The organism is Georgenia muralis (assembly GCF_003814705.1).
Classification (GTDB): domain Bacteria; phylum Actinomycetota; class Actinomycetes; order Actinomycetales; family Actinomycetaceae; genus Georgenia; species Georgenia muralis.
This window is the reverse complement of record NZ_RKRA01000001.1, coordinates 56513-113788: the sequence shown is the minus strand read 5'-3', so window position 1 is coordinate 113788 and position 57276 is coordinate 56513. Positions and strand designations below refer to the sequence as shown.

Here is a 57276-nt window from a genome sequence, read left to right as displayed (position 1 = left end):
TAAGGTAGCGAAATTCCTTGTCGGGTAAGTTCCGACCTGCACGAATGGCGTAACGACTTCTCCGCTGTCTCAACCGCGAACTCGGCGAAATTGCACTACGAGTAAAGATGCTCGTTACGCGCAGCAGGACGGAAAGACCCCGGGACCTTTACTATAGCTTGGTATTGGTGTTCGGTACGGCTTGTGTAGGATAGGTGGGAGACTGTGAAGCATTCACGCCAGTGAGTGTGGAGTCATCGTTGAAATACCACTCTGGTCGTACTGCACATCTAACCTCGGTCCGTGATCCGGACCAGGGACAGTGCCTGGTGGGTAGTTTAACTGGGGCGGTTGCCTCCTAAAATGTAACGGAGGCGCTCAAAGGTTCCCTCAGCCTGGTTGGCAATCAGGTGTCGAGTGCAAGTGCACAAGGGAGCTTGACTGTGAGACTGACAGGTCGAGCAGGGACGAAAGTCGGAACTAGTGATCCGGCGGTGGCTTGTGGAAGCGCCGTCGCTCAACGGATAAAAGGTACCCCGGGGATAACAGGCTGATCTTGCCCAAGAGTCCATATCGACGGCATGGTTTGGCACCTCGATGTCGGCTCGTCGCATCCTGGGGCTGGAGTAGGTCCCAAGGGTTGGGCTGTTCGCCCATTAAAGCGGTACGCGAGCTGGGTTTAGAACGTCGTGAGACAGTTCGGTCCCTATCCGCTGCGCGCGCAGGAAACTTGAGAAGGGCTGTCCCTAGTACGAGAGGACCGGGACGGACGAACCTCTGGTGTGCCAGTTGTTCCGCCAGGAGCACGGCTGGTTGGCTACGTTCGGGAGGGATAACCGCTGAAAGCATCTAAGCGGGAAGCCTGCTTCAAGATGAGGTTTCCACCAGGCTTGTCCTGGGAAGGCCCCCAGCAGACCACTGGGTTGATAGGCCGGATGTGGAAGCGAGGACTAACGACTCGTGAAGCTGACCGGTACTAATTGGCCGACAACTTGCCACAACACAAAGCATCAAACAGCTGCTTGCGTCCACTGTACGGTTCCCGGGTAACGCACCCCGGCACCCCACCCACCACACCCCCACACGGGGGCCAGCTGGTGGTCACGGGGTGACGGAACGGTTGCGACAACTCGACAGAGTTACGGCGGTCATAGCGAGGGGGAAACGCCCGGTCCCATTCCGAACCCGGAAGCTAAGCCCCTCAGCGCCGATGGTACTGCACGGGAGACTGTGTGGGAGAGTAGGACACCGCCGAACACCATTGTGGAAAGGCCACACCCGAAAGGGTGTGGCCTTTCTGCATTCCCGACCCATGAGCTGGCCACGCCCGAACGGGCCGGCCCTTGATGCACTCCCGCCTGCGCCCCCCGACCCCCTCCCAGGCGTCCCTCCTTCTCGGACGTCACGCCCAGCGGACACCGATGCCAGCCCGGGCCTTGATCGCGCCCACGCGCCGAAGGGCGCCGCGCCGGTTAGCCCGTGCCGGTGTCCGACGCTCGACCACATGCGCAGCGGGGGAAGCGGGTCGCTCTAGACTCAGTCGCATGGATGACACAGCTACCGGCCCCTGAGTTCGGTCATTCGCTTAGTGCCTGAGTTTTCCCGGTCGTGAGGGCGTCGATGATGGTCCGTCGGTCGGGGTCGATGTGCGGCGGGATGGTTTGGGTGGCGCCGTTGGCCGTGATGGTCGCTGAGCGCAGCGGCCGGAGCTGGCGGATGACGTTGCGGATCGCGAGCCCAGAGCGGGCCTGGACCTCGCGGGAGACGGCCAGTGCGGTGAACACGATGGTCAGGTGGGCCTCGATCGCGTCCCGGGTTCGAACGAACATGGGCCGGGCGGCCAGATCGGTCTTGGACATCCGAAACGACTGCTCGACGTGCCAGAGCTCGTGGTACGACCCGATGACCTCACCCGCGGGCATCAGCCGGGCGGGGATGTTCGTGACGTAGCCCTTGAGCCCGACCAGGCGCCGCGCCCTGGCGAGGGCGGCCTCGTCCAGGCTGCGCGCGTCACCGGTGGTCTTGACGAACCGCGGGGTCCGGGTGGCCTTCTCCCCGGCGATGACCGCGCGGGCCCGGTTCTCCTGCAACGTCAACGTCTTCCCGTCCCGCGCCGCCCGCTTGGCCGAGTAGGCCCAGACCGCCCGCCACGACCCAGGGTGGCGGTCACGGTCCCAGATCGGCTCGACCTTGACCGCTTCGTTGTTCTCGCTGCGGTGCCGCCCGGTCCGGGGCGTGAGGGTGTCGATGACCTGGGCGTCGGTGAACGCGTCCCCGTGCCAGCGGAAGTGCGAGGCCAGGTCCAGCGGTGCCTTGGTCACCCGGGAGCCGACGATGAAGCGCAGGTTCGCCTCCTCCAGAGCGGCCAGGTTGCCCGCCGAGAGCATCCCGGCGTCGGCGACGACGACCATGTCCTCGACGCCGTGCCGGTCCTGGAACTGCTTGACGATCGGCACGATCGTGGCGGTCTCGGCCTGGTTGCCCTCGTAGCAGCCGATCTCGAGCGGGAACCCGTGCCGGTCGACGAGCAGGCCGACGACGATCTGCGGGTCGACGCGGCGTTCCTTGGAGTAGCCGACCTTGCGCAGGTCGTCCTCCTTCTCCGCCTCGAAGTACAACGTCGTCACGTCGTACAAGCACAGCGAGACGTCACCGCTGGTCACCGCGTGGGTGAAGCACAACGCGGCGACCTTGTCCCGGTAGGCGCCGGGCCCCTCGCCGGCCGCGGCCCGGGCCAGGGTGCGGCGCATCGTCTTCTCACTCGCCGGCCTCACGCCGAGGTCGGTCAGCACCCGGGCGGTGTCCAGGATCGAGGTCGGCTCCACGATCCGGGCGATCACCAGGTCCCGGAACACCTCATCGCCCAGGGCGTCGAACCCCAGATCGGTGAACACCGCGGCGAGTGCGTCGTAGAGCACCCGAGAGGAGGTCGCCACCACCCGGGGCGGTGCGACCGGTCCCCGCCGCTCCTGTACCGGGGAGCCCGGCTCGCCGAAGAGAGCCGCCACTCCGGGCCGGCCGATCAGCGTCGTTCTGGGCGCCGCCGGCTCGAGGCCGAGGTCGAGCTGGTCCTGGCCCGGGTCGTCCAGCAGCTCCCGCGCCCGCTCGACGAGCAGCCCGAGCTCGGCCTCGGTATGCGCCGACCCGACGTGCACGACGATCCGCCGACGACCCCCAACGGACTCAGCGATCTGCACGGCCGTCGCCCCCGAGGCCGTCCGCACCCGCCGGATCCACGCCACAAACCCCACGGTAGAGCACCAATTAGTGCCTCAGAACCGCCTCCCACGCTCCCATCACCGCAGGTCAACGAACTACGCGATCCCGCAGCGCGACGCGGTGACCAAACTCAGGTCGGACGTCACGCCCAGCGGACACCGATGCCAGCCCGGGCCTTGATCGCGCCCACGCGCCGAAGGGCGCCGCGCCGGTTAGCCCGTGCCGGTGTCCGACGCTCGACCACATGCGCAGCGGGGGAAGCGGGTCGCTCTAGACTCAGTCGCATGGATGACACAGCTACCGGCCCGGACATCAAGCCCCGTAGCCGCACGGTCACGGATGGCATCGAGGCCACCGCCGCGCGCGGCATGCTTCGAGCGGTGGGTATGGGTGACGAGGACTTCGCCAAGCCCCAGATCGGCGTCGCGAGCTCCTGGAACGAGATCACTCCTTGCAACCTCTCCCTCGACCGGCTGGCGCAGGCCGCGAAGGACGGTGTCCACGCAGGTGGCGGGTATCCCCTCCAGTTCGGGACCATCTCGGTCTCTGACGGGATCTCGATGGGGCACGAGGGGATGCACTTCTCGCTGGTCTCGCGGGACGTGATCGCCGACTCCGTCGAGACCGTCATGCAGGCGGAGCGCCTCGATGGATCGGTCCTGCTCGCCGGCTGTGACAAGTCGCTTCCCGGCATGCTCATGGCAGCGGCGCGGCTCGACCTGGCGAGCGTCTTCATTTACGCCGGCACCATCATGCCGGGATGGGTCAAGCTCTCGGACGGCACCGAGAAGGACGTGACCATCATCGATGCGTTCGAGGCGGTCGGAGCCTGCTCCCGCGGCCTCATGAGCACCGAGGACCTCGAGCGGATCGAGCGCGCGATCTGTCCCGGTGAGGGTGCCTGTGGTGGCTACTACACGGCGAACACCATGGCGACGGTCGCCGAGGCGATCGGCATGTCGATCCCCGGTTCGGCCAGCCCGCCGTCGGCCGACCGGCGCCGCGACGCCGCCGCCCGACGGGCCGGGGAGGCCGTGGTGGAGCTGCTCCGGCAGGGCATCACCTCCCACGACATCATGACGAAGGCAGCGTTCGAGAACGCCATCGCGGTGGTCCAGGCCTTCGGCGGTTCGACGAACGCGGTTCTCCACCTCTTGGCCGTCGCCCACGAGGCGGACGTCGACCTCACCCTCGACGACTTCCGGCGCATCGGCGCCAAGGTGCCCCACCTCGCCGACCTCAAGCCCTACGGCCGTTACGTCATGAACGACGTGGACCGGGTGGGTGGCATCCAGGTGGTCATGAGGTCGCTGCTCGACGCCGGCCTCCTCGACGGTGACTGCATGACGGTCACGGGCCAGACCGTGGCGGAGAACCTCGAGAAGCTCGACCCGCCCGCACCGGACGGGAAGGTGCTCCGCGCGGCGTCGACCCCGATCGCCCCGACCGGTGGCATCACGATCCTCCACGGCTCGCTCGCTCCCGAGGGCGCCGTCGTGAAGTCGGCCGGCTTCGAGTCCGACGTCTTCGAGGGCAGCGCGCGCGTGTTCGACCGCGAACGGGCTGCGATGGACGCGCTCGAGAACGGCACGATCGGTCATGGGGACGTTGTCGTGATCCGGTACGAGGGGCCCAAGGGTGGGCCGGGCATGCGCGAGATGCTCGCGATCACCGGCGCCATCAAGGGCGCCGGCCTCGGCAAGGACGTCCTGCTGCTCACGGACGGCCGGTTCTCGGGTGGCACCACCGGTCTGTGCGTGGGACACATCGCCCCCGAGGCGGTCGACGGCGGTCCCATCGCGTTCATCCAGGACGGCGACCAGATCCGGCTCGACGTCGCCGGTGGTCGCCTCGAGCTTCTCGTCGACGACGCCGAGCTGTCCCGTCGCCGCGACGGCTGGCAGCCGCTGCCGCCCCGGTACACCAAGGGCGTCCTCGGCAAGTACACCAAGCTCGTCCGCTCGGCCTCCCGGGGAGCGATCCTCGAGTAGGGACGCGACGCCGGCCCCGGCCGTCGCCGACGCACCTCCCCAGCGCCCCACCCGACTCGGGTGGGGCGCTGTCGCACTCCCGCTCGCCTCGTTCGGGTGGTGTGGGGGGGCGGTCGGGTGGCGTGTGGCGGCTGGGTGGTGGGGGTGTGGTGTAGGCCATGGTGGGTGGGTTTGACGGTGGGGGTGGGGGCTGCTTAATATTTCTGAGTCCCGCCAGGGAGGTACGGACACCGTGATGGTGGCCGTTCCCGCGGGACTTTCCCTCTTCGGTTCGTGGTGTTGTGCTGCGGTCGTTGGTGGGGTGCCTGGCCGGCGTGGTTCGGTCGATGGAGCTGGGAGACTGGTGAAGTTGACTGGGTGCGGTGGGGGGTATAAGTTAGAGAGGTTGCCCCAGTTCGGGTCCGGGGGTTGTTTCGGGTCTGGGTGGTGTGTGTCTGTTTCTTGAGAACTCAACAGTGTGCCAAGTTTTTGATGCCATTTGATTCTGGGTGTCGTGGCTGGTCTTCCTGCTTTTTGTGGGTGGGGGGGTTGGTTGTGGTGTCTGGGGTCTTTGTTTTGTTTTGGTTATCGCGCCTGGTCCTGGCCCCCGGTTGGGTCTGGGTGTGTGTAGTCATGGGTTTGCTCTTGGCCTGCTTTGGTGGGTTGGGGGTGTGCTCTTCGTATGGTTTGTCGGCCGCGCTTTTGGGTGTGGTTTGGCGAGTGTTTTTTAACGGAGAGTTTGATCCTGGCTCAGGACGAACGCTGGCGGCGTGCTTAACACATGCAAGTCGAACGATGATGCCAGCTTGCTGGTGGATTAGTGGCGAACGGGTGAGTAACACGTGAGCAACCTGCCCCTGACTTCGGGATAACCGCGGGAAACCGTGGCTAATACCGGATATGACGCGCTATCGCATGGTGGTGTGTGGAAAGATTTATCGGTTGGGGATGGGCTCGCGGCCTATCAGCTTGTTGGTGGGGTGATGGCCTACCAAGGCGACGACGGGTAGCCGGCCTGAGAGGGTGACCGGCCACACTGGGACTGAGACACGGCCCAGACTCCTACGGGAGGCAGCAGTGGGGAATATTGCACAATGGGCGCAAGCCTGATGCAGCGACGCCGCGTGAGGGATGACGGCCTTCGGGTTGTAAACCTCTTTCAGTAGGGAAGAAGGCCTTCGGGTTGACGGTACCTGCAGAAGAAGCGCCGGCTAACTACGTGCCAGCAGCCGCGGTAATACGTAGGGCGCAAGCGTTGTCCGGAATTATTGGGCGTAAAGAGCTCGTAGGCGGTTTGTCGCGTCTGCTGTGAAAACGCGAGGCTTAACCTCGCGCCTGCAGTGGGTACGGGCAGACTAGAGTGCGGTAGGGGAGACTGGAATTCCTGGTGTAGCGGTGGAATGCGCAGATATCAGGAGGAACACCGGTGGCGAAGGCGGGTCTCTGGGCCGTTACTGACGCTGAGGAGCGAAAGCATGGGGAGCGAACAGGATTAGATACCCTGGTAGTCCATGCCGTAAACGTTGGGCACTAGGTGTGGGACCCATTCCACGGGTTCCGTGCCGCAGCTAACGCATTAAGTGCCCCGCCTGGGGAGTACGGCCGCAAGGCTAAAACTCAAAGGAATTGACGGGGGCCCGCACAAGCGGCGGAGCATGCGGATTAATTCGATGCAACGCGAAGAACCTTACCAAGGCTTGACATACACCGGAAACATCCAGAGATGGGTGCCCCGCAAGGTCGGTGTACAGGTGGTGCATGGTTGTCGTCAGCTCGTGTCGTGAGATGTTGGGTTAAGTCCCGCAACGAGCGCAACCCTTGTCCTGTGTTGCCAGCGGGTTATGCCGGGGACTCATGGGAGACTGCCGGGGTCAACTCGGAGGAAGGTGGGGATGACGTCAAATCATCATGCCCCTTATGTCTTGGGCTTCACGCATGCTACAATGGCCGGTACAAAGGGTTGCGATGCCGTGAGGTGGAGCGAATCCCAAAAAGCCGGTCTCAGTTCGGATTGGGGTCTGCAACTCGACCCCATGAAGTCGGAGTCGCTAGTAATCGCAGATCAGCAACGCTGCGGTGAATACGTTCTCGGGCCTTGTACACACCGCCCGTCACGTCACGAAAGTCGGTAACACCCGAAGCCGGTGGCCCAACCTCTTGTAGGGGGGAGCCGTCGAAGGTGGGACTGGCGATTGGGACGAAGTCGTAACAAGGTAGCCGTACCGGAAGGTGCGGCTGGATCACCTCCTTTCTAAGGAGCTTCACAGCGCATCCGCGTCCCTGTTCGGGGGGGTGGGTGTTTGTGGCTGCTGTCGGTGGCGAGTGTTCACCGGGCAGTTCGCTCACGGGTGGAACGTCAAGGACTTGTGCATGCTGTTGGGTCCTGAGGGAACAGGCCCGCGCCGACCGGTTGTGCCGGTGGGTGTGGTGGCTGGCCTTCTGGTGACCATTCCTGGTCCGGTCCCCCGTGTTGGTTGGGGGGTTCGGGCGGGTGTTGGTGCGTTGTTTGAGAACTGTACAGTGGACGCGAGCATCTTTGATCTTTTGTGGCAAGTTTTTAAGAGCATTCGGTGGATGCCTTGGCACCAGGAGCCGAAGAAGGACGTTGTAGCCTGCGATAAGCCTCGGGGAGCTGGCAAACGAGCTGTGATCCGAGGGTGTCCGAATGGGGAAACCCGGCCAGAGTCATGTCTGGTTACCCGCGCCTGAATATATAGGGCGTGTGGGGGGAACGTGGGGAAGTGAAACATCTCAGTACCCACAGGAAGAGATATTCCGTGAGTAGTGGCGAGCGAAAGCGGATGAGGCTAAACCGGGGGTGTGTGATAGCCGGCGGGCGTTGCACCTTCGGGGTCGTGGGACCTGCTTACCGTCTCTGCCGGGGCGGTGTGGAGTGAGAAAGTCGTGGTGTAGTCGAACGGTCTGGGAAGGCCGGGCGTAGTGGGTGAGACCCCCGTAGACGAAACATCGCGGCCTCCTTGGAGGTATCCCGAGTAGCACGGGGCCCGTGAAATCCCGTGTGAATCTGCCAAGACCACTTGGTAAGCCTAAATACTACCTGGTGACCGATAGCGGACTAGTACCGTGAGGGAAAGGTGAAAAGTACCCCGGGAGGGGAGTGAAATAGTACCTGAAACCGGATGCTTACAATCCGTCGGAGCCTCCATGGTTGGGGTGACGGCGTGCCTTTTGAAGAATGAGCCTGCGAGTTAGTGGCATGTGGCGAGGTTAACCCGTGTGGGGAAGCCGTAGCGAAAGCGAGTCCGAATAGGGCGTCTTTAGTCGCGTGCTCTAGACCCGAAGCGGAGTGATCTACCCATGGGCAGGTTGAAGCGCGGGTAAGACCGCGTGGAGGACCGAACCCACTTAGGTTGAAAACTGAGGGGATGACCTGTGGGTAGGGGTGAAAGGCCAATCAAACTCCGTGATAGCTGGTTCTCCCCGAAATGCATTTAGGTGCAGCGTCATGTGTTTCTTGCCGGAGGTAGAGCTACTGGATGGCCGATGGGCCCTACAAGGTTACTGACGTCAACCAAACTCCGAATGCCGGTAAGTGAGAGCATGGCAGTGAGACTGCGGGGGATAAGCTTCGTAGTCGAGAGGGAAACAGCCCAGACCACCAGCTAAGGCCCCCAAGCGTGTGCTAAGTGGGAAAGGATGTGGAGTTGCACAGACAACCAGGAGGTTGGCTTAGAAGCAGCCACCCTTGAAAGAGTGCGTAATAGCTCACTGGTCAAGTGATTCTGCGCCGACAATGTAGCGGGGCTCAAGCACACCGCCGAAGCTGTGGCATTCACGCATACCCCAGCACCTACTTGATGGGTGTTCAGGGGCGTGGATGGGTAGGGGAGCGTCGTGTGGGAGGTGAAGCTGCGGGGTGACCCAGTGGTGGATCCCACACGAGTGAGAATGCAGGCATGAGTAGCGAATGACGGGTGAGAAACCCGTCCGCCGAATGACCAAGGGTTCCAGGGCCAGGCTAATCCGCCCTGGGTAAGTCGGGACCTAAGGCGAGGCCGACAGGCGTAGTCGATGGACAACGGGTTGATATTCCCGTACCGGCGAAGGACCGACCATACCGAGCCCGGTGATGCTGACCACCCAAACTTGTCTTCTGGCCTTCGGGCCGGGCGGCGAGGGCGCGTGGGACCCGATCCGGTAGTAGGTAAGCGTGTTAACAGGGGTGACGCAGACAGGTAGCCACCGCGTGCTTAATGGCAATGCACGTCTAAGGATGCAGGGCGGGGTGCAGGCAAATCCGCACCCCATATGAGCCTCAGATCCGATAGTGACCCCGTAGGGGGGAAGTAGGGTGATCCTATGCTGCCTAGAAAAGCCTCGACGCGAGGGACTAGCCGCCCGTACCCTAAACCGACTCAGGTGGTCAGGTAGAGTATACCAAGGCGATCGAGAGAATCGTGGTTAAGGAACTCGGCAAAATGCCCCCGTAACTTCGGGAGAAGGGGGGCCTGAGGGGTGAAGCCACTTGCTGGCTAGCCTTTGAGGGCCGCAGAGACCAGGGAGAAGCGACTGTTTACTAAAAACACAGGTCCGTGCGAAGTCGCAAGACGATGTATACGGACTGACGCCTGCCCGGTGCTGGAAGGTTAAGAGGACGGGTCAGCCGCAAGGCGAAGCTCAGAATTTAAGCCCCAGTAAACGGCGGTGGTAACTATAACCATCCTAAGGTAGCGAAATTCCTTGTCGGGTAAGTTCCGACCTGCACGAATGGCGTAACGACTTCTCCGCTGTCTCAACCGCGAACTCGGCGAAATTGCACTACGAGTAAAGATGCTCGTTACGCGCAGCAGGACGGAAAGACCCCGGGACCTTTACTATAGCTTGGTATTGGTGTTCGGTACGGCTTGTGTAGGATAGGTGGGAGACTGTGAAGCATTCACGCCAGTGAGTGTGGAGTCATCGTTGAAATACCACTCTGGTCGTACTGCACATCTAACCTCGGTCCGTGATCCGGACCAGGGACAGTGCCTGGTGGGTAGTTTAACTGGGGCGGTTGCCTCCTAAAATGTAACGGAGGCGCTCAAAGGTTCCCTCAGCCTGGTTGGCAATCAGGTGTCGAGTGCAAGTGCACAAGGGAGCTTGACTGTGAGACTGACAGGTCGAGCAGGGACGAAAGTCGGAACTAGTGATCCGGCGGTGGCTTGTGGAAGCGCCGTCGCTCAACGGATAAAAGGTACCCCGGGGATAACAGGCTGATCTTGCCCAAGAGTCCATATCGACGGCATGGTTTGGCACCTCGATGTCGGCTCGTCGCATCCTGGGGCTGGAGTAGGTCCCAAGGGTTGGGCTGTTCGCCCATTAAAGCGGTACGCGAGCTGGGTTTAGAACGTCGTGAGACAGTTCGGTCCCTATCCGCTGCGCGCGCAGGAAACTTGAGAAGGGCTGTCCCTAGTACGAGAGGACCGGGACGGACGAACCTCTGGTGTGCCAGTTGTTCCGCCAGGAGCACGGCTGGTTGGCTACGTTCGGGAGGGATAACCGCTGAAAGCATCTAAGCGGGAAGCCTGCTTCAAGATGAGGTTTCCACCAGGCTTGTCCTGGGAAGGCCCCCAGCAGACCACTGGGTTGATAGGCCGGATGTGGAAGCGAGGACTAACGACTCGTGAAGCTGACCGGTACTAATTGGCCGACAACTTGCCACAACACAAAGCATCAAACAGCTGCTTGCGTCCACTGTACGGTTCCCGGGTAACGCACCCCGGCACCCCACCCACCACACCCCCACACGGGGGCCAGCTGGTGGTCACGGGGTGACGGAACGGTTGCGACAACTCGACAGAGTTACGGCGGTCATAGCGAGGGGGAAACGCCCGGTCCCATTCCGAACCCGGAAGCTAAGCCCCTCAGCGCCGATGGTACTGCACGGGAGACTGTGTGGGAGAGTAGGACACCGCCGAACACCATTGTGGAAAGGCCACACCCGAAAGGGTGTGGCCTTTCTGCATTCCTGACCCAGGGACGGTCGCCGGGAGTCTGTTCTCCACAGGGCAGGCTCGCCTCGGCGACCGTCGTGCCCGAGGGCAGGCTTGCTCGACCGTTGTGCGCGCGGCCGGGCTCGGCGACGAGTCTCCAGACCGGAGTTCACCCGATCACTCGGTGAAGTCGCGTCAGAGCCCGCCGAGGACCTGTGCGAGGAGGATCTTGACCACCATGGCGGTGGGGTAGACGAGGGCGTATCCGAGCGCGACCCGGGGGTCGTGGCCGGTACGACCGTTGGCGTAGGCGAGGAGCGCCGGCTGTGTCTGCGTCCCCCCGAGGATCCCCGCAAGGCGGGTGCCGCCGCTGTGGAAGCCCCAACGCAGGACGGTGAAGGTCCCGACGCCGACCACGAGCGTGGTCGCGAGTCCGAGGACGAAGATGGCGACCACGTCGCCGGAGGTGAAGGCGTCGGTGATGAGCGAGCCGGCCTTGGTCCCGGCGTAGGCGAGGAAGACCAGCAGCCCGAACTCGGAGAGCACCATGGAAGCGGTGTAGGGCAGAGCGGTCACGACCCGACCGATCCGGCCGATGCGTCCCATGACCAGGCCGACGATGAGGGTGCCTGCCGCAGCGCCGATCGAGAACGTCCCACCGCCGGGGACGGGGATCGGGATCTCACCGAGGAGGAGGCCGACGAGCAGACCGAGGCCGAACGCCGCGGGGTTGATGTCCGAGAGGCCACGCGCGGAGTCCCCGAAGTACCGCGTGACCTCGTTCATCCGCGTGGTCGGCGCGACCACCCGGACCCGGTCGCCCATCTGGACGACGAGGTCGGGGGTTGCCACCATGTCGACATCCCCGCGCCGCACCCTCGCGACTGTCGCGTGGAACCTGGTCTCGAGGCCCAGCTGGCCGACCGTCCGGCCGGCGAGGCGAGGGTCGGAGACCGTCATCCGCCGGAAGTCCAGGTGCGAGCGGTCGAGCATGAGGTCGTGGGAGGAGCGGTGGCCGAGCTCGGCGGTGAGCGTCTCGATCTCGGTGGTCGGCCCGACGACGGTGATGACGTCGCCCGCGTGGAGCACGGTGTCGTCCGGCACGCTCTCGGCGGGTCCGGTCTCCTCCCGTCGGATCCGGGAGAAGAGCAGCTGGCCACCGTGCCTGCTGCGCAGGTCGGCGACGGTGGGCTCAGCCTCCGTGTCCACCCGCAGGGTGACGTCGACGACCGGTGCCGGGGCGTCGGTGTCGGTGGCGCTGGAGCGCAGGGCGAGCGTGGTCAGGGCCAGCATGCCGAGCACGCCGAACAGGTAGGAGACGGCGTAGCCCACCGTGGCCGCCGGTGTCCCGCCCGCCGCGGCGAGGGCGGGGGTGTTGGTGAGCGCGCCCGCGAAGGTCCCGGCGATCGTCTCGGCGCCGAGGCCGAGGCCGCGGCCCAGGCCCACCGCCGTGGCGGCTCCCGCGACGAGGACGGCAGCGACGGCAAGCATCACCGGCCAGGCGGTGCGCAGGGTGTGGAAGAAGTTGGGACCCGAGGTGATGCCGGTGACGAAGGCGAAGACCGCCAGGCCGAGGAACCCCACCACCTCCGGTATCTCCACCGCCGTGCCGTAGGAGTCGGCCCACGCCGTGACCCCGATGGCGCTGAAGAGCACCGCGGCCGCACCGAGCGAGATGCCCCGGACGGAGATCCGGCCGATGACGGCTCCGACCCCCAGCACTCCGAAGAGGAGCAGCAGCGGCTGCTCTGCGAGGGTCGTGAAGACTGCCTGCATGTCGGCTCCCCGGGGTCGGTCCTAGACGCAACCTAGTGCCGTGCAGCCGGGACGGGCAGTGGGCGGAGGTCACAAACGCGGTGTGCCGATCGCCACTCAGGCCCGTCGGCCGGCGCGCCGACCCAGCCGGTCGGGGACGCCACCGGCGCGCGGCGACGCCGCCCGGTGAGCGGTCATGCGATGACCCCAAGGCCGGTCGCGGCCTGCGCGCGGCGTCCCCGCGGTGATACCGGAGCGGTGAACAACCGTCCACCATCTGGCTCCGTGATCCACCATATGAGACAACTGCGGTGTGGCGTGACCGCGGGCGCGGTCCGGGCTATGGTGTGTGCCATGCACCACCTCGTAGTAGTTCCCGGGCGCGCAGCCCGTCGCTGACGACGACGCTGCGCGCGCCCCTCGGCACCCCCGCGGACGGGGGCGAGGGGTTTTTTCATGTCCGCGGCAGGACCCGAGCACCACCCTCGATGCAGTACCGCCCCCAGGAGGCTCATGATGGCCAAGGCACCGCACCCGGCGCCCCCGCGTCCCGCAGCCACGACCGCAACGGTCCCCGTCCGTCCGGCCCCGGTCGTCGCCCCGCCCGAGCGCGAGCGGATCTCCGAGCCCTCTACCGGTGCTCGCAACATCGTCCGCGCCCTCGAGGAGCTCGGCGTCGACACCATCTTCGGGATGCCGGGCGGCGCGATCCTGCCCACGTACGACCCGCTGTACGACTCCACGCGTCTGCGCCACATCCTCGTGCGGCACGAGCAGGGAGCCGGCCACGCGGCCACGGGTTACGCGGCGGCCACGGGCAAGGTCGGCGTCTGCATGGCGACCTCCGGCCCCGGGGCCACCAACCTCATCACGGCGCTCGCCGACGCCAACATGGACTCCGTGCCCGTCGTCGCGATCACCGGCCAGGTCGGTGCCGCGATGATCGGCACGGACGCGTTCCAGGAGGCCGACATCGTCGGGGCGACGATGCCCGTGACGAAGCACTCCTTCCTCGTCACCGACGCCGACGAGATCCCCGCACGCATCGCCGAGGCGTTCCACATCGCGTCCACGGGCCGGCCCGGTCCGGTGCTCGTCGACATCGCCAAGTCGGCCCAGGTGGCAGCCTCGACGTTCGTCTGGCCGCCGCAGATGGACCTGCCCGGGTACCACCCCGTCACCAAGCCGCACGCCCGGCAGGTCCGCGAGGCCGCCCGGCTCCTGGCCACGGCCAGCCGGCCCGTGCTCTACGTCGGTGGCGGAGCCATCCGGGCGAACGCGTCGCCGGAGCTGCTCGAGCTCGTCAACCTCTCCGGCGCGCCGGTGGTCACGACGCTCATGGCACGCGGCGCGGTGCCGGACTCCCACCAGCAGAACCTGGGCATGCCCGGCATGCACGGCACGGTCCCGGCCGTCGCGGCCCTGCAGATGGCCGACCTCATCGTCGCCCTCGGCGCCCGCTTCGACGACCGCGTGACGGGCCGGCTGGACAGCTTCGCCCCCCGGGCGAAGATCGTCCACGCCGACATCGACCCCGCGGAGATCTCCAAGAACCGCACGGCCGACGTGCCGATCGTGGGTGACCTCAAGGAGGTCGCGACCGAGCTCGTCAGCGAGCTCGCGGCAGCCCACGTGCAGTACGGCCGACCCGAGCTGGGCCGGTGGTGGCAGCAGCTCGACGAGCTGCGCGAGCGCTACCCCCTGGGCTGGACCCCCACCGAGGACGGCCTCATCGCGCCCCAGCACGTCATCTCCCGGCTGGGCGAGATCGCGGGCCCGGACGCCATCTACGCCTCCGGCGTGGGGCAGCACCAGATGTGGGCGGCCCAGTTCATCAGCTACGAGAACCCGCGCACGTGGCTCAACTCCGGTGGGCTGGGCACCATGGGCTACGCGATCCCCGCGGCGATGGGGGCGAAGGCGGCCCGGCCCGACGCGACGGTGTGGGCCATCGACGGCGACGGCTGCTTCCAGATGACCAACCAGGAGCTGGCGACCTGCGCCCTCGAGGGCATCCCCATCAAGGTGGCCCTCATCAACAACTCCTCGCTGGGGATGGTGCGGCAGTGGCAGACCCTCTTCTACGAGGGCCGCTACTCGCACACCGACCTGCACACCGGGCACGAGACCAAGCACATCCCCGACTTCGTCAAGCTCGCGGAGGCCTACGGCTGCGTCGGCCTGCGGTGCGAGTCCGCCGCGGACATCGACGACACCATCCGCAAGGCGATGGAGATCAACGACGCCCCGGTCGTCATCGACTTCGTCGTCAGCCGCGACGCGATGGTCTGGCCGATGGTGGCCGCCGGCGTCGGCAACGACGACATCCAGTACGCGCGGGGCATCACCCCCGCGTGGGACCGCGACGAGTGAGCAGGAGCCACCCATGAGCAAGCACACCCTCTCGGTCCTCGTCGAGAACAAGCCCGGCGTGCTCACCCGCGTCGCGGCCCTGTTCGCCCGACGCGCCTTCAACATCCACTCCCTGGCGGTGGGGCCGACCGAGCACCCGGAGATCTCCCGGATCACCGTCGTCGTCGACGCCGCCGAGCTGCCGCTGGAGCAGGTGACCAAGCAGCTCAACAAGCTCGTCAACGTGCTCAAGATCGTCGAGCTCGAGCCGGACTCCTCCGTCCAGCGCGAGCTCCTCCTGGTCAAGGTGCGCGCCGACGACGCCTCCCGCACTGCCGTCCTGCAGGTCGTCGAGCTCTTCCGCGCGCACGTCGTCGACGTCGCTCCCGACGCCGTGACGATCGAGGCGACCGGTGGCGACGGCAAGATCCGCGCCCTGCTCACCGCCCTCGAGCCGCACGGCATCCGTGAGATCGTCCAGTCCGGCGCTGTCGCCATCGCCCGGGGGTCGCGCTCGATGACCGACCGGGCGGTGGAGCGGGCCGTCCGGACCGCGTGACCTGCCACCCTTGACTGCACGACCCAGCCGTCCCGCGCCGCAGGCGCGAGCACATTCCAACCGAGAAGGAGAACCATCGTGGCCGAGCTGTTCTACGACGACGACGCCGACCTGTCCGTCATCCAGTCGAAGAAGGTCGCCGTCGTCGGCTACGGCAGCCAGGGGCACGCGCACGCGCTGAACCTGCGCGACTCCGGCGTCGACGTCACCGTCGGCCTGCGCGAGGGTTCCGCCTCCCGGGCCAAGGCCGAGGAGCAGGGCCTCAAGGTCGCCACGGTCGCCGAGGCCGTCGCCGGTGCGGACCTCGTCGTCGTCCTGGCGCCCGACCAGCACCAGCGTGGCCTGTACGCGCAGGACATCGCCCCCAACCTCAAGCCCGACGCCGCGCTGCTCTTCGCGCACGGCTTCAACATCCGCTTCGGCTACATCAAGCCCGAGGCCGGCCACGACGTCGTCATGGTCGCCCCGAAGGGCCCCGGCCACCTCGTGCGCCGGGAGTACGAGGCCGGGCGCGGGGTGCCCGTCATCGTCGCCGTCGAGCAGGACGCCACCGGCACGGCGTGGGAGACCGCCCTGAGCTACGCCAAGGCCATCGGCGGTCTGCGCGCCGCCGGCATCCGCACCACCTTCACCGAGGAGACCGAGACCGACCTCTTCGGCGAGCAGGCCGTGCTCTGCGGCGGCGTCTCCCAGCTCATCCAGTACGGCTTCGAGACCCTCACCGAGGCGGGCTACCAGCCCGAGGTCGCCTACTTCGAGGTCCTGCACGAGCTCAAGCTCATCGTCGACCTCATCTACGAGGGCGGCATCGCCAAGCAGCGGTGGTCGGTCTCGGACACCGCCGAGTACGGCGACTACGTCTCCGGCCCGCGCGTCATCACCCCGCAGGTCAAGGAGAACATGAAGGAGGTCCTGGCCGACATCCAGTCCGGGGCCTTCGCCCAGCGCTTCATCGACGACCAGGACGCCGGCGCGCCGGAGTTCAAGGAGCTGCGCGCCAAGGGGGAGGCGCACCCCATCGAGTCCACCGGCCGCGAGCTGCGCAAGCTCTTCGCCTGGGTCGAGAGCAAGGACTCCGACTACGTCGAGGGCCACGCCGGCCGCTGACCCGGTCGGTCGCGGCGCCGCCCCGGCCGGGGCGGCGCCGCCCCGTTCCAATTCATGAGACTGAGGTATCACGTGGTGGACAACGCCGGTAGGTTCGCAGCATGACGCGCACGATCAGGCTCGCGGTGGTGGCAGGGGACGGCATCGGCCCGGAGGTGGTCGCGGAGGGTCTGAAGGTCCTCGGCGCCGTGCTCGACGGCTCCGACGTCCAGGTCGAGCAGACCCCGTTCGACCTCGGCGCGGCCCGCTGGCACCGGACCGGCGAGACGCTCACCGACGCGGACCTCGAGGCGATCGCCGACCACGACGCGATCCTCCTCGGCGCGATCGGCGACCCCTCGGTGCCCTCGGGCGTGCTCGAGCGCGGCCTGCTGCTGAAGCTGCGCTTCGCGCTGGACCACTACGTCAACCTGCGTCCCTCCACGCTCTACCCGGGTGTGCCCACGCCGCTCGCCCGCCCGGGCGAGATCGACTTCGTCGTCGTCCGTGAGGGCACCGAGGGCCCCTACGTGGGCAACGGCGGCGCGATCCGCGCCGGGACCCCCCACGAGGTGGCCAACGAGGTCTCGGTCAACACCGCCTACGGCGTCGAGCGGGTGGTGCGCGACGCCTTCGCCCGCGCCCAGGCCCGGCCGCGCAAGAAGCTGACCCTCGTGCACAAGCACAACGTGCTCGTCCACGCCGGCCACCTGTGGCGGCGCACCGTCGAGGCGGTCGCGGCCGAGTTCCCCGACGTCGCGGTGGACTACGCCCACGTCGACGCCGCGACGATCTACCTCGTCACCGACCCCGCCCGGTTCGACGTCATCGTCACCGACAACCTGTTCGGCGACATCCTCACCGACCTGGCCGCCGCCATCACCGGCGGCATCGGGCTGGCCGCCTCGGGGAACATCAACCCCGACCGGACGACGCCGTCGATGTTCGAGCCGGTCCACGGCTCCGCCCCGGACATCGCGGGCCAGGCCAAGGCCGACCCCACCGCCACGGTGCTCTCGGTCGCGCTCCTGCTCGAGCACCTCGGCCTCGGCGACGAGGCGCGCCGGATCTCCGATGCCGTCGCCGCGGACATCGCCGGCCGGGACGGCACGACCCGGTCGACCTCGCAGGTCGGCGACGCGCTGGCGGCCCGAGTACGGTCCTGACGCGCGCGCCGCTGCCCCCGGCGCGCGCACCCGTCACCGCCCGCCGAGCACCGGGCCCGTCCGCCGACCGCGGCGACGGGCCGGGCGGCGCTACCGTCGTCCCCGAGAACTGATCCCAGCCGAGAAGGTCACCATGAGCACCTCGTCCGAGCAGGTCGCCACCCTCACCGGGCTCTCCGCCGCCCAGCTCCCGCCCGCCGCGGAGGTGGCGAAGCGGTTCCCGCTGACCCCCAACGCGGCCCCGGCCGCCGCCGACGCGCACGGCGAGGTCATGGGCAAGCTCTCCTTCGGGGTCGCGTTCACCGACCACATGGGCCGCGCCCGCTGGACGCCGGAGCGTGGCTGGCACGACCGGCGCACCGAGGCCTTCGGGCCGCTGACGATCTCCCCGGCCGCCGCCGTGCTCCACTACGGCCAGGAGGTGTTCGAGGGGCTCAAGGCCTACCGGCACGACGACGGGTCGGTCTGGACCTTCCGGCCCGGCTTCAACGCCGCCCGGTTCAACGCCTCCGCCCGTCGCCTGGCCCTGCCCGAGCTGCCCGAGGAGGACTTCGTCGGCTCGCTCGCCGCGCTCGTGGCGGCCGACGAGCGCTGGGTGCCCGGCTCCGAGGGCTCGAGCCTCTACCTGCGCCCGTTCATGGTGGCGACCGAGGCCTTCCTCGGGGTCCGGGCCGCGCACGAGATCGACTACCTCGTCATCGCCTCGCCCGTGGGCCCGTACTTCCCGCACGGCTTCACCCCGGTCTCGATCTGGGTCTCGCAGGACTTCCACCGTGTCGGCCCCGGCGGGACGGGTGCGGCCAAGACCGGTGGCAACTACGCCGCGTCGCTCCTGCCCCAGCAGGAGGCCTACGCCAAGGGGTTCGAGCAGGTGTGCTTCCTCGACGCGGCCACCGGCACGCAGCTCGAGGAGCTGGGCGGGATGAACGTCGTCGTCGTCGACGCCGACGGCGCGGTGCGCACCCCGGCGCTGACGGGCACCATCCTCGAGGGCGGCACCCGCGGGTCGATCCTGCAGCTCCTGCGCGACGCCGGGCGGGAGGTCCGCGAGGAGACGATCACCCTCACGGCCCTGCTCGAGCAGATCCGCTCCGGGGCGGTGCGCGAGCTCTTCGCCTGCGGGACGGCCGCGGTCATCACGCCGATCGGCCGGCTCGCCGGCGCCGACTTCGACGTCACGGTCGCCGACGGCGCCCCGGGGGAGACCACGCGCGAGCTCTACGGCACGCTCACCGAGATCCAGTACGGCCGCCGTCCGGACCCGCACGAGTGGATGTACCGGCTCGTGTGACCCCGCAGCCCTCTCGTGGGGTCCGGCGAGGCGCTCGGCGACTCCGCCTGTCCCCGACCGGGCGCTCGGCCGGGCGTAGGCACGGGGGCCACCCTGCCGGTCCACGATGTGGGCGCACCCGTCCACACGCCGCCGGCGATGTGGCACACTGGCGGACGTGACGCAGTCCCAGCTCATTATCGGCTAGCGCATCAGGCACACCCGCCCGATGCGCAACCTCCCGTACCCCGGGAGGTTTTTTTGTTGCTGGGGACCACCCGGCAACGGTTGCCGGGGAGGACCGGCAGCACCGGTACCGGCACCACCGCCGCCGGAACGAGCTGGGACCACGTCGCCCGACCGGCCCTCGAGGAGTTCACATGTCCAGCACCGCAGCCGCCCCCGCCGCGCCGAGCGCCGGCCCGGCCACGACGGTCCAGGTCTACGACACGACGCTGCGCGACGGCGCCCAGCAGGAGGGGATGAACCTCTCCGTCGCGGACAAGCTCGCCATCGCCGCCCTGCTCGACGAGCTCGGCGTGGACTACATCGAGGGTGGCTGGCCGGGCGCGATCCCGAAGGACACCGAGTTCTTCGCCCGGGCCGCCAAGGAGCTCGACCTGCGCCACGCACGCCTGGCCGCCTTCGGGGCCACCTGCAAGCCCGGCGCGCTGCCGGCGGAGGACGCCCAGGTGCGCGCCCTCGTCGAGTCCGAGGCGCCGGTCGTCACCCTCGTCGCCAAGAGCGACGTGCGCCACGTCGAGCGCGCGCTGCGCACCACCGGCGAGGAGAACCTGCGGATGATCGGCGAGACCGTGCGCCACCTCGTGGGCCTGGGCCGGGAGGTCGTCGTCGACGCCGAGCACTTCTTCGACGGCTACCGCTTCGACCCCGACTACGCCCTGCGGTGCGTGCGGACGGCGTTCGAGGCCGGGGCCGAGACGGTCGTGCTGTGCGACACCAACGGCGGGATGCTGCCCGACTGGGTCGCCCAGGTCGTCGGCGAGGTCCGGGCCGCGACGACCGGGCGGCTGGGGATGCACGCGCACAACGACTCCGGCTGCGCGGTCGCGAACACCCTCGCCGCGGTGGCCGCCGGCGCCGGGCACGTCCAGGGCACCGTCAACGGGTACGGCGAGCGGACCGGCAACGCCGACCTGCTCACCTGCGTCGCGAACCTCCAGCTCAAGCTCGACACGCCGGTCCTGGACGGGGCCGGGCTCGCCGAGGCCAGCCGCGTCGCCCACGCCGTCTCGGAGATCACCAACATCAGCCCGTACGGCCGCCAGCCCTACGTGGGTGCGTCGGCCTTCGCACACAAGGCGGGACTGCACGCCTCCGCGATCCGGGTCGACCCGGACCTCTACCAGCACATCGACCCCACCGCCGTCGGCAACGACATGCGCATGCTCGTCTCGGAGATGGCCGGGCGGGCGTCGATCGAGCTCAAGGGCCGCGAGCTCGGCTTCGACCTGTCCGGGCGCTCGGAGCTGCTGGGACGCGTGACCCAACGGGTCAAGGACGCCGAGGCGCAGGGGTACACCTTCGACGCCGCGGACGCCTCCTTCGAGCTCCTGCTGCGCGAGGAGCTCGACGGCAGGGCACCGCGCTACTTCGAGGTCGAGAGCTGGCGCACCTTCGTCGAGCACCGGCCCGGGCGGGACGGCACCGTCGACTCCGAGGCGACGGTGAAGCTGCGCACGGGCCACGGGCGGATGGTCAGCACCGGGGAGGGCAACGGTCCGGTCAACGCCCTCGACCACGCGCTGCGCGCCGCGCTCGTGGGCACCTACCCCGAGATCGAGGACTTCGAGCTCATCGACTACAAGGTGCGCATCCTCGACACCCAGCAGGGCACCGACGCGACCATCCGGGTGCTCATCGAGACGTCGGACTCCGTGCGCAGCTGGTCCACCGTGGGGGTGGGGACGAACATCATCGAGGCGAGCTGGGAGGCTCTGACCGAGGCCGTCACCTGGGGTCTGCTCCACCACGGCGTCGAGCCGCGCTGAGAGGCTGCCCCGGCCGCGCCGATAGGGTGGTCGCCGTGCATGGTGAGTACAAGGTGCCCGGCGGCAAGCTCGTCGCGGTCGACGTCGACGTCGTCGAGGAGCGCCTGAGCGGCGCACGGCTCTCGGGAGACTTCTTCCTCGAGCCCGACGCCGCCCTGGACGACATCAACGGAGCCCTGGACGGGGCGCCCGTCACGGCGTCGGCGGACGACCTCGCCGCGGCCATCACCCGGTCGCTGCGCCCCGGCGCGAGCCTCGTCGGCTTCACCCCCGAGGCGGTGGGCATCGCGGTGCGCCGCGCCCTCGGGCACGCCACCAGCTGGTCGGACCACACCTTCGACGTCATCCACGGCGGCCCGATGCACCCCGCCATGCACGTCGCCCTCGACCAGGTGATCCCCGAGGAGGTCGCCGCCGGGCGCCGCGGCCCGACGATGCGGATCTGGGAGTGGGACGCCCCCCTGGTGGTCATCGGCTCGTTCCAGTCCGTGCGCAACGAGGTGGACACCGAGGCCCTCGAGCGGCACGGCATGTCCGTGGTGCGCCGGATCTCCGGCGGTGGCGCGATGTTCATGGAGGCCGGGAACTGCATCACCTACTCCCTCGTGGTCCCCGAGTCCCTGGTGGAGGGGCTCAGCTTCGAGCGCTCCTACGCCTTCCTCGACGACTGGGTGCTCGGTGCGCTCGCGGAGGTGGGGGTGCGGGCGCGGTACGTCCCGCTCAACGACATCGCCTCGGACCAGGGCAAGATCGGCGGCGCCGCCCAGAAGCGGTTCGCCTCCGGGGTCGTGCTGCACCACGTGACGATGAGCTACGACATCGACGCCGACAAGATGCTCGACGTCCTGCGCATCGGCCGCGAGAAGCTCTCCGACAAGGGGATCCGCAGCGCGAACAAGCGGGTGGACCCCATGCGCTCGCAGACCGGGCTCTCGCGCGAGGCGATCATCGACTCCTTCCTCGACCACTTCCGGGGCCGGTACCGCACGCAGGAGTCGGACTACCGGGCTGCGGAGCTCGACCGGGCCGAGGAGCTCGTGCACAGCAAGTTCCTCGCGCCGGAGTGGACCTACCGGGTGCCCTGATCGCGGGCGCCGAAGACGGCGGTCCCCACCCGGACGATCGTCGCGCCGGCGGCGACGGCGGGCTCGAGGTCCCCGCTCATCCCCATGCTCAGCTCGGTGGCCCCGGAGGTGCCGGGCTCGCCCGAGGCGAGCACCGCCGCGCGCACCTCGGCCAGGAGGTCGTAGGAGCGCCGCACGACGTCGGGGTCGGCGGAGCGGGCCCCGACGGTCATGAGGCCGCCGAGGCGCAGGTGCGGCAGCCCGCCCACCAGGGCCGCCAGCGCGAGCGCGCCGCCGGGGTCCACGCCCGACTTGGTGTCCTCCCCGGAGGTGTTGACCTGGACGAGGACGTCGAGCGCTCCGGGCGGGGTCCCGTCGGCCCCCGTGCCGGCGGCCACCGCCCGGTCGAGACGCTCCGCCAGGCGGGCCGAGTCGACCGTCTCGACGCAGGTGGCCCACCGCAGCACCTGGTTGACCTTGTTGGTCTGCAGGCGACCGATGAAGTGCATCTCGTGCCGCGGCACCCCCGGTGCGTCGAGGGCGGGGCCGGTGGCCTCGAGCTCCTGGGCGCGGTTGTGCCCGAGCAGGTCCGCCCCCGCGCCGAGCGCCGCGAGGATCGCGCTCACCGGCTGTGTCTTGACCGCCAGCAGGAGCCGGACCTCGCCGGGGTCGCGGCCGGCGGCGGCGCAGGCGCCGGCGATCCGGTCGCGCACGGCCGCGAGGCGCGCGGGGAGGTCCTCGTCCATCCCTGGCACCCTAGCGAGCGGTGCCGACGACCACCGTCGCGTCCAGGTCCGCGTCGCGGACGACCCGGGCGGCCAGCCCCGCCGCCGCCACCAGGGCGGCCGTGCGCGCCGCCTGCCGGGCACTCGTCTCGAGCACGAGGTGGCCACCGGGGGCGAGCCAGGCACCGGCGTCCGCGGCGATGCGGCGGTGGACGTCGAGCCCGTCCGCACCGCCGTCGAGGGCGACGAGCGGCTCGTGGTCGCGTGCCTCCGGCGGCATCGTCGCGATCTCCCGGGTGGGGACGTACGGCGCGTTCGCCAGGACGAGCCCGACCCGCCCGGCCAGCTCGCGCGGCAGCGCCGCGAAGAGGTCCCCGCGGTGCACCGTGGCCGTCGGGCCGAGGTTGCGGCGCGCGCACCGCACGGCTGCGGGGTCGACGTCCGCGGCGTGGAGGTCGAGCCCGCCCACGCGAGCGAGCAGTGCGGCACCGAGGGCGCCCGAGCCGCAGCACAGGTCCACCACGACCGCGGGGGAGCGGGCGAGGCGCGCGGCCTCCCGCACGAGCAGGCCCGACCGGCGGCGCGGGACGAAGACCGAGGCCTCGAGCGCGACCCGCACCCCTTCGAGGTCGACCCAGCCGAGCACGAGCTCGAGCGGCTCGCCGGCCACCCGGCGTCCCAGGGTCTCCTCGAGCTCGGCCGCGGTGGGTGCGGCGGCCAGGAGCAGCGCCGCCTCCTCCTCGGCGAAGACGCTGCCCGCGGCGCGCAGGCGCGCGACGACGTCCGCCAGCCCCGGCTCAGCCACGCGGCGCCGGCCCGGCCACTCGGTGCCCGCCGGGCTCCCGCGGACCCGCCGCGGGTGGTCCGGGCAGGGCGACGTCGACGACGAGCGCGCGGTGGTCCGACATGCCCAGGTCGAGCGACCGGCCCTCGCCCGTCACGGTCATCTCCCCGTCGGCGAGGATGTGGTCGAGCTGCTGGTCCGGCCGGTCCAGCGGGAACGTCGGGGCGGTGACGAGCGGGCGCAGGCCGCTGTACCGGGCCGGCCGGCCCCCTGCCATGTTGAGGTCCCCGAGCAGGACGAGCGGCCGGGGCAGGCCCCGCACCTCGCGGACGAGGTGACGCAGCTGGGCCACGTTCCAGCCGGGCACGAACGTCAGGTGGGTCGCGACGACGGTGAACGTGCCCTCCCGGGCGGCGACCACGGCGGCGACGGCGGTGCGCAGCTCGTCCTTGACGAGCACGGGCCGGCGGCGGCCCGGGAAGAGGACGGGGACCCGGCGGGACGGGCCCGGCAGGTGCAGGACCCGCCAGTGCTCCACGGGATGGCGGGTGAGCAGGGCGATGCCGTACACCGAGGCCTCCGGCGCCTCGTCGCCGGTCGCCGCGGTCCACAGGCCCGGCGTGCCGTGCATCGTGGCGACGAAGCGGTGCTCCGGTGCGCCGAGGGCCGCGGCCGCCATCGCCGTGAGGTCCGCGCCGTGGGAGCGCGGCTGGTCACGGTCGACCTCCTGCAGGGCCAGGACGTCGGCGTCGAGGGTGCGCACGGCACGCTCGAAGCGCGCCAGGTCCACCCGGTCGTCCGCCAAGGACCGACCGTGGAGGATGTTGAACGTCGCGATCCGCATCGCCTCCTCATTGTGCCGGTCGTCGTGCGGGGGCGCTCGCGGTGGTGTAGACCCCTGCCATGGACGACCACGACCGCGCCGAGCTGCACGAGGGCATGCGCATCGTCGGCTCCGCGCTCTCGGCCGCCCAGATCCCCTTCGCCCTCGCCGGCGGGTTCGCCGCCTGGGTCCACGGCGCGCCGGAGTCCGACCACGACGCCGACTTCGTCGTGCGCGAGCACGACGTCGAGAAGGCCCGGGCGGTGCTGGAGGAGACCGAGGGGCTGCGCGTGGAGGACCCCGTGGAGAACTGGCTCTTCAAGGCCCACCACGGCGGGGCCCTCGTCGACCTCATCTTCCGGCTCGGCGGGACCGCCGTCACCGAGGAGATGCTCGAGCGCACTGACAGCTTCGACGTCTTCGGCGTGCCCATGCCGGTGCTGCGCGCGACCGACGTCGTGGCCGAGAAGATGCGGGTCCTGACCGAGCAGCGGTGCAACTTCTCCGACCTCCTGCCCGTGGTGCGCGCCCTGCGCGAGCAGGTCGAGTGGGCGGAGGTGGCCGGCCGGGTGGCCGGCAACCCCTACGCCGAGGCCTTCCTGTTCCTCCTCCAGCGGCTCGCCGTCGCACCCGCCGGGACCGGTGACGCGCTCCGGGGGCCCGCCGACGAGCCGGGCGGCAGCGCAGCGGTCAGCCCGGACCGGCCCGACGGCTCGGCGGAGGGCGCGCCCGTGCACCGCGGGGGCGTCAGCGCCGCGGCGGCCACCCCGGCGAGCCGGTGATGGCAGGATCGGACCATGGCCGACGACCTGCACATCACCGGTGACCCCGAGGCCGACGCGCTGCTGAGCACCGACCCGCTCGCGCTCCTCGTCGGGATGCTCCTGGACCAGCAGGTCGCCATGGAGACGGCGTTCGCCGGGCCGAGGAAGCTCCGGGACCGCCTCGGCTCCCTCGACCCCGAGCTCCTCGCGCGGATGGACCCCGAGGCGCTCACGGAGGTCTGCCGCACCCCGCCGGCCGTGCACCGCTACCCCGGCTCGATGGCCGGGCGGATCCAGGCCATGAGCGCCTACCTGCTCGAGCACTACGACGGCGACGCCGCGGCGCTGTGGACCCGTGGCGAGCCCGACGGCGCCGAGGTCCTGCGCCGGCTCCGGGCGCTGCCGGGGTTCGGCGAGCAGAAGGCAAAGATCTTCCTCGCCCTGCTCGGCAAGCAGCGCGCGCTGGCCGCGCCCGGCTGGCGCGAGGCGGCCGGGGCCTACGGCGAGGCGGGGGCGTACCGGTCGGTGGCCGACATCGTCGACGCCGAGTCGCTGGCCCGGGTGCGCGAGACCAAGCGCGCCGCCAAGGCGGCGGCCAGGGCGCCGAAGGCCTGACCGGCACGCGCCGCCCGGGCGGTCAGGCGCCGTCGGCCGCGGGCTCGCGGCGGCGCAGGGTCACCCACAGACGGTGGGCGGTGATGACCGCCAGGGCCCACGCCAGGCCGAGGCTCCAGCCGGCGAGGACGTCGGTGAGCCAGTGGTGCCCGAGGAAGACCCTGCTCAGCCCCATCGCGACCACGAACAGCACCCCGACCGTGACCGCCAGGACCCGCTGCCACGTCGCCGTCGTCCGCAGCAGGACGAGGTAGACGATCACCACCGTCAGGACGGTCGCGTTGAGGGTGTGACCGCTGGGGAAGGACGGGGAGGTCTCCAGCGGGGGGACGGCGAGCTCGGCCGGCGGCCGGATGCGACCCACCCAGCCCTTGCCCACCGTCGTCATCGCCAGGGAGCCCGCGCCGGCGACGAGGGTGAGGACCACGGGCGTCCACCGGCGGCGCACGGCGACGAGGACGGCCACCGCGGAGCCCGCCAGCACCGGCATCCCGACCGGGCCGCCGACGTCGGTGAACGCGGTCACCGCCGCGTCGAGGCCGGGGGTGCGGAGGTCGACGGCGGCGTCGAGGACGGGCTGGTCGAGCACGGTGATGCCGTCCTCGTCGGCCACGCTCTCCTGCACGGTGTGCGTGATGGCGGTGAGCCCGACCATCGTGGCGCCGGCGAGGACGGTGAGGACGACGACGGCGAGGTTCGCCATCGACCACCGTCCGGCCCGGTGGAGCGGCTCCGGCAGACGGCGGGCCACCCACGCGACCAGGGCGAGGAGGCCCCGGCCGAGCCTCGAGCGCCAGGACGTGAGGTCCCGCGTGCCGATGGTCTCCTCGGACGTGCGGGGCGCGGGGGTTGGCATCGTCTCAGTCTGACAACGGCCCGGCCGACCCGCACCTCAGCCGTGGACGGTCAGCCCCGCCTCCCGCAGCAGCGTCGGCAGCAGGGCGTACGCGTCCGCCTCGGTCACGCTCGCCCCCCGCAGCCCGCCGACGCCGCTGATCCCGCTGAGCCGGCAGCCCTCCAGGCGCACCCGCTCGCAGCGCAGCCCGGCGAGCTGGGCGCCGGAGAGGTCGCAGTCCACCAGGAGGACGTCGCTCAGGCTCGCGCCGGTGAGATCGGCCTCGGTGAGGTCGCAGCCGCGCAGCACGACGTGCTGCCACACCGCCTCGCGCCAGCTCGTGAGCGAGGCCCGCGCGCCGTCGAGACGGACGGCGCGCAGCCGGGCCCCGGCCAGCTGCGCACCGGTGAGCCGCACCTCGCGCAGCGAGCACCGCACGAGGGACAGGTCCTGCGCGCGCAGGTTCGCCAGGTCCGCGCCGTCGAGGCGGCAGTCGACGAGCGTGACCCCTCGCCAGCGGCCGCCGGCGCCGTGCAGCCGGTCCAGCGCGGACGCCTCCACCTGCACCTCGGCCAGCTCGGCCCCGGCGAGGTCCAGCCCGGTGAGGTCCGCCGCGTCGACCACCAGGGCGCCCAGCCCTCCCACGCCGACCTGGTCGAGGTGGGCCGCCACGGCCGGCTCGGGCACCTGGGGGCCCGGCGCCTCCCGTCGGGTGCGGCGCGCCGCCGCGCCCCGGTTCGTGCCGGGGTCGCTCACGGCCGGGCCACCGGCGCCGTCGTCGCGCCGGTGAGCGTGACGAGGTCGGCGGGGGAGAGCTCGACGTCGAGGCCGCGGCGGCCCGCGCTGACCAGGACGGTCGGCCAGGCCGTGGCGGTCACGTCCACGACCGTGGGCAGCACGGTGCGCTGCCCGAGGGGGGAGATGCCCCCGACGACGTACCCGGTGGCGCGCTCGGCGTCCGCGGCCTCGGCGAGGACGGCGCGCCGGCCGCCGCACGCGGCCGCGAGGCCCTTGAGGTCGAGCCGCCCGGCGACCGGCACGACCGCCACCACGAGCGACCCGTCGACCCGGGCCAGCAACGTCTTGAGGACCCGGGCAGGGTCGACGTCCAGGGCCTGGGCCGCCTCCGCGCCGTAGCTCGGCGCGGAGGGGTCGTGGTGGTACTCGTGGACCGTGTGCGGCACGCCCCGCTCCGTCAGGACCCGCAGCGCCGGCGTCCGACCGCCGCGCCGCGCCATCTCAGCGCGGCCCCACGGCCACGACCCGGACGACGGCGGTCCCCGCCGCGTCCGAGGCGTCGAGGTCCACCAGGGCGGTGACGCCCCAGTCGTGGTCCCCGGCCGGGTCGTCGAAGGTCTGACGCGCCAGCCAGGTCCGCACCCCCGGGCGCGGGGCGCCGTCGGGCACGTCGGCGTCGGTCGGGTGCTCGTCGATGTCGACCAGGGTGGCCGAGCGCGCCTCGGGCCCGGTGCCGAGCCAGTCGTACTCGCGCCAGTAGCCGTCCAGGGTGCCGGACCACCGCTCGGCGTCCCACCCGGCGTCGCCGTCGAGACGGCCGAGGACCTCGTAGGCCTCCCGGGCGGCGAGCTCGACCCGGCGGAAGAGCGCGTTGCGCACGGCGACGCGGAACGCGTGCCGGTTGCGCGTGAACGCCACGACGCCGTCGGCGGCGGCGCCGAAGCGCCGCTCCACGGCGGTGGGGGTGTCGTCGAACACGGCGACCGCGCCCGCCGCGGCGGCGGCGCCGGCGGCCAGGGCCTCCCACTCGTCCAGGAGGGAGGAGTCGACCGAGCGCACGAGCTCGCCGAGCCAGTCGATGATCGCGGCGACCTCCTCGGTGCGGGCGGCGTCGGGGACCACCTGCCGCAGCGCCCGGTAGGCGTCGGTGAGGTAGCGCAGGACCACCCCCTCGGAGCGGGCGAGCTGGTAGCGCGAGACGAGCTCGGAGAACGTCATGGCCTGCTCGACCATCTCGCGGACCACCGACTTGGGGTGCAGCTCGTAGTCCGAGACCCACGGGTTGGTCCGCCGGTAGGTGACCAGCGCCGCCCCGAGGAGCTCGGCGAGCGGCTGCGGCCAGGTGACGTCCTCGAGGAGCGCCATGCGCTCGTCGTACTCCAGGCCCTCGGCCTTCATCGCGCCGACGGCCTCGCCCTTCGCTGCGCGCTGCTGGGCGTAGAGCAGGGGCCGGGGGTCCTCGAGGGTGGCCTCGATGACGGAGACGACGTCGAGGGCGAAGTCGGGGTGGTCGGGGTCGAGCAGGTCGAGGGCGGCCAGGGCGAACGGTGACAGCGGGGCGTTGAGGGCGAAGTCCCGCGGGAGGTCGACGGTGAGGCGCACGTAGGGCTCGCCGGGGTGCTCCCGGCGCCAGGACGCCGGGGCGTGCTCGACGACGCCGGCGGTGCGCAGCGACCGGTAGATCTCCACCGCCCGCCGCAGGTGGGGGTTGCGCTCGCGCTCCGGCTCGTGGTTGTCGGTGAGGAGGCGGTACATCGCGGCGACGGGGTCGCCCGGCCGGGCGAGGACGGACAGCACCATCGTGTGGGTGACGTGGAACTGGCTCGTCAGTGGCTCCGGGTCGGCGTCGCGCAGCCGCTCGAAGGTCTTGTCGGTCCAGTTCACCGCCCCGGCGGGCGCCTTCTTGCGCACGATCTTGCGGCGCTTGCGCTCGTCGTCACCGGCCTTGGCCAGCGCCTTGGCGTTCTCGATGACGTGGTCCGGCGCCTGGACGATGACCTCGCCGGTGGTGTCGAACCCGGCGCGCCCGGCGCGCCCGGCGATCTGGTGGAACTCCCGGGCCGTGAGGTGGCGGGACCGCTCGCCGTCGTACTTCGTCAGGGACGTCACCACCACGGTGCGGATCGGGACGTTGATGCCCACGCCGAGGGTGTCGGTGCCGCACACGACGCCGAGCAGGCCCTGCTGGGTGAGGCGCTCGACGAGGCGGCGGTAGCGCGGCAGCATGCCGGCGTGGTGCACCCCGACGCCGTGGCGCAGCAGCCGGGAGAGGATCACCCCGAAGCCCGGCCCGAACCGGAAGTCCCCGAGGGCGTCGGCGACCCGGTCGCGCTGCTCGCGGGTGGCGACCTGGACCGAGGTGAGCGACTGGGCCCGCTCCACGGCGTCCTTCTGGGCGAAGTGGACGACGTACACGGGGGACCGGTGGGTCTGGACGAGCTCGAGCAGGAGGTCCTGGATCGGCTCGACGGAGTACGCGTACGTCAGCGGCACGGGCCGCTCGGCGTCGGCGACGACGACGACGTCGGTGCCCGTGCGGCGGCGCAGGTCCGTGGCGAAGAACGAGACGTCGCCCAGGGTGGCCGACATGAGGAGGAACTGGGCGCCGGTGAGCTCGAGGAGCGGCACCTGCCACGCCCAGCCGCGCTGGGGGTCGGCGTAGAAGTGGAACTCGTCCATGCACACGAGGGCGTCGCCGTCGGCGCCCGCACCGCCGTCGCGCAGCGCCTGGTTCGCGAGGATCTCCGCGGTGCAGCAGATGATCGGGGCGCCGGGGTTGATGGCGCTGTCGCCGGTGACCATGCCGACGTTCGCCGAGCCGAACAGGTCGACGAGGTCGAAGAACTTCTCGCTCACCAGCGCCTTGAGCGGCGCGGTGTAGTACCCCGTGCGTCCGGTGGCCAGGGCGGTGAACAGCGCGCCCATGGCCACGAGGGACTTCCCGGAGCCGGTGGGCGTGGCGAGGATGACGTGGTCGCCGGCCACCAGCGACATCAGCGCCTCCTCCTGGTGGGGGTAGGGCGGCAGGCCGGACGCCGCCGCCCAGGAGGTGAAGGCTTCGTAGATCGCGTCGGGGGTGGTGCCGGCGGCGTCCTCGAGGTCGTCGAGGAGCACGTTGAGGGCGGCGCCGGTGGTGGTGGACATGCCCCGATCCTCTCATCGCCCCCGCGCCCTCGGACCAGCGCGGTGGCGGCGAGGAGCACCCGATGCCCGCCATCGGCGCGGCCCTCGGGGGTCCGCTCCGCGGGCGCGGCTGCCGGGCGCTCTGACCCCGGACCACAATGGGGCCGGCACCAGTCGTCCGCCGATCGGAGCACCGTGACCGAGGCCCTCAGCGCCGCCAACGACGCGCTGTACACCTACGCCCTCGTCGGGCTCCTCGTCCTCGCCGGCGTCTGGCTGACGTGGCGCACCCGCGGGGTCCAGGTGCGGCTGTTCGGGCAGATGCTCCGCCACGTCACGCGCTCACGGCGCGGGGCCGAGGGCGGGATCTCCTCGTTCCAGGCGTTCGCGATCGGCATGGCCACCCGCATCGGCATCGGCAACATCACCGGTGTCGCCATCGCACTCATCCTCGGCGGGCCGGGCGCGATCCTCTGGATGTGGCTGGTCGCGCTCGTCGGGATGGCCACCGCGTTCGCCGAGGCGACGCTCGCCCAGGTCTTCAAGGTCCGGGCCCTGGACGGCACGTTCCGCGGCGGGCCGGCCTTCTACATCCAGCGCGGCCTCGGCTCGCGCCGGTGGGCGACGGTCTTCGCCTTCCTCCTCGTGGCCTCGATGGCCGTGGCGATGCCGATGGTGCAGGCCAACACGATCTCCGCGACGCTCGCCGGCTCGCACGGCGTCCCGGTCTGGGCCGCCGCCCTCCTGCTCGTCGTCCTCACCGGGGTCGTCGTGCTCGGCGGGGTGCGCGGGGTGGCCCGCGTGGCCGAGGTCATGACCCCGCTCATGGCGCTGGGCTACGTGGCCGTCGCGGTGGCCGTGGTCGCGGGCAACCTGGGCGCGCTGCCGGCGTTCTTCGGTGACATCCTCGCCGGCGCGCTCGGGCTCGACGCCTCGCTCGCCGGGATCGGCGGGGGCGTGGTCGCCGCCGTCCTCAACGGGGTGCGCCGGGGCCTGTTCTCCAACGAGGCGGGCATGGGCACCAACCCCAACGCCGCCGCGACGGCGACCGTGGCCCACCCGGTGCACCAGGGCCTCATCCAGTCCCTCGGCGTGTTCGTCGACACGATGCTGGTGAGCACCGCGACCGCCTTCATCATCCTCGCCTCGGGGATGCTCGAACCGGGCGTCACCGGGCTCGACGCCGGCGCCGGGCTGACCACCTCCGCCGTCACCACGACGCTCGGGTCGTGGATGGCGTGGCCGATGACGCTGATGATCTTCTTCTTCGGCTTCTCCTCGATCCTCGGGGCGTACGCCTACGCCGACGTCAACATGGACTTCCTCCACGCCGGCCGGCACGCCCGGCACGTGCTGCGCGGTGTCGTCGTCCTCACCACCGGGGTGGGCGCGGTGCTGGCGCTGCAGACGGTGTGGACGCTCATGGACACCGCCATGGCGTTCCTCACGGTGGTCAACCTCGTCGCGGTGGTCCGCCTGGCCCCGTGGGTCGCGGCCCTGCTGCGCGACTACGAGGGGCAGCGCGGCGGGACCGAGGTGCGCTTCGACGCGCGCGACCACCCGTCGCTGCCCGGCCACCTGCCCGGCGACGTCTGGCTCCGGCCCCTGGACCGCTCGGGCACCCCTGGCCACTGACGGCGGCGCGCTCGGTCCCAGGTCCGGGGCCCGTCGCCCCGCTCGCCGCGCCGCCCGCCCCGCCGGCGGGTACTCTTCCCCGGTCCCGATCCGCCCGGCCACGGCGCTCCCGCGCCTGGGTCCCACCCGAGGGGAAGCCCGATGGACGCGTTCATCGCCGGCGTCAACGACGTGCTCTACACCTACCTCCTCATCGCGCTGCTGGTCGGCGCGGGGCTGTACTTCACGCTGCGCTCGCGCGCCGTGCAGTTCCGCCTCTTCGGCCGCACCCTGCGCGAGATCGCCGGCTCCCGCGGTGGCAGCGAGGGCGGCATCAGCTCCTTCCAGGCCTTCGCCATCGGCATCGCCTCGCGCGTGGGCACCGGCAACATCGCCGGCGTCGCCATCGCGCTGACCCTCGGCGGCCCGGGCGCGATCTTCTGGATGTGGGTCATCGCCCTGCTGGGCATGGCGACGGCGTTCGTCGAGGCGACCCTCGCCCAGATGTACAAGGTGCGCTGGCACGACGGGACCTTCCGCGGCGGCCCGGCCTTCTACATCCAGCGCGGCCTCGGCTCGCGCGGCTGGGGCCTGGTGTTCGCCGTCGCGCTCATCTTCGCGTTCGGCCTGGCGTTCAACATGGTCCAGGCCAACACCATCGCGGGGACGCTCGGCGGCGCGCACGGCTGGCCCACCTGGGTGACGGCGGTCCTCCTCGTCGCGCTCGCCGCCCCGGTCATCCTCGGCGGGATCCGCCCCGTGGCGCGGGTGGCCGAGGTCGTGGCCCCGGTCATGGCGTTCGCCTACGTCCTGCTCGGCCTGGCGGTCCTGGCGCTGAACCTGCCCGAGCTGCCGGGCGTCCTCGGGCAGATCGTCTCCGGCGCGTTCGGCCTCGACGAGGCGCTCGCGGGCACGGCCGGCGGGATGCTCGCCGCGCTCCTCAACGGCGTCAAGCGGGGCCTGTTCTCCAACGAGGCAGGGATGGGTTCGGCCCCCAACGCGGCCGCCACCGCGACCGTGCGCCACCCGGTGCAGCAGGGCCTGGTGCAGTCCCTCGGCGTCTTCGTCGACACGATCGTCGTCTCCTCGACGACGGCGTTCCTCATCCTGCTCGCCGGGCCGGCGGTCTACGAGCCCGGCACCACCTCCGACGCCGTCGGGGCCACCCTCACCCAGAGCGCCGTCGCGGCCGAGCTCGGCACGTGGACGACGATCCCGATGACCCTGCTCATCTTCGTCTTCGCGTTCTCCTCGGTCCTGGGCAACTTCACCTACGCCGAGATCAACATGGACTTCATCCGGCCGGGCCGGGCCGGTAACCTCGCGCTGCGGCTGCTCGTCATCGCGTCGGTGGCGATCGGTGCCCTGCTCCAGCTCTCGACCGTGTGGGCGCTGGCCGACATCGCCATGGGCCTCATGGCCTCGATCAACCTCGTGGCGCTCTTCCTCCTGGGCCGGTGGGCCGTCGGTGCCATGCGGGACTTCGAGCGGCAGCTCGCGGCGGGACGCAGGCCCGCGTTCGTGGGCGTCGGCAACGACGACCTCCCCGGCGACCTGCCCACCGAGGTGTGGCTGCGCCGCGACGTGGAGGTCGTCGAGCGCGCCGACCGCGAGTAGGGCCCGACGGACGCGCCGCCCGCCGCGCCGCCCGCCTCAGGTGCGGGGGACGACCGCGTGGACGGCGCCGCGCACGAGACGCTCGAGCGGGCCCCGGCCGATGAGCCGGCGCCACAGCCACGCACCCGCGAGAGCCACGACGACGAAGGTCACGAGCACCCCGTTCGACACGGGGTTCCACACCACGTCGTTGCCGAGGATCGCGATCGCGACGATGTGGACGGAGTACACGCTCAGCGACATCGCCCCGGCCGCCGCGACCGGCGAGAGCACCGCGGCGGTCACGCGGCCCGCGGAGGTCGTGGGCCGGGTCAGGAGGAGCAGCAGCCCGACGACGGCGAGCGAGCTGCCCCAGTTGCCCACCACCTCGAGGGTGGAGTCGTCGTGCGCCGCGGCGCTGACCAGGCGCCGGGCCAGGGGCGAGGCGTCGGCGCCGAGGGCGTCCTGGGCGAGGCGTGAGGTGCCCCACCCCAGCGTCGCCAGGGCCGCGCCCGCGCCCACCAGCGCGGCCTGGGTGCGTGCCCGGGTGAGGTCGCTGCGGCCCAGCGCCAGCCCGAGGAGCACGTAGGCGAGGTACACCAGCGCCGGGTAGGGACCGGTGACGAGCTCGTCCATCGGCAGCTCGACCGGGTCGGCCGCGCCGAGGAACCGGGCGAGGACGGAGGGCCGTCCGTCCGGCGCCGGTGTCGTGGCGGCGAAGATGAGCGTCGGGGAGACCACCGCCGCGGTCCCCGCCCCGAGCAGCAGCCACCGACGGCGCAGCCCGAGGAACGGCGTCGCGAGGGCGAACATCACCGCGTACGCGGGCAGGATGACCAGCACCGGTGTGCCGAGCGCGACCAGGACCACCCCGATGACGAGCAGCACCGCCGCCCGGACGAAGGTGGCCACGCGGGCCCGGGTGAGCGCGAGGCCGGTGGGGGGGACGCGCCGGCCGTTGGCCAGCGCCAGCGAGACGCCCGCGAGGAGGGCGAACAGGGCGGCCGAGCGGCCGTCGGCGACGACGAACCACTCCGGGTCGTGCCGGCCGCCGGGACCGTCGTCGCCGAGGTGCGCGACGAACATCCCCAGGATCGCCACACCGCGGGCGACGTCCACGCCGGTGAGGCGTGACCGGGCGTCGGGCGCGGACGTGGGCGGCGACGGCGTCACCTGCTCGGCCGTCCGCACCTGGCGCTCCGGCGGCTGGGTCATGGACCGAGCCTAGGTCCAGCCCGGCGCCCCCGGAGCAGACGGACCGCGACGCCGACCGCCACGACGCCCACACCCACGAGGACGGACGCCGGGGGGAGGGTCGCGACGAGCACGAGGCAGCCGGTCAGCCCGAGGACCTGCATCGCACGCGGGTACCGGCGCCGGTCGCTCCCCTGGGTGAGGGCGGCGAGGTTCGCGACGGCGTAGTACAGCAGCACCCCGGCGGAGCTGAAGCCGATGAGCCCGCGCAGGTCGGCGACGAGGACCGCGCCGACGACGACGGCCGCGACCGTCAGCTCGGCGCGCCGGGGGACCTGCCGGGGGTCGACGACCGCGAGCCCGCGGGGCAGGTCGCCCTCCCGGGCCATCGCCAGGGTCGTACGGGCGATCCCGGGGAGGAGCGCGAGGAGCGCCCCGAGGCTCGCCGCGGCGGCGCCGACCCCGACGACCGGGAGCGCGGCGTCCCACGACCCGGCCGCGACCGCGTCGGCCAGCGGCGCCCGCGAGGCGGCGAGCGGGCCGGGGCCGAGCACGGCGAGCAGGGTGAGCGCGACGGCGGTGTAGAGGGCCGCCGCCGCTGCCAGCGTGGTGACGATCGCCCGGGGGATGGTCCGCCCGGGGTCCCGGACCTCCTCGCCGAGGGTGGCGATGCGGGCGTAGCCGGCGAAGGCGAAGAAGATCAGGCCGGCGGACTGCAGGACCCCGATCGGGCCGACCGGGCGGTCCGCGGCGACCGTCGGTGCGCCGGTCCCCGCGGTGGCTCCGGCGCCCAGGTGTGCCGCGACGAGCGTCACCGCCAGGGCGAGCAGCACGACGACGAGGAGCACGCGGGCGAGGGCCGCCGTCCGGGTGATGCCGCGCAGCCCGAGCGCCGTGAGGGCGACGACGGCGGCCGCGGCGACGGGGCGCTGCCAGGCCGCCGGGACGGTGTAGGCGGCGAACGTCGTCGCCATCGCGGCCGCGGACGCGGTCTTCCCGATCACGAAGGACCAGCCCGCGACGAACCCCCACCACGGTCCGAGCTGTTCGCGGCCGTAGACGTACGTCCCGCCGGAGGTGGGGTAGGTCGCGGCCAGCTGCGCGGTGGAGGTCGCGTTCGCCGTGGCGACGAGGGCCGCGAGCGCCAGGCCGAGGAGCAGCCAGCTGCCGGCTGCTGCCGCCGCCGGGGCGAACACCGCGAAGACGCCGGCGCCGATCATCGAGCTCAGGCCGATGACGACCGCATCCGCCGGGCCGAGACGGCGGGCGAGCCCGCTCACGTCCCGGTGGCCTGGGCGGGCGCGCCGGTCCGGGCCCCGACGTCGGCCGGTGCCGCGACGAGGCGGCCGGTGACCTCGAGGAGCCGGTCCCGCAGGGGTGCGGCCCGCTCGGCGAAGCCGCGCTGGAGCCGGACGTACTCCGCCCGGCCCGCTGCCATCTCGATGGCGACCGGGTCGTGCCCCAGCGCCGCGACGTCGTAGGGCGAGGCGCGCATGTCGAGCACCCGGACGTCGCGCGCGAGCTCGAAGGTGTCCAGGAGGAGGTCGCCGGGGCAGGCCGGTCCCAGCTTCATGGCGTGCTTGAGCAGGTCCATGCTCGCGTGGAGACAGCCCGGCTGCTCGAGCGCGGGCTGGGTGGCGCGCTCGGGCTGGTCTCGGTTCAACGGGCGGGCCGGTCCCGTGAAGAAGCGGAAGGCGTCGAAGTGGGTGCACCGCAGCGGGTGCCCCTCGACCACCGCGTCGGTGGCCGACTGGCCGAGCCGCAGCGACAACGGGTGCCGGTGCCGCTCCTGGCGGTAGACCATCGCCCACTCGTGCAGCCCCAGGCACCCGAGCTGCGGCGTGCGAGCGGCGGTGCGGGTGAGGAGGTCGTGGATCCAGCGGACGCCGTCGTCCCGGTCGGCCATGAGGGCGCCGACGTCGAGGGTGACCGAGCCGTCCGCTCGCCGATGGTGCCAGCGCCACCGCGACCGGGCGTCGAGGTCGTCGGGGGCGGCGGGGTCGCCACCGGGGGCGTCCGGGGCCAGCGCCGTCCCCGCGCCCGGGTGCCACCGCCGCAGCCGGGCCGGCCGGAGCGGGTAGTACTCGAAGAGGAAGTCCTCCACCGGGTCGCTCAGCCCACGGCCGGCGCGTTCCCGACGGGCCGCGGTGAGGGCGTCCGCGCGTGCGGCGTGCGCCGCGGCGGCCGCCCGCCACAGCGGCGCCGGGAGGGTGCGGTCGGCGGACACCCCGCAAGCGTAGGCGAGACGGCGCACACCACCCGGAGTCGGCCGACCCACCGACCCCCCGACCCCACCGGCCCGGGCGGCACTACGGTGGTGACCATGCGCATCGCACGGTTCACCACGGGTGAGGACCCCCGCTACGGCATCCTCGACGAGGACAGCGACGAGCTCGTCGTCCTGCGGTCCGACCCCATCTTCGCGGGACTGGAGACGACGGGGGAGCGGGTGGCGCTGGACACCGTCAGGCTCCTCTCGCCGGTCATCCCGCGCTCGAAGGTCATCGGTATCGGCCGCAACTACGCCGACCACGCCGCCGAGATGGGTCACGAGGTGCCCGCCGAGCCGCTCGTCTTCCTCAAGCCGAACACCTCGGTCATCGGGCCGGACGACCCCATCGTGCTGCCCCCGTGGTCGAGGGAGGTCCACCACGAGGCCGAGCTGGCCGTCGTGATCTCACGGCTGTGCAAGTACGTGCCGGCGGCCAAGGTCCAGGACGTCATCTTCGGCTACACCGTGGCGAACGACGTCACGGCTCGCGACGTCCAGGCCACCGACGCGCAGTGGACCCGGGCGAAGGGCTTCGACACGTCCTGCCCGCTCGGCCCCTACCTCGCCGTCGACCTCGACGTCTCCGACCTGGCGGTACGGGCGCGCGTCGACGGGGTGGTGCGCCAGGACGGGCGCACCTCCGACCTCGTGCACAAGGTCCCCGAGCTCATCGAGTACGTCTCCTCGATCTTCACGCTCCTCCCGGGCGACGTCATCCTCACCGGCACGCCGGCGGGCGTGGGACCGATCGAGGTGGGCCAGCGTGTCGAGGTCGAGGTCGAGGGCATCGGCTCGTTCAGCAACCCGGTGGTCCGGCGGGACTGAGGCCGGTGGCCCGGCGGGACTGACGCCGCCCCGGGACCCGCGGGACCGGGGCGCCACTAGGCTGGGCCCATCATGACCGAGAACACCGCAGCGGCCACCGGCTCCGCCGTCCGCGTCCGTTTCTGCCCCTCGCCCACCGGCACCCCGCACGTCGGGCTCATCCGCACCGCCCTGTTCAACTGGGCCCACGCGCGGCACGTCGGCGGCACGTTCGTCTTCCGCATCGAGGACACCGACCCCGAGCGGGACACGGAGGAGAGCTACCACCAGATCCTGGACGCCCTGCGCTGGCTCGGCCTGGACTGGGACGAGGGCGTCGAGGTGGGCGGACCGTTCGGTCCCTACCGGCAGTCCGAGCGGATGGACGTCTACCGCGACGTCGCCGCCCGGCTCCTCGAGGCGGGGTACGCCTACGAGTCGTACTCCACGCCGGAGGAGATCGAGGCGCGCCACCGGGCCGCCGGCCGCGACCCCAAGCTCGGCTACGACGGGTTCGACCGCGACCTCACCGAGGAGCAGAGGGCCGCCTACCGCGCGCAGGGCCGCGAGCCGGTCCTGCGCGTGCGCATGCCCGACGCCGACGTCAGCTTCACCGACGTCGTCCGCGGGGAGGTCACCTTCAAGGCCGGGTCGATCCCGGACTTCGTCGTCGTGCGCGCCAACGGGTTCCCGCTGTACACCCTCACCAACCCCGTCGACGACGCCCTCATGGGCATCACGCACGTGCTGCGGGGCGAGGACCTGCTCTCCTCCACCCCCCGCCAGGTGGTGCTCTACCGCGCCCTGCTCGACCTCGGCATCGCGAGCGTCATGCCGGTCTTCGGGCACCTGCCGTACGTCATGGGCGAGGGGAACAAGAAGCTGTCCAAGCGCGACCCCGAGTCGAACCTCTTCCTCCACCGCGACCGCGGCTTCACCCCCGAGGGCCTGCTCAACTACCTCGCGCTGCTCGGCTGGGGCATCTCCCCGGACAACGACATCTTCTCCAAGGAGGAGATGGTCGCGGCGTTCGACGTCGCCGACGTCAACCCCAACCCCGCGCGCTTCGACCTCAAGAAGGCCGAGGCCATCAACGCCACCCACCTGCGGATGCTCGACGCGGCGGACTTCCGGGCGCGGCTCGTGCCGTACCTGCACGCGCAGGGCCTCGTCTCGGCGGCCACGCTCGACGGCCTCACCGAGCGCGAGCAGGGGCTGCTCGCCGCCGCCTCACCGCTGGTCCAGGAGCGGATGACGCTCCTGGGCGAGGCCTCCGGGATGCTCGGGTTCCTCTTCGTCGGGGACGGCGACCTCGTCCTCGACCCCGACGCCGTCGGGGCCCTGCGCCCCGAGGCCGGGGACGTCCTCGATGCCTCGCTCGCCGCGCTGGAGCCGATCACCGAGTTCACCACGGAGCGGGTGGAGGCCGTTCTGCGCGAGGCCATCGTCGAGGGCATGGGCATCAAGCCCCGCTTCGCGTTCGCGCCGCTGCGCACGGCGGTGACCGGACGGCGGGTCTCACCGCCGCTGTTCGAGTCGATGGAGATCCTCGGCAAGGACGCCACGCTCGTCCGTCTGCGGCGCCTGCGCGAGCACCTCGCCGCCTGACCGCGCCCGGCCGTCAGCGGACGGTGGCGTCCCAGCGCCAGCTCTCGAGCCGGCCCAGCCCGGCGATGTCGCGGCGTCCGGTCTGCCACAGCAGCACCTCCTGCGCGCTGCCGAGGTCGTGGGGCGAGCCGGGGAAGAGGCGTGCCAGGACACCGGCGCACAGGTCCTCGGGAAGGTCGGCGACCTCGTCGTCGAGGGCGGTGAGGACGTCCCAGCCGTGGACGACGATCTCGCACACCCCCATCGCGGCGAAGCCGCCGGGGTCCGACTCCCCCCACGGGTGGTAGGCCCGGTCGGTGGCGTCGCCGACCTGCACCTGGGCGGCCAGCAGCTCGGCCATCGCCTCGAGGTTCGCCGCGAGCCCGACCGTCCCGGCCGAGCGCCGCGACCTCACCACCGTCTCACCGCCGTCGGCGGCGTCCACGGGCAGGTAGTCCCCGCGGGCGCGCCCGGCGAGCTGGAGCGCGTAGGCGAGGAGGTCGTCGAGGACGTGCTCGGCGGTGGCCCAGCAGGTCCACCCCAGGCCGTGCGCGTGGGCGTCGTAGTCGTAGTCGTCCGCGGGACGGGCGCGGAGCTCGGCGGCGAGCCACTGCGCTGCGTGCCGGACGTCGTCGGCTTCCATGGCGACACGGTAGCGGCGCCCGGGCGCCCGTGCGGCGGGGGCGTGAGGTCGGTCATAGTCGCCGTACCGGGTTTGGTCGGCGCGACGTCGCTCGGGTAGTGTTCTGCGACGGCACGACCTCCACCGGCCCGAGCGGCACGGCGGCGGTCGTACCCCCATGGGGTATGGTGTAATTGGCAGCACGACTGGTTCTGGTCCAGTTAGTCTAGGTTCGAGTCCTGGTACCCCAGCGGTCCGACCTTCGGCACGTGCGAGGGTCCAGCCAGGAACAACACGTCAGGGCCCCGTCGTCTAGCGGCCTAGGACACCGCCCTCTCAAGGCGGCGGCGCCGGTTCGAATCCGGTCGGGGCTACAACGAGCGAGAGGTCCTCACCACGCGGTGAGGGCCTCTCGCCGTCTCCGGGTCGCCCGTCCCGGGCCCGCCGGCGGGCGTGACGGGCGTCATAGCCGCCGGGCGCGACCTCGCCCGGACGGCTCGGGTATGCTCGTCCAGGCTCAGGGAAGCCATGGCCCCGTCGTCTAGCGGCCTAGGACACCGCCCTCTCAAGGCGGCGGCGCCGGTTCGAATCCGGTCGGGGCTACGACGAGCGAGAGGCTCCCACCACGCGGTGGGAGCCTCTCGTCGTACCCGGCCGGTGTCGCTCAGCCCTCCTCGGTCCGCTTGAGGACCTCGGTGAGGCGGTTCGCGGCGGCGACGACGGCCGCGGCGTGGAGCCGGCCGGGCTGACGGCCCATCCGCTCGATCGGGCCCGAGATGGAGACGGCGGCCAGCACCCGGCCGGACGGTCCGCGCACCGGCGCGGAGACCGACGCGACGCCGGGCTCGCGCTCGGCCACCGACTGCGACCAGCCGCGCCGGCGCACGGCCGAGAGCATCGTCGCGGTGAAGTTCGCGCCGTGCAGCCCGCGGTGCAGACGGTCGGGCTCCTCCCACGCGAGGAGGACCTGCGCCGCGGAACCCGCCAGCATGCTCAGGGTGGCGCCGACGGGGATGGAGTCGCGCAGCCCCATGGGCCGCTCGGCGGCGGCGACGCAGATGCGCTGGTCGCCCTGCCGCCGGTAGAGCTGGGCGGACTCGTTGGTGTGGTCGCGCAGCGCCGTGAGGACCGGCGTGGCCGCGGCCAGGAGCCGGTCCTCGCCCGCGGCGGAGGCGAGCTCGGCCAGGCGGGGGCCGAGGACGAACCGGCCCTGCATGTCGCGGGCGACGAGACGGTGGTGCTCGAGGGCGACCGCGAGCCGGTGCGCCGTCGGCCGCGCGAGGTGCGTGGCGCTGACGAGCTGGGCGAGGGTGGCGGGCCCCGCCTCCAGCGCACCGAGAACCGTGGCGGCCTTGTCAAGAACGCCGACTCCGCTAGAGTTGTCCATGGACCGATACTGGCATCTCAGCCACTGAGATTGCAAGTGTCCGACGAAGTGCCCCGCCGGGCAGGCCAAGAGCCCGGCCGTCGAGGAGGAGAAAGTCACGATGAGCGGAACGCTGGCCGAGAAGGTCTGGGACGCGCACGTGGTGCGCAAGGGAACCGACGGAGCGCCCGACCTGCTCTACATCGACCTGCACCTCGTGCACGAGGTGACGAGCCCGCAGGCGTTCGAGGGCCTGCGTCTCGCCGGCCGCCCGGTCCGCCGCCCCGACCTCACCATCGCCACCGAGGACCACAACACCCCGACGCTGGACATCGACCGTCCGATCGCGGACGCGACCAGCCGGACGCAGATCGAGACGCTGCGCCACAACGCGGAGGAGTTCGGGATCCGCCTGCACTCCCTCGGCGACGCCGACCAGGGCATCGTCCACGTCGTCGGCCCGCAGCTCGGGCTGACGATGCCGGGCCTGACGGTCGTGTGCGGCGACTCCCACACCTCCACCCACGGCGCCTTCGGCGCCCTGGCCTTCGGTATCGGCACGTCGGAGGTCGAGCACGTGCTCGCCACCCAGACGCTGCCGCTCGCGCCCTTCCGCACCATGGCGATCAACGTCAATGGCCGCCTGCGTGAGGGCACCACCGCCAAGGACATCATCCTGGCCATCATCGCCAAGATCGGGACCGGCGGCGGGCAGGGCTACGTCCTGGAGTACCGGGGGGAGGCGATCCGCAACCTCTCGATGGAGGCGCGGATGACGATCTGCAACATGTCCATCGAGGCGGGTGCGCGCGCCGGGATGATCGCCCCCGACGAGACCACCTTCGAGTACATCAAGGGCCGTCCGCACGCCCCCGAGGGCGCCGACTGGGACGCCGCCGTGGAGTACTGGCGCACCCTGCGGTCCGACGACGACGCCGTCTTCGACACCGAGGTCGACCTGGACGCCGCCGACCTCGAGCCGTTCGTCACCTGGGGCACGAACCCCGGGCAGGGCCTGCCGCTGTCGGCGAGCGTGCCGGACCCGGTCGACATCGTCGAGGAGTCCGAGCGCAAGGCTGCCGAGCGGGCCCTGGAGTACATGGACCTCGCCCCCGGGACGCCGCTGCGCGACATCCACGTCGACACCGTCTTCATCGGCTCGTGCACGAACGGGCGGATCGAGGACCTGCGCGCCGTCGCCGAGGTGCTCAAGGGACGCCGGAAGGCGGACGACGTGCGCGTCCTCGTCGTCCCCGGTTCCGCCCGCGTGCGCCTGCAGGCCGAGTCCGAGGGCCTGGACCAGGTGTTCCTCGACTTCGGCGCCGAGTGGCGCAACGCCGGCTGCTCCATGTGCCTGGGGATGAACCCCGACCAGCTCAAGCCCGGGGAGCGGGCGGCCTCGACGTCGAACCGCAACTTCGAGGGCCGGCAGGGCAAGGGGGGCCGCACCCACCTGGTGTCCCCGCTCGTCGCGGCCGCCACCGCCGTCCGCGGCACCCTGTCCGCCCCGGTCGACCTCGAGCCGGCCCAGACCACCGCCGTCGGCGCCTGAGGAGAGAGCCACCATGGACAAGTTCACCCAGCACACCGGCGTCGGCGTGCCGCTGCGCCGCAGCAACGTCGACACCGACCAGATCATCCCGGCCGTCTACCTCAAGCGCGTCACGCGCACCGGCTTCGAGGACGCGCTCTTCGCGGCGTGGCGCGGCGACCCCGGCTTCGTCCTCAACAAACCGGCGTACGCGAACGGGTCGGTGCTCGTGGCCGGTCCCGACTTCGGCACCGGCTCCTCCCGCGAGCACGCGGTGTGGGCGCTCAAGGACTACGGCTTCAAGGTGGTCCTCGCGCCGCGGTTCGCGGACATCTTCCGCGGGAACTCGGGCAAGCAGGGGCTCGTGGCCGGCGTCATCTCCCAGGAGGACGCCGAGATGCTCTGGAAGGTCCTCGAGAACGAGCCGGGCACCGAGGTCACCGTGGACCTGGAGGCACGGACCGTCGTCGCCGGCGACGTGCAGTGCACGTTCCAGATCGACGACTACACCCGCTGGCGGCTCATCGAGGGGCTGGACGACATCGGTCTGACGCTGCACAACGAGCCGGACATCACCGCCTACGAGCGTGAGCGTGCGTCGTGGCGGCCCAGGACGCTGCCGGCCCGGCACCTGCCGCCCGCGCACATCATGGCGGCGCGTCCTGTCACCGACAGCTCCCACCTGCCCGCCCACTCGGACGCACCGCTCGGCTGAGTCCGCCGCCGGGGCGCCGGCCGCCACGTGTCCGGGGACCGGGCGCGGCCAGGCGCCCCCCGGCCCGGGGGCGGTCGATCCGTCTGTGGTCGAGGCGACACGGCTTCAGGGTGCCCGGCCCGGCGGTGGCCGACGTATCCTGAGGCATCCCTGGCCACCCGGGCGGGGGCAGAGACAGTGCCCCGGCCCGGCCGGGGCCGGGTGAGGTGAGTATGAGCGGGCTCCTGACGATCGAGGGCGGCACGCCCCTGAACGGTGAGATCACCGTCCGCGGTGCCAAGAACTTCGTCTCCAAGGCGATGGTCGCCTCCCTCCTCGGTGAGGAACCGTCCGTGCTGCGCAACGTCCCGCTCATCCGGGACGTCGACGTCGTGTCCGACCTGCTGCGCCTGCACGGCGTCACCGTCGACCACGAGCGGGAGTCCGGGGTCATCCACCTCGACCCCAGCAACGTGGAGTCCGCGCACGTCGCCGACATCGACGCCCACGCCGGGTCCAGCCGCATCCCGATCCTCTTCTGCGGCCCGCTCCTGCACCGGCTCGGGGAGGCGTTCATCCCCGACCTGGGTGGCTGCCGGATCGGCGACCGGCCGATCGACTACCACCTGGAGATCCTGCGGCAGTTCGGGGCCGTGGTCGACAAGCGGACCCAGGGCATCCACCTCTCGGCGCCGCGGGGCCTGCACGGCGCGCGGATCGAGCTGCCGTACCCGAGCGTCGGGGCCACCGAGCAGACCCTCCTCACCGCCGTGCGGGCGGCCGGCCTGACGGAGCTGCGCAACGCGGCGATCGAGCCGGAGATCATGGACCTCATCGCCGTCCTGCAGAAGATGGGGGCGATCATCTCGGTCGACACCGACCGGACCGTCCGGATCGAGGGGGTGGCGCGCCTCGGGGGCTTCAGCCACACCTCGCTCGCCGACCGCATCGAGGCCGGCTCGTGGGCGTCGGCCGCGCTGGCCACCCAGGGCGACATCTTCGTGCGCGGGGCCACCCAGCCGGAGATGATGACCTTCCTCAACACGTTCCGGAAGGTCGGCGGGGCCTTCGACGTCCGCGAGGACGGCATCCGGTTCTGGCACCCCGGCGGTGAGCTCAGCTCGATCGTCCTGGAGACCGACGTCCACCCGGGCTTCATGACCGACTGGCAGCAGCCGCTGGTGGTCGCCCTGACCCAGGCGACCGGGCTGTCGATCGTGCACGAGACGGTGTACGAGAACCGGTTCGGCTTCACCGAGGCGCTGCGCGGCATGGGCGCGAAGATCCAGATCTACCGCGAGTGCCTCGGCGGGCTGCAGTGCCGCTTCGGCCAGCGCAACTTCAACCACTCCGCCGTCGTCTCCGGACCCACGCCGCTGCGCGCGGCCGACATCATGGTGCCGGACCTGCGTGGCGGCTTCTCCCACCTCATCGCCGCGCTCACCGCCCAGGGGACCTCCCGGGTCAGCGGGATCGACATCATCAACCGCGGGTACGAGAACTTCCAGGTCAAGCTCGAGGCCCTCGGCGCGCGCGCTCTCGTCGCCGCCTGAGCCGGCACCTGGCCCCGGTGGCCGGTCAGCGGCGTGGTCCGCCGGCCGGCCGCTCCGGCACGTACCTCGCCACATCGGTGGCGCGGCGCCGCAACGGCGCCAGACTGGAGTCATGAACACCGCCGAGCTGCTGATCGAGGCCTACTCCCGGGTGCCGGACGAGGTCGAGCGCGTCCTCGACGGCCTGACCGCCGAGGAGCTCCTCCGCCGGCCGGACGCCGACGCCAACTCGATCGCCTGGCTGGTGTGGCACCTCGCCCGGGGCCAGGACTCCCAGGTGTCGGCCGTGGCGGGCACCGAGCAGTCCTGGGTGAGCGACGGCTGGGTCGACCGCTTCGCGCTCGACCTGCCCGCCCTCTCGACGGGGTACGGGCACTCGAGGGACGACGTCGCCAAGGTCCGGGCCGGCGCCGACGACCTCACCGGCTACCTCCGCGACGTCCACCGTCGCACCTGCGAGTACCTGGCCACCCTCGCCGAGGAGGACCTCGACCGCGTGGTCGACGAGAGCTGGCAGCCGCCGGTGACCCTGGGGGTGCGGCTCGTGAGCGTCGTCGCCGACGACCTCCAGCACCTCGGGCAGGCCTCCTACGTCAAGGGCCTGGTGCTCAGGGCGCGCGAGAGCCGCTGATACCACGGGTGGCCGGCGGCGTCCGAACCGCCACGGCGGGGGTGCGGACGGCCATAGCATCGCCACGTGGCTCGTTCAGCGTCCCGCGGCTACCGGCTGGCGGCAGCCCTGATCCTCCCCGTCATGCGTGCCAGCACCCGCCGGAGCTGGCGAGGGGGTGAGCACCTCCCCACCACGGGGTTCATCGCGGTCTCGAACCACGTGTCCAACTTCGACCCCCTCACGCTCGCCCACTTCCTCTACGACCACGGTGCCCCGCCGCGGTTCCTCGCGAAGGACTCGCTCTTCGAGATCCCCCTCCTCGGCCGGGTGATCCGTGCGCTCGGCCAGATCCCGGTCGAGCGCGGAACCGCGCAGGCGGGGCACTCGCTGACGGCGGCCGAGGGGGCGCTCGCGGCCGGGGAGTGCGTGGTCATCTTCCCCGAGGGCACGCACACCCGCGATCCGCACCTGTGGCCGATGGTGGGCAGGACAGGGGCGGCGCGCCTGGCCCTGCGCACGGGGGCACCCGTCGTCCCGATCGCGCAGTGGGGCGCCCACCGGGTGGTGCCGCGGTACTCGGCGTCGTTCAGGCCGTTCCCGCCCAAGGAGGTGATGGTCGTCGCGGCGCCGCCCGTGGACCTGTCCGAGCTGTCGGCCGACGACGGCGACGCCATCCGGGTGGCGAGCGCGCGGATCATGGCGGCCGTGACCGACCAGCTGGCCGAGATCCGCGGCGAGGCACCGCCGGCCCGGCCCTACGACATGCGTCTCGACGGCGACCCGCGTGCGTCGTTCGACGCCGCCCGCGCCGCCCGCCGCGCCGCCCGCCGAGCGCGCCGCGCGCGACGGCAGGCGCTGCGGCAGCGGGTGCTCGGTCGCGCCCCGCTCGCTCCTGCCGTTGCCGCCGGGCGGTCGCGGGTGAAGACTGACCGCGTCACCGCAGACGATGAAGGGACCGCACATGTCCGACCACACGTACAAGGTCAGTGAGATCGTCGGGACGTCCCCCGACGGGGTCGACCACGCCATCCGGAACGCCCTCGCCAAGGCCTCGGAGACGCTCCACGGCCTCGACTGGTTCGAGGTCGTCAACGTCCGCGGTCATCTCGAGGAGGGCGTCATCAAGCACTTCCAGGTGACGATCAAGATCGGCTTCCGGCTGGACTGACCGACCGGGCGCGGTCGGCCGGCCCCAGGCCGGGCCGGCCGCGCACCCGGGCAGCGACCGCCGTGGCCGGAGCGGTCCGCGCCGGTCAGTCCTCGGTCTGGATGTCGACGACCAGCCGGCTCGGATCGGTCAGCGTGAAGACCCGGAACGGCCTCTCGGAGTCCAGACCGATGAAGGCCTGGTTCTGCCCCTCGAAGATCCCGGTGACGTAGACCTCCTCGACCGCGTCCGTCTCCTCGACGTCGACCTCGCCGGAGGGCAGCACCCGGTCGAGCTCGTCCTCCTCCGGGATCCGCACCCCCGTGGCGACGACCTGCAGCGTCGCGTCGCCGTCGATGTCGATCTCGGTCCCGCGCGGGTCCTCGATCGCGACGTCGACGTACTCCACCCGCCAGCCGGGCGTCCCGGTCCCCTCGAAGTCGAGGACGACGCGCTCGAACCCCTCGTGGGCGCCCGCGCGCACGGCCACGGGCAGCAGGTCACCGCCGCCCGAGGGCCACTCGGGATCGTTCTGGGCGTCGGTCGAGTAGACGACGTCCTCGCCCGGCTCGTCGGTCTCCTCGGCGGGTTCGGCCGTGCCGCCGGCGGTCGCGGTCGCGGTCGCGGTCGCGGTGGGGGACGGGGCGGCCGTCGTGGGGCTGCCCGTCCCGTCGGCGCTCGTCGCCGGCGGGGCGGCCGGCTCGGACGGTCCGCCGCCGCACGCCGTCAGGACCAGCAGCAGGGCCGTGCCTGTGGTCGCGGTAATGGTCGAACGCTTCATGGTGGCCTCCCAGCTCCGGGCGCGTGCCGCCCTGGCGTCCACGGTAGGAGGCGCCACCCGCACGGGGGACGGCGAAGCACCGGCCGAGGCCGAATCGTGACCCGGCGACCGTCCGGGGCGAGCTGCGCAGCGGCGCCGGTGGGACCTCAGGCCGGGTTGGTCGCCACGATGACGAGCGTGCCGGGGTGGTCGACGACGTACCAGACCGTGGTGCCCTCGGGGAGCCCGACGTAGAGGGTGGTGCCGTTCTCGTCCGGCGTGCCGACGCTGACCCCGCCGACGTACCGCAGGGGCGGTGCGTCCACGCGCCGACCGGCGACCAGGTCCCCGCCGAGGGGGTCCGTGGCGCCGGGGATGCGGACGAACGCCGTGTCGACGCCGTCGGGGACCTCGACGCCCGGCGGCAGCTCCGTGGGCCCGACGACGCTGGTGAGCAGACCGGCGAGCCCGTCGCCGTCGTAGCTCACGACCACGCGGCTCTGGCTCTCGCCCTGCTCGTACATCTCGACACCGGTGAGGGCGTAGGGCCCGGGACCGTCCGCGGGGACCTCGAGGCCGTCGTCGGGGTCGAGGGAGGACAGGCCACCGAGCCACGGCTCGCCCGCGACGTCGACGTCCGCCAGGGGCGGGGGGTCCGCCCGCGGCTCCCAGGGGTAGTCGGCCGGCAGGACGTCCGCGTCGGGGCGGGCGGGACGGGGACGCCGTGCCGCCGTCGGTGGGGCGCTCTGCCCCGGTCGGAGTGGGTGACGGGGCGGTGGTCGGGGCCGGCTCGGCGGTCCGCCCGCTGCTCGCGCCGGGGCTCGAGGTACCGGGGGTGGTCGCCGTGCACGCCGCCAGCAGGACGGCCGTCGTCGCGAGGGCGGCCACCGCCCGTCTGCTCCCGTCCGCCACCCGTGCCCCCTCAGCCGGGACCCACCCCGCCTCGTCGTCGCCTCGTCGGCGCTCCGTCGCTGGAGCCGCTGCCCCCACGCTAGGGGACCGCCGCGCTGCGGGCGACCGCATCAGCCCTGCTGAGCCAGCCGCAGCGCGCGGTCGAGATCCGCCCAGAGGTCCTCGACGTCCTCGATCCCCACGCTGAGCCGCAGCAGGTCCTCCGGCACCGTCGGTGCCTCGGCCGCCAGGCGACGGCGGCGCTCGAGGCTCGACTCGACCCCACCCAGGCTCGTGGCCGGCACCCAGAGCCGCACCGCCTCCGTGAGCGCGTCGGCGGCCGCGGCCCCGCCGACCGGCCGCAGCGTGAGGATCGAGCCGTACCCGTTCATCAGCGCGGTCGCCCGCTCGTGCTGCGGATGGCTGGGCAGACCCGGGTGGCTGACCCCGGCCACGAGGGGGTGCCGCTCCAGCCGCCGCGCGAGCTCGAGCGCACTGGCCTGCGACCGCTCGACCCGCAGGGCCAGGGTCCGCAGGCCGCGCAGCGCCAGCCACGACTCCCACGGACCCGCGATCGCGCCGCCGGTCGTCCGGCGGGCGTGGAGGCGCCGGCGCAGCCCCGCGTCGTCGGTGACGGCGGCACCGAGCAGCACGTCGGAGTGCCCGGCGAGGAACTTCGTCACCGAGTGGACGACGACGTCGGCGCCCTGGCCCAGCGGCCGCTGGCCCAGCGGGGTGGCGAAGGTGTTGTCGACGACGGTGAGGGCCCCCGCCTCGCGCGCGGCGGCGGCGAGCGCGGGCACGTCGGCCACCTCGAGCATGGGGTTGGTCGGTGACTCGATCCACAGCACGCTCGCGGCGGCACCGTCGGCCGGACGCAGGGCCGCGACGACGGCGTCGGTGTCGGCGATGTCGACGAGCCGGACCTCGGAGCCCTCCCGCTGCGCCTGCTCGCGGGCCGCCGTCAGGGTGGCGAGATAGGCGTGACGCGGCGCGACGACCGCCGTCCCCGGGGCGGCGAGGCGGAGGGCGGCGTCGATCGCGGCCATGCCGGAGGAGAAGACCAGCGCCGGCAGGGCCGAGCCCTCCAGCGCCCCGATCGTCTCCTCCAGGGGGTGCCAGGTCTCGGTGTCGTAGCGCGCGTACAGCAGCTCCCCGCCCGGCTCGCGGGTGGAGACGTAGGTGCTGCTCAGCACGACGGCCGGGTTGACCGGGCCACCCTTGACACGGTCGGGCCGGCCCGCGGCGACGGCGACGGTCGCGGGGGAGAGGCGTTCGGGCAGGTTCTCGGTGCTCACCGGGCCAGGCTATGCGGCCCGGGGGCCCGCTGCGGGTACCCTCCAACCGATGTCCAACGACGCGAGAACCCCCGACGGCGAGGCCGTCGCACCCCGCCGCGACGACGCCGCGGCCCCCGCCCGTGACGGCGCGCCCGCCGACGGTGCCCGCCGGACCCGCGTGGCCGTCCTGTTCGGCGGCCGCAGCGGCGAGCACCCGGTCAGCTGCGCCACGGCCGCGGGCGTGCTGCGCGCGATCGACCGGGACCGCTACGAGGTCGTCCCGATCGGGATCACCCGGGCCGGGGAGTGGGTGCTCACCGCCGACGACCCCGCCCGCCTCGAGGGCGGTCGTGCCGAGATCCAGCCGGCCGACGGGCGACTGCTCGTCCCGCTGGGCGAACGACCGGGTCCCCTCGTCGTCGCCGAGCCCGGCCGGGTGCCCGACGAGCTGGCCGCCGTCGACGTCGTCCTGCCCCTCCTGCACGGCCCCTACGGCGAGGACGGCACCCTCCAGGGCCTGCTCGAGATGGCCGGGACCCGCTACGTCGGCTCGGGCGTCCTCGCCTCCGCCGTCGGCATGGACAAGCACTACATGAAGGTCGTGCTCGCCGGCCACGGGCTCCCGGTGGGGCCCTACACCGTCATCACCCCCCGGGCCTGGCGCACCGACCCGGCCGCGGCGCTCGACGCCGTCGCCTCTCTCGGGCTGCCGGTGTTCGTCAAGCCCGCCCGGGCCGGGTCGTCCCTGGGCATCACGAGGGTCGAGCGGGCCGAGGACGTCGCGGCCGCCGTCGAGGAGGCCCAGCGGCACGACCCGAAGGTGATCGTCGAGGCCGGGATCGTCGGCCGCGAGATCGAGTGCGCCGTCCTCCAGGGCCACGGCGACGACGCGCCGCGCACCTCGGTGCCGGGCGAGATCGTCCTCGACCAGCCGGCCGCCGGCTTCTACGACTACGAGACGAAGTACCTCGACACCGCCGCCCTGACCATGTCGGCCCCGGCAGACCTGCCGCGCGAGGTGGCCGACCGGGTCCGCGAGCTCGCCGCGGCGGCCTTCGAGGCGCTGGGGTGTGAGGGCCTCGCACGCGCGGACTTCTTCTACACCGACGGCGGCGACGTCGTCATCAACGAGCTCAACACCATGCCCGGGTTCACACCGTTCTCCATGTACCCGTTGCTGTGGGAGAAGTCCGGGCTGAGCTACACCGAGCTCATCGACGAGCTCATCTCGCTGGCGCTGGAGCGGCCGGCGGGCCTGCGGTAGCGGGCGGCCGGCGAACCGGCGCCGGCGCGCGGGGCTGGGCCGATCACCGCGGGCGCTTCGCGCGGTCGCGCCGGAGGGCCTCGAGCACGGACCGGGTGTCGCCCGTCACCCCGAGAAACGTGGACGCGGCGTGCGCGGCGAGGTCGTCGAGCGCCGTCTGCAGAGCGCGTCCGGCGAGGCGGACGTCCGGCCGCGGCGAGACGGAGCCCGCCTCGGCGAGGTCGGCGGCGAAGATCAGCGCCTCGCCGATGTCACGCCGCTCCTCGCCCTCCCGGAAGTAGTAGGTCTCGGAGTACTGGGTGAGGTCCACGCCGACCTGGGTGACCGCCGCCGCCAGGTCGGCCAGGACGACGGCCGGCAGGTCGGCGTCGAGCGTGCGGACCTCGCGCTCGAGGCCCGCACGCCGCAACCCCGACAGCGTCATCACCGCCGTGCGGCGGCGCACCAGCGCCGGCTGCACCTGCAGCACCCAGGTGACCGCCGCCGTGAGGATGGCGAACCCCATGAGCGCCTCGAGCGGCGCCACCAGCCGCAGCCCCGTCGCGGCGGGGACGACGTCGCCGTAGCCGAGGGTCGCCAGCGTGACGACGGAGACGTAGAGTGCGTCCGCGGCCGTGCTGCGCCCGCTCACGTCCAGGCCGCTGCTGTGGACGAACCCGGCCGGCATGTGTGGCCAGTACACCAGGGCCCAGCCGACGACGGCGAGCGAGACCCAGGCGGCGATGACGGCCACCAGCGCGCTCGGTCCGGCGAGCTCGCGAAAACGGGGCCCGCCGCGGGCCGTCAGACGCCAGACACCGGCCATCGCGGCACCGCTGATCCGGCCCTGCCCGCTCGGGTGGAAGATCGTGTGGAAGACGTCCCACACGACCCCGAGCACGAGCAGGACCCCTACGACCGACACCGCGACCGACACCGGTCCCGCCATGAACGCCTCCTCATCGTCGACCCGCGCTAGCTCCACCCGGGCGCACCGGCCGCGTCGTCCACGGCACGGACATCCGCCACGCTAGGGCGTCCGGCCGGGCCGCGCAGCCCGGTCAGGCGTCGGTCGCCCCCACGCAGGCGCGCTCGGCCCGGACGAGGGAGACCGCACCGGCGAGGTCGACCAGCGCGGCCGTCGGCTGCCCGCCCACCTGCTCGACGGGGACGACGACCTCGATCGCGGGCCGGCGCCCGTACGTGATGAAGGTCCACGAGCCGCCGCCCTGGCGGGCGTGCTCGGGCAGGTCGGGGTCGTCCCCCTCCAGCGCGATCCAGTCGACGGCGGTGCCGTCGCCGGAGTCCACGCTCAGGCACCGGTCGGTCGTGGGCCCCGGCGGGGCGACGCCGCACCGCAGCGTCACGGCGGGGTCGCCCCACGCCGTCGCCGCCTGGGTGGTGGTCGAGCGCCGCTCGAGACCGCCGAGGACGTCGGGGGTCGCCTGGAGGACGCGGGCGCACACCGGGTCGGCGGCCAGCTCCCCGGGGGGCAGCGAGACCGGGGCGGCGCACCCGGACAGGACGGCGGCGGCCGTGAGCGCGAGCGCGACGCGACGACGGGGCATGGAGCCACCCTAGGCTCGCGGAGGGTGACGGCCACGCCGTAGCGTGGCGGGGTGACCCAGCCCACCGTCGCGGACCTCGACGAGGACGCCCTCATCGCCTCGTTCGTCCCCCTGCTGCCACGGGGCAGCCGCACGCTCGTCCCCACCGGGGACGATGCCGCCGTCGTCGCCGCCCCCGACGGCCGGTTCTGCGTCTCCACCGACCTGCTCGTCGCCGGGCACCACTTCCGGCCGGAGTGGTCCTCGGCCGCCGACGTGGGGTGGCGTGCCGCGATGCAGAACCTCTCCGACATCGCGGGCATGGGGGCGGTCCCGACCTCCATGGTCATGGGACTCGTTCTCCCGCCGAGCACCCCGGTGGCCTGGGTGCACGACCTGTGCCGGGGGTTCGCCGAGGCGTGCGGTCCGCTCGACGTGGGTGTCGACGGCGGCGACCTCTCCGCCGGGGAGCAGCTCGTCGTCGCCGTGACGGTGCACGGCGACCTCGGCGGGCGCGCGCCGATCCTGCGCTCGGGCGCGAGGCCGGGCGACGTCGTCGCTCACGCGGGCGCGCTGGGCCGGTCCGCGGCCGGCCACGCCCTCCTGACGGAGGGACGTCACGGCGGCTCCGACGAGGCGCTCATCGCCGACTTCCTGCGCCCCCGCCCCGCGCTCGACGCCGGCCCGGCGGCCGCCGCGGCCGGGGCCAGCGCCCTCATGGACGTCTCGGACGGCCTGCTGCGCGACGGCCGTCGGCTGGCCCGCGCGTCCGGGGTCGTGCTCGACCTCGAGCCGCTCGAGGACTCGGTGCCGTCCGCCCTCGCGGGGCTCGCCGACGCCGCGGCCCGGCTCGGGGTCGACCCCGCGGTGTGGGCGCTGACCGGCGGGGAGGACCACGGCATGCTGGCGACGTTCCCCGCCGGCACGCTGCCCGCCGGGTTCACGCGGCTCGGCACCGTCCGGGCGGCCGCCGGGGCGCAGGCGGGCGCGGTGCTCGTCGGTGGGGTCGAGCCGACGATCAGCCCGGGGTGGGACCACTTCCGGCGATGAGGACCAGGACGCGCGGCATGGCGGCGGCGGCGGCGGCGCTGCTGGCCGGGTGCGGCGCGGGGACGGAGGGCGACGTGGAGCGACCCGGGGACGCGGGGAGCGCGTCGTCGCCGGCGACCCCGACGGGAGGACCGAGCCAGCCTCCGAGCCCGGGGGCGTCGTCGGCCGCTCCGACCGGAGCCGCGGCGCTCGCCGTCGAGGACCTCACGGACCGCCTGGGCGTCGCCGCCGAGGACGTCGCGGTGGTGCGGGTCGAGGAGGTCACCTGGCGCGACGCGTCCCTGGGGTGCCCGAGCCCGGGGATGGCCTACGCGCAGGTCCTCACCAACGGCACGCTCGTCGTGCTCGAGGTGGACGGGACCACGTACGAGTACCACTCGGGCGGCTCGCGGGCACCTTTCCTGTGCGAGAACCCCCAGGCCCCGCTCTGAGGGCGCGCCCCACGGCGCGCCCCGCCCCGGCACGCGCCGCTCGACCGGCACGCGCCGCTCGACCGGCACGCCCGACACGGCACGCCGGACACGGAGCTCCCGACACGGCACGCCGGACACGGAGCTCCCGACACGGCACGCCGGACACGGAGCTCCCGACACGGCGCTCCCGGCTCGCGGGCCCGCCCGGGAAGCGCTGTCATGATGTGCCGATGACAATGCCCACTGTCGAGCTCCACCTCCACCTCGAGGGCACCCTCGAGCCCGAGCTCATCTACGCCCTGGCCGAGCGCAACGGGATCGACCTGCCCTACGACGGCATCGAGGACCTGCGCTCGCGGTACTCCTTCACCGGGCTCCAGAGCTTCCTCGACCTGTACTACGCGAACATGGTCGTCCTGCGCACCGAGGAGGACTTCGCCGACCTCACCCGCGCCTACCTGGACCGGGCCCGCCGGGCGGGGGTCAGGCACGCCGAGGTCTTCCTCGACATCCAGGCCCACACCGCCCGGGGCGTGCCGGCCGCCGTCGCCCTCGGGGGCGTGACCGGCGTCCTGGCCACGAGCGAGGCGGACCACGGCATCACGAGCGGCCTCATCATCACCTTCCTGCGCCACCTTCCCGCCGAGGACGCCCGCACGGCGCTCGAGGAGGTCCTCGCCCTGGGCTTCCCGGTCCTCGGGGTCGGCCTGTGCTCCAGCGAGGTCGGGCCCGCCGCGCCGTTCAAGGACACCTTCGACCTCGCCCACGCCCGCGGCCTGCACCGGGTCGCCCACGCCGGGGAGGAGGGCCCGGCCGCCAACGTCCGGGAGGTCCTCGACGTCCTGGGCGTCGAGCGGGTCGACCACGGCATCCGCGCGCTCGAGGATGACGCGCTCGTCGACCGGCTCGTCGCCGAGCGGGTCCCGCTGACCCTGTGCCCGCTGTCCAACCTCCGCCTGCAGGTGGTGGACTCCCTGGCCGACTACCCCCTTGTCGGGATGCTCGAGCGGGGCCTGGTCGTCACGGTCAACTCCGACGACCCCGCCTACTTCGGCGGCTACGTCGACGACAACGTCCGTGAGCTCACCCGGCTGCTGGGCCTGACCCCCGACCAGCTCGCCACCCTCGCCCGCAACGGCGTGGAGGCCGCGTTCGTCGACGACGCCCGTCGGGCGGAGCTCACAGCCGAGGTCGACGCCTGGCACGCCGCGCAGGCGTAGGGGCCATAGGTCGGTGTCGTCGGGCCGCTCGGGTCCCTAGCGTGGGGAGTCCGGGCGATAGAGGAGGGCGACGTGGACGTCGGACGGAGCGTGCGGGCCAACCTGCGCGGCGCGGTGGAGGTGGCCGGCCACCTCCTGGCCGCGCCGCTCCTGCGGCGCCGGCACGCGACCTGGGGAGCGACCCCGGCCGAGGTCCGCGGCGCCCTGCCGGGCGACGAGCTGCTCGCGCCGGGCGCCTCCGCCACGACCCGGGCGATCACGGTCGCGGCCCCGCCGGAGCGGGTGTGGCCGTGGCTGGTCCAGGTGGGGCAGGGTCGCGGCGGCTTCTACAGCTTCCAGCGGCTCGAGAACCTCGCGCGGTGCCGCATCCGCAACGTGGACCGGATCCTGCCGCACCTGCAGACCCTCGCCGCGGGCGACGACGTCCGGCTCGCCGCCACCGCGCCGCCCCTGCGGGTGGCGCGGCTCGAGCCCGAGCGCGATCTCGTCCTCGCCGGTGGTCCCGCGGGCGGACCTGCCGTGGGGCGCTGGAGCCTGCACGTGCGGCCCCTGCCGGAGGGGCGGTCCCGGCTCGTGGAGCGGGTCTCGTTCGCCCCGGCGTCGGCCGCGCCGGTCCGGCTCCTCGCGCGCCTGGGCGTGCTCGAGGCCGTCCCGTTCGTCATGGGCAGGGAGATGCTGCGGAACATCAGGGCCCTGGCCGAGCGGTCGTCGCCCGGGGCCCGCGCGCGCGGCGCCGCCTCCGAGGTCCCGGTCGTGGGACCGGTCCTGGCCTGACGGTGACGCACGAAGGGCCGCGCACCCTCACGGGTGGCGGCCCTGGCGGCGCGTCGGGTCAGACGGCGCGGGTGACCTTGTCGGCCTTGAGGCACGAGGTGCACACGTTCACACGCTTGGGCGCGCCGTTGACGAGCGCGCGGACGCGCTGGATGTTCGGGTTCCAACGGCGGCTGGTCCGCACGTGGGAGTGCGAGACGCTCTTGCCGAAGCTGGGGCGCTTGCCGCAGACGTCGCAGGTGGCAGCCACGGTCGTTCTCCTGATCTTCTCGCTGACGCGCGGCCGGGGCGGCCGTACGCGATGTCTCCAGCCCGGCGGGCAGGCATGGGCCTGAGGTCGCGGGCAACCTGGCAAGAGTACCCGACCACGGGCCGGGGCCCCAAACCATGCCGGTGACGCGGCCGGTGGCGTCGACCACAGCGGCACGGCGCCGTGTCGGCGCCACCGGCTAACCTGCCACACGTGAGCACCGACCACGTGGGCACCGGGGGGGCGCGCGCGGGCGCACCGCTCGCGCGCGGCGTCCGCCACGACCCCGCCGTCGCCGGGGACGTGCGCTTCCGCCTCGGACGGTCGCTGAAGGACCTCCTCGGCGAGCGCACGGCCAAGGCGCTGGACAAGATCGGACTGCGCACCGAGGAGGACATCCTCCGTCACTACCCGCGTCGCTACGGCGACCGCGGCCGCCTGTCCGACCTGCGCAGCCTCGCCGTGGGCGAGCACGTCACGGTC

46 protein-coding genes, 3 tRNA genes and 5 rRNA genes (2 of these 54 only partly in view) are annotated in these 57276 nt (G+C 72.1%); 34 read left to right on the top strand and 20 right to left on the bottom strand.

Features of this window, described 5'->3' with window-relative positions:
* Together EDD32_RS00530 and rrf (EDD32_RS00525) are read left to right on the top strand one after the other, a co-directional pair.
* Window positions 1–979, top strand: a 23S ribosomal RNA gene (locus tag EDD32_RS00530) (it extends 2137 nt beyond the left edge of the window).
* A gap of 140 nt (window positions 980–1119) precedes the next feature.
* Window positions 1120–1236: ribosomal RNA gene (gene rrf, locus EDD32_RS00525) — 5S ribosomal RNA — on the top strand.
* 320 nt (window positions 1237–1556) lie between these two features.
* Here rrf (EDD32_RS00525) and EDD32_RS00520 read toward each other — a convergent pair.
* Window positions 1557–3221 (bottom strand): IS1634 family transposase, encoded by a 1665-nt coding sequence (locus EDD32_RS00520; RefSeq protein ID WP_123913672.1) that lies wholly within the window; start codon window positions 3219–3221, stop codon window positions 1557–1559.
* A 261-nt stretch (window positions 3222–3482) separates the two neighbouring features.
* Here EDD32_RS00520 and ilvD point away from each other — a divergent pair, with 261 nt between their 5' ends.
* The 4 genes from ilvD to rrf (EDD32_RS00500) all read left to right on the top strand — a co-directional run bounded on the left by ilvD (window position 3483) and on the right by rrf (EDD32_RS00500) (window position 11088).
* The gene (ilvD, locus tag EDD32_RS00515) at window positions 3483–5189 is read left to right on the top strand and encodes a dihydroxy-acid dehydratase (protein ID WP_123913670.1); all 1707 of its coding nucleotides are present in this window, start codon (window positions 3483–3485) and stop codon (window positions 5187–5189) included.
* A gap of 706 nt (window positions 5190–5895) precedes the next feature.
* A 16S ribosomal RNA gene (locus EDD32_RS00510) occupies window positions 5896–7419 on the top strand.
* Window positions 7420–7715: 296 nt separating this feature from the next.
* Window positions 7716–10831 (top strand): 23S ribosomal RNA (locus tag EDD32_RS00505).
* Window positions 10832–10971: 140 nt separating this feature from the next.
* Window positions 10972–11088, top strand: a 5S ribosomal RNA gene (rrf, locus tag EDD32_RS00500).
* Together the 16S, 23S and 5S rRNA genes form the textbook arrangement of a ribosomal RNA operon.
* 208 nt (window positions 11089–11296) lie before the next feature.
* On the opposite strand, the gene EDD32_RS00495 is transcribed toward rrf (EDD32_RS00500), so the two are convergent.
* Window positions 11297–12877 carry an aspartate:alanine exchanger family transporter gene (locus EDD32_RS00495; RefSeq protein WP_123913668.1) on the bottom strand — a complete coding sequence of 527 codons (1581 nt, stop codon included), beginning with the start codon at window positions 12875–12877 and terminating at the stop codon, window positions 11297–11299.
* A gap of 495 nt (window positions 12878–13372) precedes the next feature.
* Here EDD32_RS00495 and EDD32_RS00490 point away from each other — a divergent pair, with 495 nt between their 5' ends.
* From EDD32_RS00490 to lplAB, 7 genes are all read left to right on the top strand, one after another.
* Window positions 13373–15229: an acetolactate synthase large subunit gene (locus EDD32_RS00490; protein ID WP_123913666.1), complete on the top strand. Its 1857-nt coding sequence runs from the start codon at window positions 13373–13375 to the stop codon at window positions 15227–15229.
* 13 nt (window positions 15230–15242) lie between these two features.
* On the top strand, window positions 15243–15767 hold the full coding sequence (gene ilvN / locus EDD32_RS00485; RefSeq protein ID WP_123913664.1) for an acetolactate synthase small subunit: 525 nt from the start codon (window positions 15243–15245) through the stop codon (window positions 15765–15767).
* Between the two features lie 78 nt (window positions 15768–15845).
* Window positions 15846–16874, top strand: a complete 1029-nt coding sequence (ilvC, locus tag EDD32_RS00480) for a ketol-acid reductoisomerase (RefSeq protein ID WP_123913662.1) — start codon at window positions 15846–15848, stop codon at window positions 16872–16874.
* A 101-nt stretch (window positions 16875–16975) separates the two neighbouring features.
* Window positions 16976–18019 carry a 3-isopropylmalate dehydrogenase gene (locus tag EDD32_RS00475; protein ID WP_123913660.1) on the top strand — a complete coding sequence of 348 codons (1044 nt, stop codon included), beginning with the start codon at window positions 16976–16978 and terminating at the stop codon, window positions 18017–18019.
* 133 nt (window positions 18020–18152) lie between these two features.
* Window positions 18153–19310 carry a branched-chain amino acid aminotransferase gene (locus tag EDD32_RS00470; RefSeq protein ID WP_123913658.1) on the top strand — a complete coding sequence of 386 codons (1158 nt, stop codon included), beginning with the start codon at window positions 18153–18155 and terminating at the stop codon, window positions 19308–19310.
* Between the two features lie 359 nt (window positions 19311–19669).
* A complete protein-coding gene (gene cimA, locus EDD32_RS00465) occupies window positions 19670–21301 on the top strand; it encodes a citramalate synthase (protein WP_123913656.1) in 1632 nt (543 codons plus the stop codon).
* 35 nt (window positions 21302–21336) lie between these two features.
* Window positions 21337–22386 (top strand): lipoate-protein ligase LplAB, encoded by a 1050-nt coding sequence (gene lplAB / locus EDD32_RS00460; protein WP_123913654.1) that lies wholly within the window; start codon window positions 21337–21339, stop codon window positions 22384–22386.
* Here the strand turns inward: lplAB and EDD32_RS00455 are convergent.
* From EDD32_RS00455 to EDD32_RS00445, 3 genes are read right to left on the bottom strand one after another with little or no spacing between them, the layout of a single operon-like run.
* Window positions 22371–23111, bottom strand: coding sequence for a YggS family pyridoxal phosphate-dependent enzyme (locus EDD32_RS00455; protein ID WP_123913652.1), 741 nt, complete (start codon window positions 23109–23111; stop codon window positions 22371–22373). The genes lplAB and EDD32_RS00455 overlap by 16 nt on opposite strands.
* A gap of 10 nt (window positions 23112–23121) precedes the next feature.
* The gene (locus EDD32_RS00450) at window positions 23122–23895 is read right to left on the bottom strand and encodes a putative protein N(5)-glutamine methyltransferase (protein ID WP_246005903.1); all 774 of its coding nucleotides are present in this window, start codon (window positions 23893–23895) and stop codon (window positions 23122–23124) included.
* Entirely contained in the window at window positions 23888–24718 is an 831-nt protein-coding gene (locus EDD32_RS00445; protein ID WP_123913650.1) for an endonuclease/exonuclease/phosphatase family protein, read from the bottom strand. The genes EDD32_RS00450 and EDD32_RS00445 overlap by 8 nt, the downstream gene beginning before the upstream one ends.
* Before the next feature lie 59 nt (window positions 24719–24777).
* Here EDD32_RS00445 and EDD32_RS00440 point away from each other — a divergent pair, with 59 nt between their 5' ends.
* Together EDD32_RS00440 and EDD32_RS00435 are read left to right on the top strand one after the other, a co-directional pair.
* Window positions 24778–25479: a nucleotidyltransferase family protein gene (locus tag EDD32_RS00440; RefSeq protein ID WP_211338677.1), complete on the top strand. Its 702-nt coding sequence runs from the start codon at window positions 24778–24780 to the stop codon at window positions 25477–25479.
* A 15-nt stretch (window positions 25480–25494) separates the two neighbouring features.
* Window positions 25495–26076, top strand: a complete 582-nt coding sequence (locus EDD32_RS00435) for an HhH-GPD-type base excision DNA repair protein (protein WP_123913648.1) — start codon at window positions 25495–25497, stop codon at window positions 26074–26076.
* Between the two features lie 22 nt (window positions 26077–26098).
* Here the strand turns inward: EDD32_RS00435 and EDD32_RS00430 are convergent, their stop codons facing one another.
* Genes EDD32_RS00430 through EDD32_RS00415 form a run of 4 tightly spaced genes read right to left on the bottom strand, consistent with a single transcriptional unit; the run spans window position 26099 to window position 30793 of the window.
* On the bottom strand, window positions 26099–26932 hold the full coding sequence (locus tag EDD32_RS00430) for a phosphatase PAP2 family protein (RefSeq protein ID WP_123913646.1): 834 nt from the start codon (window positions 26930–26932) through the stop codon (window positions 26099–26101).
* A gap of 36 nt (window positions 26933–26968) precedes the next feature.
* Window positions 26969–27667: a pentapeptide repeat-containing protein gene (locus tag EDD32_RS00425; RefSeq protein WP_123913644.1), complete on the bottom strand. Its 699-nt coding sequence runs from the start codon at window positions 27665–27667 to the stop codon at window positions 26969–26971.
* Window positions 27664–28149, bottom strand: a complete 486-nt coding sequence (ybaK, locus tag EDD32_RS00420) for a Cys-tRNA(Pro) deacylase (RefSeq protein ID WP_123913642.1) — start codon at window positions 28147–28149, stop codon at window positions 27664–27666. The genes EDD32_RS00425 and ybaK overlap by 4 nt, the downstream gene beginning before the upstream one ends.
* 1 nt (window position 28150) lies before the next feature.
* A complete protein-coding gene (locus EDD32_RS00415; RefSeq protein WP_123913640.1) occupies window positions 28151–30793 on the bottom strand; it encodes a DEAD/DEAH box helicase in 2643 nt (880 codons plus the stop codon).
* Window positions 30794–30967: 174 nt separating this feature from the next.
* Between EDD32_RS00415 and EDD32_RS00410 the strand changes: the two genes are divergently transcribed.
* Window positions 30968–32407 carry an alanine/glycine:cation symporter family protein gene (locus tag EDD32_RS00410; RefSeq protein ID WP_123913638.1) on the top strand — a complete coding sequence of 480 codons (1440 nt, stop codon included), beginning with the start codon at window positions 30968–30970 and terminating at the stop codon, window positions 32405–32407.
* Between the two features lie 141 nt (window positions 32408–32548).
* Entirely contained in the window at window positions 32549–34003 is a 1455-nt protein-coding gene (locus tag EDD32_RS00405) for an alanine/glycine:cation symporter family protein (protein ID WP_123913636.1), read from the top strand.
* 36 nt (window positions 34004–34039) lie between these two features.
* Here EDD32_RS00405 and EDD32_RS00400 read toward each other — a convergent pair whose 3' ends face one another.
* From EDD32_RS00400 to EDD32_RS00390, 3 genes are read right to left on the bottom strand one after another with little or no spacing between them, the layout of a single operon-like run.
* On the bottom strand, window positions 34040–35197 hold the full coding sequence (locus EDD32_RS00400; protein ID WP_123913634.1) for a heparan-alpha-glucosaminide N-acetyltransferase domain-containing protein: 1158 nt from the start codon (window positions 35195–35197) through the stop codon (window positions 34040–34042).
* Complete coding sequence (locus EDD32_RS00395; protein WP_123919990.1) at window positions 35194–36396, bottom strand: APC family permease; 1203 nt, start codon at window positions 36394–36396, stop codon at window positions 35194–35196. Before EDD32_RS00395 ends, EDD32_RS00400 begins: the two co-directional genes overlap by 4 nt.
* Window positions 36397–36452: 56 nt before the next feature.
* Complete coding sequence (locus EDD32_RS00390) at window positions 36453–37403, bottom strand: 3-methyladenine DNA glycosylase (protein WP_123913632.1); 951 nt, start codon at window positions 37401–37403, stop codon at window positions 36453–36455.
* A 96-nt stretch (window positions 37404–37499) separates the two neighbouring features.
* On the opposite strand from EDD32_RS00390, the gene EDD32_RS00385 reads away from it, so the two are divergent.
* Together EDD32_RS00385 and gltX are read left to right on the top strand one after the other, a co-directional pair.
* Complete coding sequence (locus tag EDD32_RS00385) at window positions 37500–38273, top strand: fumarylacetoacetate hydrolase family protein (RefSeq protein ID WP_123913630.1); 774 nt, start codon at window positions 37500–37502, stop codon at window positions 38271–38273.
* A 72-nt stretch (window positions 38274–38345) separates the two neighbouring features.
* Window positions 38346–39860, top strand: coding sequence for a glutamate--tRNA ligase (gltX, locus tag EDD32_RS00380; protein WP_123913628.1), 1515 nt, complete (start codon window positions 38346–38348; stop codon window positions 39858–39860).
* 13 nt (window positions 39861–39873) lie between these two features.
* On the opposite strand, the gene EDD32_RS00375 is transcribed toward gltX, so the two are convergent.
* The gene (locus EDD32_RS00375) at window positions 39874–40482 is read right to left on the bottom strand and encodes a DinB family protein (RefSeq protein ID WP_123913626.1); all 609 of its coding nucleotides are present in this window, start codon (window positions 40480–40482) and stop codon (window positions 39874–39876) included.
* A gap of 158 nt (window positions 40483–40640) precedes the next feature.
* Here EDD32_RS00375 and EDD32_RS00370 point away from each other — a divergent pair.
* From EDD32_RS00370 to EDD32_RS00360, 3 genes are all read left to right on the top strand, one after another.
* Window positions 40641–40712: transfer RNA gene (locus tag EDD32_RS00370), tRNA-Gln, on the top strand.
* A gap of 50 nt (window positions 40713–40762) precedes the next feature.
* Window positions 40763–40835 (top strand) — tRNA-Glu (locus tag EDD32_RS00365).
* A 156-nt stretch (window positions 40836–40991) separates the two neighbouring features.
* A tRNA-Glu gene (locus tag EDD32_RS00360) sits at window positions 40992–41064 on the top strand.
* A 61-nt stretch (window positions 41065–41125) separates the two neighbouring features.
* Here EDD32_RS00360 and EDD32_RS00355 read toward each other — a convergent pair.
* The gene (locus EDD32_RS00355; RefSeq protein ID WP_123913624.1) at window positions 41126–41848 is read right to left on the bottom strand and encodes an IclR family transcriptional regulator; all 723 of its coding nucleotides are present in this window, start codon (window positions 41846–41848) and stop codon (window positions 41126–41128) included.
* Window positions 41849–41948: 100 nt separating this feature from the next.
* On the opposite strand from EDD32_RS00355, the gene leuC reads away from it, so the two are divergent.
* The 6 genes from leuC (at window position 41949) to EDD32_RS00325 (ending at window position 47386) form a co-directional block, all read left to right on the top strand.
* Window positions 41949–43379, top strand: coding sequence for a 3-isopropylmalate dehydratase large subunit (gene leuC, locus EDD32_RS00350; RefSeq protein WP_123913622.1), 1431 nt, complete (start codon window positions 41949–41951; stop codon window positions 43377–43379).
* Between the two features lie 13 nt (window positions 43380–43392).
* Window positions 43393–44073, top strand: coding sequence for a 3-isopropylmalate dehydratase small subunit (gene leuD, locus EDD32_RS00345; RefSeq protein ID WP_123913620.1), 681 nt, complete (start codon window positions 43393–43395; stop codon window positions 44071–44073).
* A gap of 212 nt (window positions 44074–44285) precedes the next feature.
* Entirely contained in the window at window positions 44286–45605 is a 1320-nt protein-coding gene (gene murA, locus EDD32_RS00340) for a UDP-N-acetylglucosamine 1-carboxyvinyltransferase (protein ID WP_123913618.1), read from the top strand.
* A gap of 112 nt (window positions 45606–45717) precedes the next feature.
* Window positions 45718–46236, top strand: a complete 519-nt coding sequence (locus EDD32_RS00335; protein WP_123913616.1) for a mycothiol transferase — start codon at window positions 45718–45720, stop codon at window positions 46234–46236.
* 66 nt (window positions 46237–46302) lie between these two features.
* Complete coding sequence (locus EDD32_RS00330) at window positions 46303–47208, top strand: lysophospholipid acyltransferase family protein (protein WP_246005902.1); 906 nt, start codon at window positions 46303–46305, stop codon at window positions 47206–47208.
* The gene (locus tag EDD32_RS00325) at window positions 47180–47386 is read left to right on the top strand and encodes a dodecin (protein ID WP_123913614.1); all 207 of its coding nucleotides are present in this window, start codon (window positions 47180–47182) and stop codon (window positions 47384–47386) included. The genes EDD32_RS00330 and EDD32_RS00325 overlap by 29 nt, the downstream gene beginning before the upstream one ends.
* A gap of 85 nt (window positions 47387–47471) precedes the next feature.
* On the opposite strand, the gene EDD32_RS00320 is transcribed toward EDD32_RS00325, so the two are convergent.
* The 3 genes from EDD32_RS00320 to EDD32_RS00310 all read right to left on the bottom strand — a co-directional run bounded on the left by EDD32_RS00320 (window position 47472) and on the right by EDD32_RS00310 (window position 50314).
* Window positions 47472–48146, bottom strand: a complete 675-nt coding sequence (locus tag EDD32_RS00320; protein ID WP_123913612.1) for an AMIN-like domain-containing (lipo)protein — start codon at window positions 48144–48146, stop codon at window positions 47472–47474.
* A 146-nt stretch (window positions 48147–48292) separates the two neighbouring features.
* A complete protein-coding gene (locus EDD32_RS00315) occupies window positions 48293–48649 on the bottom strand; it encodes a hypothetical protein (protein ID WP_123913610.1) in 357 nt (118 codons plus the stop codon).
* Between the two features lie 498 nt (window positions 48650–49147).
* Window positions 49148–50314, bottom strand: a complete 1167-nt coding sequence (locus EDD32_RS00310; RefSeq protein ID WP_246005901.1) for a trans-sulfuration enzyme family protein — start codon at window positions 50312–50314, stop codon at window positions 49148–49150.
* Between the two features lie 49 nt (window positions 50315–50363).
* On the opposite strand from EDD32_RS00310, the gene EDD32_RS00305 reads away from it, so the two are divergent.
* The gene (locus tag EDD32_RS00305) at window positions 50364–51560 is read left to right on the top strand and encodes a D-alanine--D-alanine ligase family protein (protein WP_123913608.1); all 1197 of its coding nucleotides are present in this window, start codon (window positions 50364–50366) and stop codon (window positions 51558–51560) included.
* A 43-nt stretch (window positions 51561–51603) separates the two neighbouring features.
* On the opposite strand, the gene EDD32_RS00300 is transcribed toward EDD32_RS00305, so the two are convergent.
* Entirely contained in the window at window positions 51604–52488 is an 885-nt protein-coding gene (locus tag EDD32_RS00300; protein ID WP_123913606.1) for a potassium channel family protein, read from the bottom strand.
* Between the two features lie 112 nt (window positions 52489–52600).
* On the bottom strand, window positions 52601–53107 hold the full coding sequence (locus EDD32_RS00295; protein ID WP_123913604.1) for a DUF3515 family protein: 507 nt from the start codon (window positions 53105–53107) through the stop codon (window positions 52601–52603).
* Window positions 53108–53158: 51 nt separating this feature from the next.
* Between EDD32_RS00295 and EDD32_RS00290 the strand changes: the two genes are divergently transcribed.
* The 4 genes from EDD32_RS00290 (at window position 53159) to EDD32_RS00275 (ending at window position 56543) form a co-directional block, all read left to right on the top strand.
* Window positions 53159–54136, top strand: coding sequence for a thiamine-phosphate kinase (locus tag EDD32_RS00290; RefSeq protein ID WP_123913602.1), 978 nt, complete (start codon window positions 53159–53161; stop codon window positions 54134–54136).
* On the top strand, window positions 54133–54567 hold the full coding sequence (locus EDD32_RS00285; RefSeq protein WP_123913600.1) for a hypothetical protein: 435 nt from the start codon (window positions 54133–54135) through the stop codon (window positions 54565–54567). The genes EDD32_RS00290 and EDD32_RS00285 overlap by 4 nt, the downstream gene beginning before the upstream one ends.
* 212 nt (window positions 54568–54779) lie before the next feature.
* Window positions 54780–55769: an adenosine deaminase gene (locus tag EDD32_RS00280; protein WP_123913598.1), complete on the top strand. Its 990-nt coding sequence runs from the start codon at window positions 54780–54782 to the stop codon at window positions 55767–55769.
* Between the two features lie 72 nt (window positions 55770–55841).
* Window positions 55842–56543, top strand: a complete 702-nt coding sequence (locus EDD32_RS00275; RefSeq protein WP_211338676.1) for an SRPBCC family protein — start codon at window positions 55842–55844, stop codon at window positions 56541–56543.
* Between the two features lie 58 nt (window positions 56544–56601).
* Here the strand turns inward: EDD32_RS00275 and rpmB are convergent, their stop codons facing one another.
* Entirely contained in the window at window positions 56602–56793 is a 192-nt protein-coding gene (gene rpmB, locus EDD32_RS00270; RefSeq protein WP_098484684.1) for a 50S ribosomal protein L28, read from the bottom strand.
* A gap of 303 nt (window positions 56794–57096) precedes the next feature.
* Between rpmB and EDD32_RS00265 the strand changes: the two genes are divergently transcribed.
* Window positions 57097–57276, top strand: partial view of an ATP-dependent DNA helicase RecG gene (locus EDD32_RS00265; RefSeq protein WP_123919984.1) — the 5' end (the start) only. It continues 2043 nt past the right edge of the window; the window shows 180 of its 2223 coding nt (coding positions 1–180); its start codon is at window positions 57097–57099; the stop codon falls past the right edge of the window.

Coding starts and splice junctions, on each gene's coding strand:
- ilvD (WP_123913670.1), top strand. CDS start 3,483: ATGGATGACACAGCTACCGGCCCGGACATCAAGCCCCGTAGCCGCACG.
- EDD32_RS00495 (WP_123913668.1), bottom strand. CDS start 12,877: ATGCAGGCAGTCTTCACGACCCTCGCAGAGCAGCCGCTGCTGCTCCTC.
- EDD32_RS00490 (WP_123913666.1), top strand. CDS start 13,373: ATGGCCAAGGCACCGCACCCGGCGCCCCCGCGTCCCGCAGCCACGACC.
- ilvN (WP_123913664.1), top strand. CDS start 15,243: ATGAGCAAGCACACCCTCTCGGTCCTCGTCGAGAACAAGCCCGGCGTG.
- EDD32_RS00475 (WP_123913660.1), top strand. CDS start 16,976: ATGACGCGCACGATCAGGCTCGCGGTGGTGGCAGGGGACGGCATCGGC.
- EDD32_RS00470 (WP_123913658.1), top strand. CDS start 18,153: ATGAGCACCTCGTCCGAGCAGGTCGCCACCCTCACCGGGCTCTCCGCC.
- cimA (WP_123913656.1), top strand. CDS start 19,670: ATGTCCAGCACCGCAGCCGCCCCCGCCGCGCCGAGCGCCGGCCCGGCC.
- EDD32_RS00455 (WP_123913652.1), bottom strand. CDS start 23,111: ATGGACGAGGACCTCCCCGCGCGCCTCGCGGCCGTGCGCGACCGGATC.
- EDD32_RS00445 (WP_123913650.1), bottom strand. CDS start 24,718: ATGCGGATCGCGACGTTCAACATCCTCCACGGTCGGTCCTTGGCGGAC.
- EDD32_RS00440 (WP_211338677.1), top strand. CDS start 24,778: ATGGACGACCACGACCGCGCCGAGCTGCACGAGGGCATGCGCATCGTC.
- EDD32_RS00435 (WP_123913648.1), top strand. CDS start 25,495: ATGGCCGACGACCTGCACATCACCGGTGACCCCGAGGCCGACGCGCTG.
- EDD32_RS00430 (WP_123913646.1), bottom strand. CDS start 26,932: ATGCCAACCCCCGCGCCCCGCACGTCCGAGGAGACCATCGGCACGCGG.
- ybaK (WP_123913642.1), bottom strand. CDS start 28,149: ATGGCGCGGCGCGGCGGTCGGACGCCGGCGCTGCGGGTCCTGACGGAG.
- EDD32_RS00415 (WP_123913640.1), bottom strand. CDS start 30,793: ATGTCCACCACCACCGGCGCCGCCCTCAACGTGCTCCTCGACGACCTC.
- EDD32_RS00405 (WP_123913636.1), top strand. CDS start 32,549: ATGGACGCGTTCATCGCCGGCGTCAACGACGTGCTCTACACCTACCTC.
- EDD32_RS00400 (WP_123913634.1), bottom strand. CDS start 35,197: ATGACCCAGCCGCCGGAGCGCCAGGTGCGGACGGCCGAGCAGGTGACG.
- EDD32_RS00395 (WP_123919990.1), bottom strand. CDS start 36,396: ATGATCGGCGCCGGCGTCTTCGCGGTGTTCGCCCCGGCGGCGGCAGCA.
- EDD32_RS00385 (WP_123913630.1), top strand. CDS start 37,500: ATGCGCATCGCACGGTTCACCACGGGTGAGGACCCCCGCTACGGCATC.
- gltX (WP_123913628.1), top strand. CDS start 38,346: ATGACCGAGAACACCGCAGCGGCCACCGGCTCCGCCGTCCGCGTCCGT.
- EDD32_RS00375 (WP_123913626.1), bottom strand. CDS start 40,482: ATGGAAGCCGACGACGTCCGGCACGCAGCGCAGTGGCTCGCCGCCGAG.
- EDD32_RS00355 (WP_123913624.1), bottom strand. CDS start 41,848: ATGGACAACTCTAGCGGAGTCGGCGTTCTTGACAAGGCCGCCACGGTT.
- leuC (WP_123913622.1), top strand. CDS start 41,949: ATGAGCGGAACGCTGGCCGAGAAGGTCTGGGACGCGCACGTGGTGCGC.
- leuD (WP_123913620.1), top strand. CDS start 43,393: ATGGACAAGTTCACCCAGCACACCGGCGTCGGCGTGCCGCTGCGCCGC.
- murA (WP_123913618.1), top strand. CDS start 44,286: ATGAGCGGGCTCCTGACGATCGAGGGCGGCACGCCCCTGAACGGTGAG.
- EDD32_RS00335 (WP_123913616.1), top strand. CDS start 45,718: ATGAACACCGCCGAGCTGCTGATCGAGGCCTACTCCCGGGTGCCGGAC.
- EDD32_RS00325 (WP_123913614.1), top strand. CDS start 47,180: ATGTCCGACCACACGTACAAGGTCAGTGAGATCGTCGGGACGTCCCCC.
- EDD32_RS00320 (WP_123913612.1), bottom strand. CDS start 48,146: ATGAAGCGTTCGACCATTACCGCGACCACAGGCACGGCCCTGCTGCTG.
- EDD32_RS00315 (WP_123913610.1), bottom strand. CDS start 48,649: ATGTACGAGCAGGGCGAGAGCCAGAGCCGCGTGGTCGTGAGCTACGAC.
- EDD32_RS00305 (WP_123913608.1), top strand. CDS start 50,364: ATGTCCAACGACGCGAGAACCCCCGACGGCGAGGCCGTCGCACCCCGC.
- EDD32_RS00300 (WP_123913606.1), bottom strand. CDS start 52,488: ATGGCGGGACCGGTGTCGGTCGCGGTGTCGGTCGTAGGGGTCCTGCTC.
- EDD32_RS00295 (WP_123913604.1), bottom strand. CDS start 53,107: ATGCCCCGTCGTCGCGTCGCGCTCGCGCTCACGGCCGCCGCCGTCCTG.
- EDD32_RS00285 (WP_123913600.1), top strand. CDS start 54,133: ATGAGGACCAGGACGCGCGGCATGGCGGCGGCGGCGGCGGCGCTGCTG.
- EDD32_RS00280 (WP_123913598.1), top strand. CDS start 54,780: ATGACAATGCCCACTGTCGAGCTCCACCTCCACCTCGAGGGCACCCTC.